This window comes from Staphylococcus simulans, assembly GCF_002902285.1.
Lineage (GTDB): Bacteria > Bacillota > Bacilli > Staphylococcales > Staphylococcaceae > Staphylococcus > Staphylococcus simulans.
Map to the genome: position 1 here is coordinate 1 of NZ_PPRU01000053.1, position 57,671 is coordinate 57,671.

A 57,671-nucleotide genomic window follows, 5' to 3' on the forward strand; every position below is an offset into this window, starting at 1 on the left:
ATCTCTAGGATGTAAGTGGTTATTCACTAACCATAACATTAAATCAAAGGATAATGATTAATATTAAGTAAATATTTGGTTTAATTTTTCTAAATAATCCATTTTTCTTGCGACTTTCTTTTTATTCAATACATTTATAGGTTGAATTGTATTATCATTGTCACAACATTTTTCTGTCGGAGTGATCGTTTCTCCGAAATATGACATTAAATAATGACGTCTGCAAGTTGTTAAGTTTTTGTATCCCATCATGGTTAATAACCCTTCTTTTTTGCGTTGTTCTGAGATTGAGAAAATCGTTTTTATTTGTTCGATTGTATATTGAGTTGCTAAAACATCAAGAATTTCTGCCTTTTGTTCAGGTAAGTTGGCACCTTGATCAAATGCATCAATATCAGCTTCAGTTATGATATCCGCAAAAAGAATAGTTTCTAATAAGAAATAGTCGTCTGGTTGATAAAGACTGATAGCTTGGCTAAGTTGTCCATCCCTTCCGGCACGACCAATTTCTTGAAGGTAACTTGAAGGGCTGACCGGTAAATGATAATGAATGACTGTGCGGATATCAGATTTGTTAATTCCCATGCCAAATGCACTTGTTGCGACAATCATAGGAATTTTATTTTGTATGAATTGTTGTTGTACAGTTTGTCTTTCTTGATATGATAAATCACCATGGTATATGCCGGTAAGGTAACCTTCATCATAAATCATTTGCGCTAGTTCCCTACACTTTTTCTTTGAAGATACATAAATAATAGTTGGTCCTGAATGTTCTATGAAAGATTTTAACCATTCATTTTTCTCGGCGTTATTTTCAAAGTTTAGATGAGATAACATAATATTATCTCTGCTCATTTTGGTTTTGACCACCTTCAATTTTGTCTGTACGATATCTTCTATATCCTCTTGTAAATGTAATGGTGCAGTTGCAGTCAGTGCGAGCAATGTCGCTTTTGGAAATTTTTTAGTGATCCTGCCAATTAACGCGTAATGCGGTCTGAAATCATAACCCCACTCTGTAATACAGTGTGCTTCATCAAGCACAATCATACCCAAATCTATCGAATCAATCCATTTAATATTATCTTGATGCAAGATAAATTCAGGACCTAAAAAGATAAACTTTGATGATTTCAATTGTTTTAAATTCTTCATCTTTTCTTCATAACTCATACCAGAGTGAATGTAACTGACAGAACGTTCTCCGTTCTTTCGCATCTGCATAACTTGATCATCCATTAATGAAATTAGAGGAGAAATGATAAGTGTGGGTTTTTGTTTAATATAAGTCGGCAGTTGATAGCACAAACTTTTACCACTACCAGTAGGTAAAATGCCTAAAGTGTGCTGATGATTCAATACATTTTCGATAATAGGTTTTTGACCTTCTTTAAATGAATCAAAGCCAAACCATTTTTTTAAAGCTTCTTCCAGCATCAAATCCCCTCCCTCGCTAATATGGTAATCGCAAGTTTAATTTCGAAATAGCTCATATTAGGAAACGCTGCCTTAAAATTTCGTAATCGTTCTTCTTGGCGGTCAATATAAAATGTTTTAAATTCATTTAAATCTTCCTTATCCAAATACAAGCTGTAATCAGTAAAATATCCTTTAACATATAGCTCAATGATATGGTCTTCAATTGTATTTAATTTTACGCCTTCTTTTTGTGCAATTGCTTCTAACGATAAACCGTTATTTACTAACTTTAATGTATCTTTAGTATTGATAGAAAGCGCAGGTAAGATAATAGCTTGGTGCAAGGTAGGAAAAGTCTCTTGATCTTCCAATAAATGCATCATCTCGACTAAATCATTCATTTTAATGATGGCTAACTCTGACATTTTTAAATTTTCGATTAAGCTGACTTGTTGGTTCGTATACATGACTTCATCATAACCTTGTAAGAAATAATGCAATATAGAACGCGGCTGTGCTTGGTTTAATAGTTCGAAAAGCTGATATATCTCTGTTTTAAATGCATCTAAGCTTTGCTGTGCTTCAAGCTTAAAATAAATAGTTTTTACTCGCTTTTGTACTTTACTGATTTCTGAAACGGGTATAAAAGAAAGCGTATGATGTTGTTTGAATGAAATGGTTTGTATTAACAACTGCAAAACTTGAAAAGTCTGTTGGATACTTTCAAAGGTATAACGTGTTGAAACTTTTAACGGAATTGATGATAAATCTTCGTTATTCTGATGATAGATTCGTTCGAATGACGTATATTTTAAATCAGGTTGACTATGATATAATGATAAAAGTTGTTGGCTACATGCATCAAAGTAGGTTTGATGCGTTTTAGCACCAATCAGTATATTGTAGATACTTTTGTCAGTTTTATAATGAAATGCATGTTTTTTTATGTATTGAATTATTTCGTTCAAATCCATCATCACCTATGACTTATAGTATTGAAAAAAGATAAACTGGTGTTAAAATATAAATTACGTTATCAGTGTAGCATTTTTAGAGAAGGAGGCGAAGTAAATTGGCTAAATATACGATTGTAGATATGGATACATGCATTGCTTGCGGCGCATGCGGTGCTGCAGCACCTGACATTTATGATTATGATGATGAAGGTATTGCATATGTTATCTTAGATGATAATGAAGGGACAGCGCCTGTTCCAGAAGAATTATACGAAGACTTAGAAGATGCAGACGAAGGTTGCCCAACAGATTCTATTAAAATTGCAGACGAACCGTTTGATGGTGATGCATTAAAATTCGAATAGTATCAATCGTGAGACCAGTTGGCTGTCTTCGCTTAACATAGATTGATAAAACAAGACAGATGATGTCTTAAAAAATCCCCCGGAAAAATATTTCCGGGGGTTTCTTTAGTTTGTTATTAATAACGCAGTGCTTTCTTTAATCGTTTATATAACAATAAGAAAACAATAGATACTACGATACCTTTAATAATATTGAACGGTATAATACCAGATACTATTATGATTTTTAAGTTTTTCATGACATCGCTTAAGTTCATAATCATACCGTAAAGCGGTAATAATACGAAGTAGTTTAAAACACTTAATACCAATGTCATGACGATTGTACCTACAATGAGGCCAATGATGATATTGAAGCGGCTTTTAACTGCTTTGCTGACATAGTACGCAGTTAATAATAAACTTACTGCTGCTACAAAGTTTGCTAAAGGCCCAATAGGATCTCCCATGTTAAATAAGAAATTCAATAAGTTTTTAATCAATTCGACGATGATGCCTGCTATAGGTCCAAAAATAAAGGTTGCTAATAAAGCAGGTACATCACTAAAATCTAAAGTTAAGTACGGAGGCAAAAATGGTAAAGGAAATTTGATAAACATCAAAATAAAAGCAATTGCACTCAACATACTTATGACGATGAAACGTTTGTTGTTTTGTTGATTCATAAAGGCTCCTTCCATTCATCTACGTGAATAGGAGGATTTCATTGCACAACAAATAAACCCTCCATCTTCTCCCATCCAGACTATACTGTCGGCTCTAGAATCTCACTAGATCAGCCATATCTATCAATCGATAAATACAGGTCGCAGGCTTAAATTACTGCCGGTTGGGAATTGCACCCGACCCCGAAGATGAATTTCATTAATATTTTATTTTCCTATTTATTGTAGCCGATTTATCTTAAAAGTTCAATCCGATTGCTTAACTAGGAAAATAAAAAAACTTGGGCGAAACGCCCAAGTTAAATGATTATGCTTCATGATGATGTGGTTTTGGTAATTTAATAATGAAAGTCGTGCCTTTACCTAATTCACTCGTTAAATTAATTGTACCTTCTTGTGCTTCAATAATCATACGACTGATGAATAGACCAAGTCCTGTTCCCTCTTTGCCGCGTTTTCTAGAAGCATCTACTTTATAGAATCTATCGAAAACTAATTCTACATGTTCAGGTGCAATACCACTGCCAGTATCTGAGATATATAAAATATCGTAATTATCATCTTCGCCAGTTGTGATTTTAATGGAATCTCCAGGACCAGTATATCTTGTCGCATTATCGACTAGGTTTGTTAGTACTTGTTCCATTCGATCCGAATCATAGAACCATAATTGGTTGTGTGTCTCTGGCGCGAGAGCTATATCAATTTCTAATTCACTTGCTTGTTGACGATATTTCAACTGCATGCGATCAAGCAATTGGCTGATAGGTTGCACTTCTTTGTGAATAGATAAGCCTTCAGCATCCATTCTCGCAACATTTAACAACTCATTGACTAATCGATTCAAACGTTGTGTCTCATCTAAGACAATAGAAAGCGAATCTCTAATTTCTTCAGGTTCTGAAACTACACCGTCTACAATTGATTCCGTATAACCTTGCAATAAGGCAATTGGTGTTCTGAGTTCATGTGAAACTGTTGCAATAAAGTCTTTTTTCATTTGATCCAGTTTGTGTTCATTTGTCATATCTCGAATGATTGCGACAATACCACTGCTGCCGTTTGGTTGGAATTGATCAATATAACTCATAATTACCACATAATAACGGTTATTGACTTCATATTCTTCAAACTGAGTTTCCTTATCTGTGAAAGTATTATTCATTTGTTCAACGAATAATGCTTTGTTTTCTCCATCAAGCTCATTTTCCATTTGCTGAGCGAGTTGGTTAGATAGGATGATTTCCCTATTCTCATTAATACCCAATACACCTTCTACCATCGAATTGATTAAACTTTCTCTAATATTTTTAGAGGCTGAGATTTCATCAATATGACGTTGGATTTCGTTGCTCATCAGGTTGAATGAGTGTGCGAGTTCACCAATTTCATCTTTTGTATGAATATCGTTCACTAAAGAATAATTGCCTTTAGAAACGCCGGTTGCTTGGGTTCTGAGTTGGCGAAGCGGTTTTGTGATTCGTGATGATAAGAAGAAAGCGAATACAGTGGTCACGATTAAGAAAATAACCGCTGTAACAAGTATGATAATGGTAATAACATTATTTGTATCATCGATGCTTTTTAGGTCTTGGTAAATAAAGACTGCACCATTAGGATGTGTGTTATCAACTTTTGTTGGATATCCTACTAAAACATACGTATGTTTTTGACCATCAACAGTCATTTTAATATGTTCAGATGCTTTTTGTTTATTGTCGAATACTTGCGCAAAGTCTTTATCTTTTTGAATCACATCCATCATTTGTTCTTTGAATTTTGAATGTGAGTTATAATATTCATCCTTTTTATTTTTCATTATAATCAAACCGCTTGGGCCTTCGATAAGCATTTTACTATGTTTGATAGCTAATGATTTATTATCTGACTCCTCTAGCAGATTACTGATACGATGTGCATCGTTGACTAAAGAATGTTCAGTATCTTGCGTATAATACTGTTGGATGAATGTGATTAATGCAGCACTAAGTAAAATTAAAACTGTCGTTACTATTAAAATAATAGTTAACCACAGTTTTATGACGACATTATTGAGTCGTTTCATCGTTGTTGTCGACCTCAAATTTATAACCAACGCCCCATACAGTTTGAATCATTTGAGCTGCATCTTTTGAGACACGGTTTAATTTTTCTCTGAGTCGTTTAACATGAGTATCTACAGTACGCAAGTCTCCATAGAACTCATAATGCCAAACATCTTTTAATAATTGTTCACGGTCGAATACTTTGTTAGGTGTTTTCGCTAAGAAAATTAATAATTCGTATTCTTTAGGTGTTAAATTGACTTGTGTACCATCTGCAAGTACACGGTGTGCATCATTATCAATAACCAAATGCTTAAATTCTATTAAATCTCTAGCATGTGGTTCATTTTGATCTGAAGTTGCTGTTAGCGTGCGTCGTAATAAAGCTTTTACTCTAAGTACGACTTCTCTTGGAGAGAATGGTTTGACGATATAATCATCTGCACCTGATTCAAATCCTTCTACACGGTTCGTTTCTTCCCCTTTTGCAGTTAACATAATGATTGGAGTTTCTTTGTACTCTCTCAAACGGTTTGCAACTTCAATACCATCGATTTCGGGAAGCATCAAGTCTAACAAGATACAAGCATAGTCATGATTTAAAGCTAAATCTAATGCTTCTTTGCCGTCTCGAGCTTCTTCGATATCAAAAGATTCTCGTTCTAAATATAATTTTAATAGTCTGCGAATTCTTTCTTCATCATCAACGACAAGAATTTTTGTCATAATTTTATGTACCTCCCATATGAGCATTCAACAATAGTTGTCCAATAAGATAGACAGACAAGTCCTAAAACATCATAAACATCATGAATGATTTCCTGTATTGATAAAATATCTGTCATAACTTTCTCGGATTTAATAATTTGAGTATCGTCTTCGTATTTTTATTATATATAAAGGTTGTAAAAAAAGACGATTTTTCACTACAAAGCATATTATAACATAAGCATATATCAACAAGTTAATTGTAACCTTGTGAATAAAAATAGATTAACATAATTTGTGCATAATTTCACAAACTTTTATGCTGTTGCTACAAGTTTTAACCATTTGCGGCTAAATTGCGAAGTTTTTTTACTTCATGTGGCGTTAAGACACGTCCTTCTCCAGCGTTCAAGCCTTTTAATGTCAGACCACCCATTTCAATACGCGTCAATTTTGTTACTTCATGACCGAAATGTTCGAACATACGACGTACTTGTCGATTTCTACCTTCTGAAATTGTAATTTCAACAAGTGTTGTATTTTTTTCTTTATCTTGATTTTTAATTTTAACTTCTGCTGGATGTGTTTTTCCGTCTTCTAATTGAATTCCTTTTTCAAGTTGTTTCACTTCATCGCGCATCAAATAACCTTTTAATTTAGCTACATATTTCTTTTTAATTTTATAACGAGGATGTGTCATTAAGTTTGTAAACTCGCCATCATTAGTTAAGATAAGCAATCCAGATGTATCGTAGTCTAAACGGCCAACTGGATAAATACGTGTTTCTAAGTCTTCGAAATAATCAGTTACGACTGTTCTGCCTCGATCATCAGATACACTTGTGATAACTTGTGCTGGTTTGTAGAATAAAATATAAAGTTTGTCTTCTTGTTCTAATTTAACGCCTTCAACTTCAACATTATCTGAAGGTTTTACTTTAGTACCTAATTCAGTTACAGTTTCCCCGTTCACTTTAACTTTACCTTCTGTAATTAATGTTTCTGCTTTTCTTCTAGACGTATAACCGCTATTTGCAATACGCTTTTGTAATCTCTCTAATTCTTTACTCATTATTATCTCCTTTTTGGTTAATTAAATTGTTGAAGAATGATTCTATTTCTTCTTCCTCTTCTTCGGTCATTGGTAATTCATCTATATTTTTCATGCCGAATACATTTAAGAATAACGGCGTAGTATATAATTGTTGGCTTCTTGAATTGTCTTCATCTTTAGCTTCGATTAACCCTCTAGCAATCAATGTTTTGGCAGCACCATCAGAATTAATTCCTCGTATGACTTCAATATCACTTCTTGTGACAGGTTGGTTGTAAGCAATGATTGAAAGGACTTCCATGGCTGCTTGAGACAGTTTCATATTAGATTGTTGCTTCACAAGTTGTTCGATATAATCAGCTAATGCTTGTTTAGTTGTCAGAACTAATGTGTTTCCATATTGATGAATCATGAGTCCGGGTGATTCATAGTCAGCTACTAATGTAAGCAATTCTTCCTCAGAGATATCTAATATGTCTTGCAGCTGAGTTATTTCTAACCCCTCATCCCCTGCTGTATATAATAAACCTTCTAATATTCCGATTTGCTTAAGCGCCATAATTTACACCTCGAGTTATATTAATGTCTGCGAATTCTTTATCTTGTGTAATTTGAATAATGCCTGATTTAGACAATTCTAAAATTGCTAGAAAATGTGTAACGACATGCTCTGTTGTCTCTTTAAAAGTGAACAAACTGAAGAAATTAAATGACGTTGCTTTTGCCAAACGTTCAGACACTTGTGTTGACGCTTGTTCAATCGTAAATGTTTCTTTTTGGATAGTAACTTGTCTCGGCGTGTCAAATGAAGCTCTAGTCTTGATACGTTGATACGCCATAATTAATTCAGTCAGGTCAATCGTATGGTTTTCATCCCATAATTCTGCAGTTTCTAAATGACTTAAGTCAGTTGGATGTTTACTATAGTACTGTTCCCTTTGAACTTTCATTTCATTTAGAAATTCAGTATATTCTTTGTAGTTTTGATATTCTATTAATCTTCCTACTAAATCTTCACGAGGATCGTCTAAGTCTTCATCTTCTAGATCTGGTTGTTGCGGCAATAACATTTTGCTTTTAATCATAAGCAGCTCTGATGCTACAACTAGGTATTCACTTGCAATATTAATTTCTAATTGTTTCATCGCATGAATATAATTCATATATTGTTCGGTTAAAGCTTTCATGGGAATATCATAAATATCAATTTCATATTTATGTATCAAGTGTAATAATAAATCGAGCGGCCCATTAAAAGCATCTAGTTTAACTTCGTACATCCATTTGTATCTCCTTTAATTGCAAGTCGCATTTGTCATTCAGTACAATATTATACATCAATCATTATAAGAATTAAACGAGAAACAAGGAGCGCTTAACAGATGAAACAAGCATTAATCGAGTTTTACTATCAGTTCCACACTAAACAACATTATTTTTTGTGCCATGATATTTTAGAAGACGCATGGAAAGCTCAATCTCATTTCACGAAACAAGACGCTGTAGTGAGTTTAATTTTGTGTGCGACCGGATGCTATCACTATAGACGCGCAAATTATAAAGGTGCACATACATTATTTAATCGTGCTTATCGAGCAGCTCATGCGAATTATGCCAAATTAGATCAATTAGGATTAGAAAGCAGAAGTTATCTAAGGTTATTACGTGAGTTAATTGAAAGTACTAATCAGGAGCTACTATTTAAACCAGTAGAATTACCTTTACTCTCAACAATGAAAAAACAAATCAAACGCATTTATCCTGATTATGCAATCATGCATCAAATTAATACACTTCCTTATATCTGCGACCATCACTTGTTAAGAGATCGTCATGAAGTTGAACAAGCAAGATTAGAAGCATTAAAACAAAACCAATTGAAACATAAAAAATAGTGCATGAACCAAATGATCATGGCTCATGCACGTGGGTGGAATTCGTTGTACATTTTTCTGATTTGAGATTTCGAAACATGCGTATAAAGTTGTGTAGTTGAAATATCAGAATGTCCTAACATCTCTTGAACTGCTCTTAAATCTGCCCCATTTTCTAGTAAATGTGTCGCAAATGAATGACGTAATGAATGGGGGGTCAGCTTTTTAGATATATTGGCTTGGACACCATATTGTTTAATGAGTTTCCATATTCCTTGTCGTGATAAAGGTTTGCCGTGCATATTTAAAAAGAGTACGTCCGTAACTGTACGCTTTAATAATTGCGGACGAACAGTTTCGATATACTTTTTCAAATAATCAATCACCGTTTCACCTAAAGGGATAATCCGCTCTTTGCTTCCTTTACCGAATACGCGGACAAAGCCCATAATCAGATTGACATCCTCGACTCTGACATGAATCAACTCTGTTACACGCATGCCCGTTGCATAAAGCAACTCTAGAATAGTTCTGTCACGATAGCCGTTGTTTTTCCCTAAATTCGGCGTTTCTAACAACGCTAAAACATCATCGACATCTAACACATCTGGTAATCTGCGTTCATATTTCGGAGTTTCAATTAAAACTGTCGGGTCTTTTGCGGCATAGCGTTCTCTGAGCGCAAATTGATGGAAGCTTCGAACAGTGGAGATAAAGCGTGCGATTGATTTTGCGGAATGACCCTCATCGTGTAAATATCCTAAACATTGTTGAATCGTTTCTCTATCAATAAAATCTATATGTTTAACCTTTTTTAATTCTAAATAGGCTTTATATTTATTTAAATCACGACGATAGGCCCCAATGGTGTTAACACTTAAACCTTTTTCAATTTGGATGAACTTTAAATATTCCTCAATAATATTTTGAAAATTCGTTTCCAATCCGTTCACCTTCTAACCTAAACTAACTCTCTTTTTTCTTTTGTTGGCACTCACGACAAATACCATGAAATGTCAAACGGTGGTCTAAAATTTTGAAATGAAATTCAGATTCTACTCTTTCTTCGACTTTTGGCAATAAGTCTTCGACAATTTCTTCAACTTTACCACATTCCATACATACAAGATGGTGATGGAAGTGCTTTTCGCCTTCTTTTTTCAAGTCGAAACGTGAAACGCCATCGCCAAAGTTGATTTTATCGACGATTTTAAGTTCAGCAAGCAGTTCTAAAGTACGATAGACAGTTGCTAAACCAATTTCTGGTGCTTTGTCTTTTACTTTTAAATAGACATCTTCTGCACTGAGATGATCTTCTTCGTTTTCAATAAGCACTCTTAACGTTGCTTCACGTTGTGGAGTTAATTTGTAGGATGATTTTTGTAACTGTTGCTTCACGCGTTTTAAACGTTCTTCCACGGAAGCCTCACTCCTCTACTAATAATTATTATCATTGTAATGTAACTTAATGACTCATCTATAAATTACCAGTATTTGAGGCAAATTGCAACACATTCTCATTTGTTATTTAGAATGATTATAATGTGATAATACGTGTTGTAACGCGATTAAAGTTTTGGCATCTTCAATTTTATGATTTTGTACTAAATCATTGATTTCATCGAGACTCAACTCTACTTGTTCAACAAATTCATCTGGGTCTAGATGGACCTCGCCTTTTACTAAATCGTCAGTGAAATAAATAGCGATTTTCTCATTTGCGAATCCAGGAGAGGTATAAATATCAGCAATCAATTCTAAACTATTCGCTTTATAACCTGTTTCTTCCTCTAATTCTCGTAAAGCTGCTGATTTTGGTTCTTCCCCTTTTTCTAACTTGCCTGCTGGGATTTCTAACAATACTTGTTCAATCGGTTTACGATATTGTTTAACGAAAACTACTTTGTTTTCGTTAGTTAATGCACATACTGCAACTGCACCTGTGTGATTAACAATTTCACGTTTTGAAGTCTTGCCATTTGGTAATTGTACTTCATCTACATCTACTTCAATAATTTTACCTTTGTAGATAGTTTGTTTATTTAATGTTTTCTCTGTTAAATCCATTTGAATCACGTTCCTTTTAACTATATTGAAATACTGATAAACTAGCAGTGTTAGACAATTAAAGTGTATCGAAAGGAGTCACAACATGCAAAAGAATGTTTTGAATAGCGGTTTAGAGATTTCTGAATTAGGTTTAGGGTGTATGAGTCTTGGTACAGAAAAGAAACATGCACAAGCCATTATCGAACGTGCCATTGAATTAGGAATAACATATTTTGATACAGCAGACATGTATGACAAAGGCATCAATGAAAAGTTAGTAGGAGAAATTTTGAAACCGTATCAAAACTCAGAAGATATCGTTATCGGAACCAAAGTCGGTAATCACCTTCAACCAGATGGTACGACATTTTGGGATCCTTCTAAGAAACACATCAAAGAAAGTGTCAAACAATCATTAAAAAACTTAGGTGTCGATCAAATAGATTTATATCAATTACATGGCGGAACAATTGAAGATCCGCTTGATGAAACAATCAGTGCTTTTGACGAATTAAAACAAGAAGGATTAATTCGTGCCTATGGTATCTCTTCTATTCGCCCTAATGTTATTAAATATTATTTAGAGCACAGTCAAATTGACACTTGGATGGCACAGTATAATTTGATTGATAATCGTCCTGAAGATTTAATTCAACAAGCACATCAAAAAGGTGTTAAAATGCTCGCGCGTGGACCATTATTTAAAGGGTTACTGACAGCTGAAAGCAATACAGCGTTAGACCAAAAATTTGCGGATGGTATTTTTGATTATAGTTATCAAGAACTTGGCAGTACAGTCGCATCGCTTAAAGAAATTGAAAATAATTTATCAGCACTCACTTTCAATTACTTATTAACACAAGACGTTTTAGGTTCAATTGTGGCAGGTGCTAGTAGTGTTGAACAACTAGAAGAAAACGTGAAGAATTATCAAACACATGTGGATTTAACACGTTTACATGCCGCAAAAGAACGCGTGAAAGATTTACATTATACAAATCATCTCAACTAAACCACTAAATCATAAATAGGAATATAAATGAATAAGACTTGTCATCTCCTCAAAATAACGTCACGTTGTTACTGAGAACTATTTTGGACGGATATGACAAGTCTTTTTATTATGAGTTTTTATTATTAAATAATTGCGGTGCCAACCTTTCAAGTGTTCTTGGTGATAATTGATAGATTTTCAAAAGTTTGTGCAACCATTTAGGGCGATTAACTTCAGCCTTTCCTTTTAACATCGCAGAAATGATATCTCTCGCTAGTACATTTGGATCTAACATAAACTTATCAACTTGTGCAGCATAATTTAGTGTAGGATCTGCTTTAGCATGAAATGGTGTACGTATCGGTCCTGCATTTACTACTGTTACTTGATAATCTGGCTGTTCCAATCTTAATGTGTTTAATACTTGATTAAATCCTGCTTTACTCGCTGCGTAGTGACCACTTGCTGTTTGGGTAGAAAAAGCTGCTAAACTACTGACACCGACTATAAAAGGATGTTGTGTAAAATAAGGTGCAAGTTGAGATAATAATAAGTTGAAATGAAGGACATTAATGGTATACGTTTCTATCATTTCCTGTTCACTATGTTGCAGTATAGGTTTAAAATATCCCAACCCTGCACTATGTATAAATCCATCGATTGGTTTTGAAAATGTGAGTTGATGAATATCTGTTGCATCATTTAAATCACAATACTTTGAATCTAATAAGTGTTGATTGACTGGAAAATGTGTTTCATTAAATTTTTCTATGTTTCTTACTAGTAAAGTCACATGAGCACCTTTGGCTAAAAGTTGTTGCGTAAGTGCATAGCCAAGTCCACTCGTGCCTCCTGTTACGATAAAATGCTTTCCTATTATCTGTTGCATTATAATCCTCCGCTCTGTATGAGTTGTATATCCGTTGAAATTATAGCCTCAAATTAACATTGTTGTGCAAAATGATTGATATTGCTATGATAAGTGTATCAATTATCAAAATATAGGGAGTGCTATTCAAAATATGAAAATTGTATTCTATGGTTCAGGCAACATGGCTCATGCTATTTTTGCAGGAATAATTGCATCTGAAGTAATCGATCCTAATGATATTTATATTACAAACCGTTCTAATGAAGCGGTCTTAAAAGGCTATGCTGACGAATTAGGCGTTAATTATAGTTATGATGACGCCGCATTATTAGCAGATGCTGACTTTGTCTTTTTAGGAACGAAACCCTATGATTTTGAAGCATTAGCTGATAGAATCCGTCCATATATTACAGATAAAAATAGATTTATTTCCATCATGGCTGGTATCTCGATACAGTATATCAGAAAACAACTTGACCATGATAACCCAATTGCACGTATTATGCCTAATACGAACGCACAAGTCGGTCATTCAGTCACAGGTATCAGTTTCTCAGAAAACTATAAGCAAGAAGATAGAAAACAAGTTATTGATATTGTCCATGCGTTTGGTTCAGAAATTGAAGTTCAAGAAGATGCGTTGCATCAAGTCACTGCGATTACTGGCAGCGGCCCTGCTTTCTTGTATCATGTGTTTGAACAATATGTAGAAGCGGGTGTCAGACTTGGTTTAGATAAAGAAGAAGTTGAAGAATCTATACGTAACTTGATAATCGGAACTGGAAAAATGATTGAGCGTTCTGATTTAAGTATGGAACAATTAAGACAAAACGTGACTTCTAAAGGTGGAACGACGCAAGCAGGCTTAGATGCTTTAGCTCAACACGATATTGAAAGTATTTTCGAAGATTGCTTCAATGCGGCAGTAAAAAGAAGTAAAGAGTTATCGAACGACGAATAAGTTAAAATTGATAAAAGAAATGCTGAGACAGTTAAATTATCTGCCTCAGCATTTTTATATTTCAAACGCATCAAAGTCTCTTACGAATTTAAATTTTAAATGTGGATAATGCTCTTGTAATTCAGCATACAACACATCGATATCACTCAGGTTATAACGGTTACTAATATGATTCAACAATGCTTGTTTCGCATGAGAATCTTCTAATAGTTTTAATACATCTGAAATATGGCTATGATGATGACTATCCGCTAATGTTCTATCACCATCAATATATGTAGCTTCATGAACAATCACGTCAACATCTTCAGCAAGTAAATATTCATTTTTACAAGGCATGGTATCGCCGAATATTGCGATTTTAGGACCTATTTTATCTGAACCTTTAAATTGTGATGAGTCATAAGTTTGATTGTTGAATACAAAAGTATTTTGTTCTTTGACTTCTTGGTATTTTGGTCCTGGTTCCATACCGATAGTTTTTAATGCAGCGACATCTATTTTACCAGGTGTGGTTGGTGCTTCAATACGGTAGCCGAATGATGGTACACCATGATTTAAAGCATATGCACTGATTGTAAAACCTTCGTGATGGTAATGTAATTGTTCATCAATTTCTATAAATGTAATTGGATAATTTAATTTAGATAATGAGGCTTGTAATGTCATTTCAACATAGCTTTTAATACCTCTTGGCCCAATGATTGTTAAGGGTTTATCTTCCCCTCCTTGGAAAGAACGGCTTGTTAATAAGCCGGGTAAGCCGAATATATGATCACCATGCATATGGGTGATGAAAATATGGTCTACTTTTCCGAGTTTAATCGAATGATGCAAGATTTGATGTTGCGTTCCTTCTCCTACATCGAATAGCCATATTGAATTTGAATAGGGTTCTAAGTTGAGCGCTATTGCTTGTGTATTGCGTTCTTTGGTTGGCAACGCCGCTCCAGTACCTAAAAATGTAATTTCCATTATAACGCTCCTCTCTACACGTTAGTGTACCATATCTAAAATGACAAACACGAAGAAATTTAAGCATAAATGTGTTACATTAATTCTTCATAGTTTATAATAATAGCATATCTAATATAGAATTGAGGTTTTGAATCTTGAGTAATAAAAGAAAGCATATACCATGTTTGATTACAATTTTTGGAGCAACTGGTGATTTAAGTCATCGAAAGCTGTTCCCCTCACTATTCCATTTATACCAACAAGATAATTTAGATGAACATGTTGCAATCATTGGTATTGGCCGTCGTGACTATTCGAATGAGCATTTTCGCAACCAAGTTAAGTCATCTATTCAAGCTCATGTAAAAGATACAAAACACCTTGATCAATTTATGGAACATGTATTTTACTTCAAACATGATGTCAGCGAAGAACAAAGCTATGATGATTTATTGCAGTTTAGTAATCAACTCGATTCAGAATTCGGCTTACAAGGAAATCGTCTATTCTACTTAGCTATGGCCCCTAACTTCTTTGGTTTAGTTACGGATTACTTAAAATCATCTGGTTTAACTAAGACAAGAGGATTCAAACGCCTTGTAATTGAAAAACCATTCGGCAGTGATTTGGCTTCAGCTGAAAAATTAAACAAACAAATTAGAAAATCATTTAAAGAAAATGAAATTTACCGTATTGACCATTATCTTGGTAAGGATATGGTACAAAACATCGAAGTGTTACGATTTGCGAATGCGATGTTTGAGCCTTTATGGAACAATAAATACATTTCAAATATTCAAGTGACTTCATCTGAGATTTTAGGTGTTGAAGACCGTGGAGGGTATTATGAATCTAGCGGTGCATTGAAGGATATGTTCCAAAACCATATGCTTCAAATGGTGGCGTTGTTAGCGATGGAACCGCCGATCAGTTTAAATAGTGCAGATATCCGTGCGGAAAAAGTGAAAGTGTTGAAGTCGTTGCAACCATTGGATTCTGAAGCGGTTCGTACAAACTTTGTACGTGGTCAATATGATGCTGGTGAAATTGATGGCAAGTATGTTAAAAGCTATCGTGAAGAAGATCGTGTCAGCGAAGACTCAATCACACCTACTTTTGTTTCAGGTAAAGTCATGATTGATAACTTCCGTTGGGCTGGTGTACCATTCTACATCCGTACTGGTAAACGAATGAAACGTAAATCTATTCAAGTCGTGGTTGAATTTAAAGAAGTACCTATGAATTTATATTACGAAAAAGATAAGCATTTAGATTCCAACTTATTGGTTATTAACATCCAACCTAATGAAGGTGTTTCTATTCATTTAAATGCGAAGAAAAACGTACAAGGTATTGAAACTGAACCAGTTCAACTATCATACTCAATGAGTGCACAAGATAAAATGAATACCGTTGACGCCTATGAGAACTTATTGTTCGACTGCTTAAAAGGTGATGCAACAAACTTTACACACTGGGAAGAATTAAAATCAACTTGGAAATATGTTGATGCAATTCAAGAAGAATGGGATCAAGTTGAACCTGACTTCCCTAACTATAAATCAGGTACTAACGGTCCATTAACAAGTGAATTGTTATTAAGTCGTGATGGATTCCACTGGTGGGACGATATACATTAATATCAGTTTAAATTTATGAAGACAAGACAGTGTCACAACATTGATACTGTCTTGTCTTTTTAACGTCTTTTTGTAGGAAAGTCATAGAAGAATACGGTATAATATAGGACAATAGTTATTTTAGGAGTGAGCAGTTTGGACGTTATCAAGCAAATACAACAGGCCATTGTTTATATTGAGGACCGTGTTTATGAGCCTTTTCATTTGCAAGATTTAAGCGATTACGTTGGCCTTTCTCCCATGCATCTAGATCAGTCTTTTAAAATGGTTGTCGGCTTATCTCCTAGTGAGTATGCAGAAGCTAGAAAATTAACGAAAGCAGCTGAAGATGTGATTGTAGGGGCTTTTCGTTTAGTAGATATCGCTAAAAAGTATCATTATGAAGATACAAATGATTTTGCTAATGCATTTAGTGATTATCATGGCATTTCCCCTATTCAAGCAAAGCTGAAGCAAGATGAGTTGAAAATGCAAGAAAGATTATATTTAAGAATAGCAACAACGGATCGTCCACCTTATACGTATAGATTGGAAAAATCTGAGGATCACGCATTAGTCGGTTATGCTAAATTTGTGAATACAGAGGACTTAAGCAATCCATTTCTTGTTGCTGATTTTTTAGAGGATTTATTAGTAGATGGTAAAATTAAAGAACTTGAACGTTATAACGATGTAAGTCCTCATGAACTATTTGTTGTAAAGTGTCCACTGGAAAATGGTGTTGAATTGTTTATAGGTGTACCAAGCGAACGGTACCCCGCTCATTTAGAAAGTCGATTTTTACCCTCTAGACAATATGCTAAGTTTAATTTACAAGGTGAGATTGATTTTGCGGTCAATGAAGCATGGCACTATATTGAAACAAGATTGCAGCTGACGATGCCTTATGAAACTGAAGCTTTGTATGTAGAGGTTTATCCATTTGATATTTCTTTCGACAATCCTTTTACAAAAATTCAATTATGGTTGCCTGTTGATTTAGATGAATAATTAAAGTGAAAAGCACACTATCAGAAATGATAATCTGATAGTGTGCTTTTTATAGATTTATAAAATTATTTTTCTTCAGCCCAATGTGTATGGAATGTACCTTCTTGGTCTTTACGTTGATAAGTGTGCGCACCGAAGTAGTCACGTTGTGCTTGAATTAAGTTTGCTGGTAAGTTTTCTGAACGATAACTGTCAAAGTAATTAATGCTCGCAGCAAATCCAGGTGTAGGAACACCATTTGCAACACTTTCAGCAACAACATCACGTAATGCTGATTGATAATTTGTTACGATATCTTTGAAATAAGGATCTAATAATAAGTTTTGTAATTCTGGATTATTATCATATGCCTCTTTAATTTTTTGTAAGAATTGTGCGCGAATAATACAACCTGCTCTCCAAATCATAGCTAAATCGCCAAGTTGTAAGTTCCATTCGTTTTCTTCACTTGCTTTACGCATTTGCGCAAAACCTTGTGCATATGAACAGATTTTACTCATATAAAGCGCCTTACGGATTTTTTCTAAGAACTCATCTTTATTACCTTCAAATTTTGGTGATGGGCCAGTTAATTCTTTAGAAGCAGCGACGCGCTCATCTTTCATTGATGAGATAAAGCGTGCGAATACAGATTCAGTAATAATTGTTAATGGTACACCTAGTTCTAATGCATTAATAGAAGTCCATTTACCAGTACCTTTTTGACCTGCTTTATCCATTACTTTTTCAACTAATGGGGAACCGTCTTCATCAAGTTTGTTGAAGATTTCACCAGTAATTTCAATTAAGTAACTTTCAAGTTCGCCTGCATTCCATTCTTTGAATGTATTTGCGATTTCAGTATGTGACATATGCAATGCATCTTTCATTAATGCATAACTTTCAGCGATTAATTGCATGTCAGCATATTCGATACCATTGTGTACCATTTTAACGTAATGTCCTGCACCGTCTGGACCAATGTATGTTACACAAGGCGCACCATCGTCAGCTTTAGCAGAAATTGCTTCTAAGATATCAGCAACTTTGTCATATGCTTCTTTTTGACCACCAGGCATGATTGAAGGACCAGTCAATGCGCCTACTTCTCCTCCTGATACACCTGTACCAATAAAGTTAATGCCGCTTTCTGCTAATGCTTTGTTACGACGAATCGTATCTTGATAGTTTGTATTACCACCATCGATTAAAATATCACCATCATCTAACAATGGTAATAAACCTTCGATTGTCGCATCCGTTGCCGGACCTGCTTTAACCATTAAAAGAATTTTACGTGGACGTTCAAGTGAATTCACAAATTCTTCTAAAGAATAAGTTGGGTGAATATTTTTGTCTTTTGATTCTTCGACCATTGTGTCAGTTTTTTCTTTTGAGCGGTTATAAACTGAGACTGTATAGCCACGAGATTCAATATTCCAAGCTAGGTTTTTACCCATTACGGCTAAACCGACTACACCAATTTGTTGCGTCATATTACTTACCTCTCTTTGATAAAATTTTCTATTTTATTGTATCACAATTAGCGTTCCTGCTCACTTATTCAAGCTTAAAATCAATCGCTAGTTAATTCTACAATTTTAAGTAGTTGTTCAGCTAATAAATTTAAAGATTGAATTTCCATTCTTTCTTCAGTTGTATGGATATTTTGATATCCGATACCAATAATCACAGTTGGAATACCTAATGCGTTGATAATATTTCCATCAGAGCCGCCTCCGGCAACCACTGTATTTCCACTTAATCCTAAACTTTGTGCACTTTTTACTGCATATTGTGTCACTTTAGCATCTTCAGCTACTTTAAAACCTTGATAACTTTTACTTGTAAATACATCAGCACTGCAACCATAAGCTTCGGCAGTTTCCTCAAATACTTGTTTCATATGGTTGATTTGGGCTTCGATTTTGTTATTGTCATGTGATCTGGCTTCTGCATGTAATGTGACTTCGTCAGCGACTATATTCGTTGCTGAACCGCCAGTAAAACTACCGATATTGGCAGTTGTTTCATCATCGATTTTACCTAACTTCATTTTACTGACTGCTTTCGCCGCAATATTAATAGCACTTACACCTTTATCCGGTGTGCTGGCATGTGCTTTTTTACCATGAATTACTGCACTAAGTTTCATCTGTGTAGGTGCACCCAATACAGTTGTTCCAATTGGTGCACTAGCATCTACTGCGTATCCAAATTGTGCATCTAATAATTCAGGATTAAGCGCCTTAGCACCTAGTAAACCAGACTCTTCACCTACTGTGATAACAAATTGAATTTGGCCATGTGGGATTTGATTTACTTTTAATACTTGAATTAATTCAAGTAAAGCAGCAATCCCTGCTTTGTCATCTGCGCCTAGTACAGTTGTACCATCTGAATAGATATATCCATCATCTTTGATGATAGGTTTAACGCCAATACCAGGTGCAACTGTATCCATATGACTTGTAAAATAAATTTTTTGGGTTTTATTGTGATTTTCTGTTGCCGCAAGTGTACAGATTAAGTTGTTTGCACCTAAATCAGGCTGCTCACCTGCATTATCTTCTTTTACTGTTAAACCTAAACTTTCAAATTTTTCTTTAAGAATTGGTTGAATGATTTCTTCATGACCTGTTTCTGAGTCGATTTGTACCAATTCTAAAAATGTTTCTAGTAAACGTTGTTCGTTAATCATGTTCTAACCCCTTCCTATACTATGTTTAGTGTATACGATTTATCTGCTTTGTAAAACATATATGTTCTAAAAAATAGGTTAAAATCATGATATAATAATTTGTAAGCGTCAAGTTGAAAACATAACCATATTGATTTAAAATAAAGTACTATATTTATAATTAAGAAGAAAGTTTATCTGGAGGAGAATAACGTGTTTAAAGGCAAAGTCTCAAAAGTTGTTATCATCGTTATGTTGGTAGCAGTAATCGTTGCACTGATATTATCAAGTTTAGCACCATTGATGCAGTAATAAAAAATGAGGATGATCTGTAAAAAAGATCACCCTCGTTTTTTATATTTCATCGTATAATTTTAACGATCCAAAATGAGATTTAATTTGTAAATAACGTTCTAGTTCACTAACAATTTGTATTTCGTTTGCACGATTGATTAAGGCTTCTTTCGACTGAGGCAGAGATTGATCATAAAGATCAATATGTAAATCATAAAGTGAATACAGACGCATCGCAGTATAATCATTACTATTAACGTTCTTAGCTATTTCAGCAAACAAATTACCTAAACGGTGCATCATTTTATCTTCTGATTTTATATTCTTCAGCAGGTGTTCAATACGCTCTATTATTTCCAATTGTTCTTCTCTCATATCAAAATAATGATAATAAGAGTTTTCGTTACGAACAAAGTGATTTTTTACGTCTCTGAACGCATAAGATTTCGCTTTTTGGATTTCGAGTTCAATGTTTTTGAGTGGCACATCTACTGGATAATCTAAATCAAAACATGATTTACTGAATGCATTGAAAGTCTCAGTAAACTGTTTCTCTATTTTATGTTTATATTCTTTTAATTGTTTATCTAGACTTGGCATAATTAAGTTCATAATAAAAGCGATACCTAAGCCAACGATTAACAGTAAAACTTCATTGATAAATAAATGTAAATCAATAACTTTAGCATTAAAAACATGTAGCAATATAACGCAACTTGTAATAATACCTTCTTGTACCCCTAATACTACTGTTAAAGGTATAAAGAATAATACGATTAAACCTAATACAATTGCATTTTGACCAAGCAAACTAAAAACGATAGATCCTAATATCAATATAAGAATACAGGATACAAAACGAGAAACAATTGCTTGTAGGGAATGTACTTTTGTATGTTTAATACATAAAACAACTAAAATGGCACTTGAAGAAAAATTATCTAAACCAATTAATTTGGCAATAATTATTCCAAGTGCCATTCCTACAGCAGTCTTTATCGTTCTAAATCCTATTTTATAGGGATTAAAACGCATCATCTGCTTTACCTCTTATCGTTCTTCACAATATTTTTCGAATAAATTTTGAAGCTGTGTAATAACATCCATAATGTCATGGCCTTCTATTTGATGACGTTCAATCATTTCAGCAATTTTACCATCTTTAACTAACGCAAATGATGGACTTGAAGGAGCATAACCTTCAAAATAATCTCTCGCTTGTTGTGTCGCTTCTTTATCTTGTCCTGCAAAGACTGAAACTAAGCGATCAGGTAGTTTATCATAATGTAATGAATGTTCAGCAGCTGGACGTGCAATACCTCCGGCACAACCGCAAACTGAGTTAACCATAACAAGTGTAGTACCGTCTTGTTTTAATACAGCATCTACTTCTTCAGGCGTTGTAAGTTGTTCATAACCTGCTTTTTCTATCTCGTTACGTGCTTGTTCTACAACATCGTTCATATATAAATCGAAATTTAAATCCATATCGAAATCACCTTTCAGTTCTTAATAACGTTCTATTTTATTCTACTAATTAATTTAGTAATCTTCAACAGGATTAACTTTAACATTAAGAACAGTTTAATAAATATGCGTATGTTCGATTGTAAATTGTTCTACTCTATTTTTGATTGTGTTCATGAAACGACCAGCTTGTAAGCCATCTAAAATACGATGATCAATCGAAATACATAAGTTCACCATATTACGAATTGCAATCATATCATCAATCACAACTGGTTTTTTTACAATGGATTCTACTTGTAAAATCGCAGCTTGTGGGTGGTTAATAATGCCCATCGAAGAGACAGAACCGAATGTTCCAGTATTATTTACAGTAAAAGTTCCACCCTGTAAATCAGCTTGTGTTAATTTATTTTGACGTGCTTTTTGAGCTAATTCATTAACTTCGCGTGCAATTCCCTTAATTGATTTTTCATCTGCATTGTGGATGACTGGTGTATATAATTTATCCTCTACAGCTACTGCAATTGAGATATTGATATCCTTATGAACTTTAATTTCAGAGCCTTGCCAACTACTGTTTAACATTGGGAACTCTTTTAATGCTTCTGCAACTGCATTAACAAAGAATGCGAAGAATGTTAAATTATAACCTTCTTTTGCCTTAAATTGCTTTTTATGATGATTTCTAGTTTTCACTAAGTTTGTTGCATCAGCTTCAACCATCATCCATGCATGAGGAATTTCTGAAACACTTTGAACCATATGTTTAGCAATCGCTTTACGCACACCATTTACAGGAACAGAATCAGCTGGAACAGTTGATTGTTCTGTAGATGCAGAAGGTTGGATATTTTCTTTTTCAGCAGGTTTATTTTGAATTGGTGTTGACCCAGCTTGAGTTGAGACAGCTTCTGGGTGAGCAATTACATATTCAATATCTTTTTTTGTCACACGACCTTCAAAGCCTGTCCCTTTAACTTGTGATAAATCAATTTGATGTTCAGAAGCTAATTTAAATACAACAGGTGAATATCTACCATTATTTAGTGGTTTATCAGAGGTAGCGTTCTTAAAATTTTGTTTAGATTCAGTTTGGGTTTCTGTTGATGTATTTTCATTTTCGGGTTTTTCTGTAGTTGCTGTTGATTCTGGTTTTGAATCAGATTCTGAAATCTCATCTGATGAACCTTCAGCATCAATTTCACAAATTGGAGTCCCGACACTAATAGTTTCCCCAGCTTCAACTAGGATTTTGGTAATTGTACCAGCTTCAGTAGACGGTACTTCCGCTGTTACTTTATCTGTAATAACCTCACAAATAGGCTCGTATTCTTCAATAGTATCGCCGACTTCTACTAACCATTGTTCAATTGTACCTTCATGTACACTTTCTCCGAGTTTCGGCATTTTGATTTCCATTTGATAAGCCTCCTATAATTTAGAAACGTGCAAGTTCTAACATTTTTGCTTTGATTTTATCTGGATTCATCATGAATTCATCCTCTAATGGTGGCGAGAATGGCATAGATGGCACGTCTGGACCAGCAAGACGCATGATTGGAGCATCTAAATCAAACAAGCAATTTTCAGCGATGATTGCTGATACTTCTGACATAATGCTGCCTTCCAAATTATCTTCAGTTACAAGTAAAATCTTACCTGTACGTTTTGCACGTTCAATAATCGTTTCTTTGTCTAATGGATAAACTGTACGTAAGTCGACAACTTCTACATCTATACCTTCTTCTGCTAAAACATCTGCAGCTTGTAAGCTGTAATTAACACATAAACCATAAGTAAAGACTGTAATATCATTGCCTTCACGTTTTACATCCGCTTTACCTAGTGGGACTGTATAATATTCTTCAGGTACTTCCTCTTTAAGTAACCGATACGCTTTTTTATGTTCGAAATAAAGTACAGGATCATTCGATTCAACTGAAGCTAATAGCAGACCTTTCGCATCATATGGTGTAGATGGAATAACGATTGTTAATCCAGGTGTAGATGCAAAAACACTTTCTATACTTTGAGAATGATATAAAGCGCCATGTATACCTCCACCAAAAGGTGCACGAATAGTGATTGGTGAACTCCAATCATTATTTGAACGGTAACGCATTTTTGCAGCTTCACTCATAATTTGGTTAGTCGCTGGTAAAATATATTCAGCAAATTGAATTTCAGCAATTGGGCGCTTACCTAACATAGATGCTCCGATAGCTGTACCAACGATATTTGATTCGGCTAATGGTGTATCGATGACACGTTCAATTCCGAATTTTTCTTGTAAGCCTTGAGTAACACCAAATACGCCACCTTTTTTACCGACGTCTTCTCCTAATACAAATACATCAGGGTCTTTTTCCATAGCCTGATAAATTGCTTGTTTGATAGCTGCTAAATAAGTGAGTTTAGCCATTATTCAAGCCCTCCTTCTTCGTAAACAAATGTATATGTTTCACTTGGATCTGGATAAGGAGAAGCTTCTGCTTCTTTTGTTGCTTTGTTGACGATTGATTTATTTTCTTTTTCAATTTCGTCGAACCAAGCTTGATCCGCAATTTCTAAATCCATCAGATGTGCTTTAAATTTAATATTGCAATCTTGAGATTTTAAGCCTTCTCTGATTTCAGGACTACGATATTGGTCATCATCATCAGAAGAATGTGCAGTCATTCTAGTACACATTGCTTCTAATAAAGTAGAACCCTCGCCACTTAATGCTCTTTCGCGTGCTTCATGCATAGCTTTATACATTGCAATTGGGTCATTTCCATCTACTCTTTCTCCGTGGATACCATATCCAAGCGCACGATCAGAAAGTTTTTCAGCAGCATATTGTAAGTGTGATGGGACTGAGATTGCATATTCATTGTTTTCAATCACACAAATAAATGGTAATTTTTGAACCCCAGCAAAGTTTAGTCCCTCATGGAAATCGCCTTGGTTAGATGTTCCTTCACCTAGTGTTGCCATAGCAATATTAGGTTTGCGATCCATTTTTAATGCTAAAGCTGCACCTACACCTTGTAATACTTGCGTGCCTACTGGTGAACTTTGTGATAAAATATCGACAGATTTTTTACTGTAATGTGAAGGCATTTGTTTACCTCCAGAGTTGATATCTCCTTTTTTACCAAAAGCTGACATCATTGTTTCAGCAGGTGTAATACCGAGATATGTGATTAATGCTAAATCACGATAATAAGGTGCTGAAACATCTCCTTTTTCCATCGCAAACGCCATACCGATTTGTGCTGCTTCTTGACCTTGGCAACTAATTACGAAAGGAATTTTGCCTGCACGGTTTAAGAGCCACATTCTTTCATCTAATTTGCGGCCAAGATCCATCCATTTATACATTTCTTTTAAATCATTTTCGGTCAGACCGGCAGATTTATAATCCATCATTTTCTATTTCCTCCTCATATTACGCATGAACAGAGCGTTTTGCTGCTTTAAGTCCAGCTTCCATTAGAACTTCTGAAAGTGAAGGATGTGCATGTGTTGTTAGTCCTAATTCAAGCGTAGATCCATTCATAAATTGTAGTAAAGCAACTTCGTTGATTAGTTCTGTTACATGTGGACCTATCATACTTAATCCTAATACAGAATCTGTTTCTTGGTCTACCACTACTTCACAAAAACCATCTTGTTGATTAGCATCTTCAATCACAGCTTTACCAATAGCTTTAAAAGGAACTTTAAAACTACGTGCTTTTTTATAATCTGCGGCTTTAGCTTGTTCTAGATTCATGCCGATTGATGCGATTTCAGGATAAGTATAAACACATTTTGGAATTGCATTATAATCAACTGGAATTACTGAGTCTTCAAACATTGCTTCTACTGCAATTGTCCCTTCTTTAGAACCAGCGTGTGCAAGTTGTAATTTACCGATGCAGTCTCCAGCTGCATAAATATGTTGTTCTTGGGTTTGTTGTTTGTTATTAACTTCAATAAAACCTTTTTCGTCTAAATTAATTTTTGTATTGTTTAAGCCGATATCCTCTGTATTTGGTTTGCGACCTACTGCTAATAAAATTTTATCTACTTGCAGTGTTTCATTTTCTAGTTTGATTTCAGCTGAATCATCACTAATTTGAATTTGGTCTTCAGATAATTGAACATTTTCACGAATCTGCACACCTCTATCATTCAGGTGTTTTTTTAATGTTTGTGTAACTGATTTATTTTCACTAGGTAAAATGCGTTCACCTGCTTCTATAACTGTTACATCAACACCAAAATCATTTAATAATGAAGCAAATTCCATACCAATAACACCGCCGCCAATAATAGCAATGGACTGAGGAAGCTCTGTCATTTTTAAAATGTCATTGCTTGAAAGTACAACTTGGTGATCAAATGATAAGAAAGGTAATTCCGCTGGTCTAGAACCTGTCGCGATCAGCACATAATCATTCGGAATAAGTTCAGATGTACCATCTTCGTATTCAACAGATATTGTACCTGGTTGAGGTGAAAAAATTGATGAACCCAGGATACGTCCAGTGCCGTTGTAGATATCGATATGGTTGTGCTGCATTAAGTGCTTAACGCCAGTATGCATTTGTTCAACAATATCATTTTTTCGTTCATATACTTTATTATAATTCAAATTAAATTGTTCTGTTTCAATACCATATGCCGCAGCATGTTTAACTGTATGTAATACTTCAGCTGACTTTAACAAGGCTTTAGTCGGAATACATCCTTTATGCAGACATGTACCGCCGAGTAATTGATTTTCAACAATCGCGACTTTTTTGCCCAATTGAGATGCGCGGATGCCTGCGACATAACCTGCAGTGCCACCACCTAGAATAACTAAATCATATTGTTCTTCTGCCATGATTGATCTCCTAACTATATATTTTTACTTCTTCGCGTAAATTAACTGCTTCATAAACTTGATTTGCAAGAGCTTCCATCTCTAACTCGCCTGGATATACACTAACAGGAGCAATCCATTCTACATATTCTTGAATTTTATCCGTGATGAGTTGACTGTGTGCAATTCCGCCTGTTAAAAGAATTTGATCGATATCGCCTTTAAAAATAACAGCCCTTTCGCCAATTGTCTTCGCAATTTGATAAATCATTGCATCTAAAATTAAATGAGTTGTTTTATTTACGCTATATTCATTCACTAACTGTTTCATGTTATTAGTAGAACATAAATTAACGAGTCCTGCTTTCTTGCTAATAAAGTGTTGAAGTGCTTCAGGTGAATACCCACGCTCAACTCCAAATTGATAAAGCATATCATTCGGAATTGTGCCAGCACGTTCTGGACTCATTGGACCTTCACCGTATAAGCCTTCATTCACATCCACAACTTTACCTTGTAAATGCGCACCTACTGTAATACCTCCACCCATATGAACCACAATAACATTGGCTTTGTTATAAGGCTTTTGAATGGACTTTGCATATTGACGTGCAACTGCCTTTTGATTTAAAGCATGAAAAACACTTCTACGCTTAATATCCTTTATACCTGTTATCCTTGCGATATCAATTAATTCATCAACAACTACAGGATCAACAATAAATACAGGTATATTTAGTATTTCTCCTAATTTATACCCTATAATCCCACTTAAATTGGAAGCATGTACACCATATTTGAGAGATCTTAAGTCTTCATACATTTTAAAATTCACTGTATATGTACCGCCAGCTATGGGTTTAAGTAGACCGCCTCTACAAGCTATCGCATCGATACTTTGCATCCCTGGAGTCTTTTCTTTTATAAATGATTTTATGGAATCAATTCGATATGATTCTTGATCAAGTAAAGGCTTTTGTGAGATGTTCAAATCATGATGAATCGTTTCCATTGAAACACAATTTTCATCTTGATAAAAGCCTATTTTTGAAGAGGTACTACCTAAATTTATGACTAAAATATTGGTCATATATTTCACCTGCTTTATATTGCATTCATGATGCAGTATTCATGTTTTCTCAAAACTACCCTTTATATTTTACCTTAATCTAGTATTCAATTAAAAGTAATCCCCTATAAAAGTAATGACTTGTTACCCTCAAATAGTTATTTTGCAGTTTAAATCTCTAAAAACAAAATAAAAATACGACTTTCACTGACAAATGAAAATCGTACTTTTTAATTCATTAGCCTTAAACGTTATAGAAACCTGAATATCACATAATAGATTTGTATGTCATGATTTAATTTTGATACAAAAGATTAGTTATGACGAAAACCTAATATGAGTCTGAAAATGATGGATATCATAACTATGGCTATTCCAACAATTGAGAAATTGAATAGATTAGTAGGTTTCATTATAGAAGAAAACACCCAAGTTCCTAACGGCATAAATAGTATTGCAACTGAAAATATAATCCCAAAAACTCTTCCTAAATATATGTCTTCAACATTTCTTTGAGTATATGAAAAAATTTGTATGTTAAACATTGTTAAAAATAAATTGAAAATTAATGGTATGAGTAGAATCACAAAATAGTTATGTAGTAATAAGTATACAATTGGGCAAACACTTAATGAGGTTCCTGAAATTCCTAATAAAGTCATCAATTTCTGAATTGGTAGATCTTTTTTTGATATTCCTATTAGTAATGCGCCAATTATTCCATCAAAAGCTTCAGCAGTTAAAAATGAACCATATAAACCTATTGCTATATCAGGAAATATTTGATTACTAAATGGCAGTAGTAAGTTATAAGCTGCAAGAAAAAAGTTTACAAGTACAGAAAGTACAACTATCAAAAAAATCTCTTCATGGTGCAATAAATATTTAAAACCTGAAATTAAATCGTTAAAAGGATTTATTTGAAATATCTTTGCTTTTAAGAAAATCGTACTATATTCTGAGGAATTGATACTATTATTCATGAAAATAGGAACAGAAATGAATTTACTCATCCTGTTCCTATTTAGTAAAAAGTTAGATTTCAATGGAATTTTTCATATGTCTATTTTAATGTATGCAGTGCCAAAATAGCTGAATTAACTTTGTTTTGTATAGAATCTGCGCGAGACGTTAAAACAATCGGGAATTTCGATCCTAAAATTAAATTAGCCGTTTGGGCATTTGCAAAATAAGTTAATGATTTATAGAGTGTGTTGCCGACGTCAAGATGTGGAACAATCAACGCGTCAACATCACCAGCGATTTCAGATTCAATACCCTTTTCAATTGCACTTTCTTTATCAATCGCGTTATCAAAGGCGAATGGTCCTTCAACCTTTAAAAAATTATGTTGTTTAAAGTGTGCGGCAATTTCTGCAGCATCTACTGATGAAGGAATTTTGGTTGTGGGATGCTCTAATGATGATAATAATCCCACATTTAAACTTTTATAACCAATATTCTTCGCAAAGCTTTCAATATTTTCAATCATATGAATACGATCATCTATGCTAGGCTTTACATTTAAAGCAACGTCACTAATGATTAACATTTTGTGATATGAAGGAATATCGAAACATGATACATGATTTAAGAAACGTCGTTCATCCATAAATGACTTATGTTTTAGTACAAAAGATAAGATTTCTGATGATGGTAAGTTACCCTTCATTAAAACATGAGTTTGTTCTGAGTTTAAATCATCTGCACACTTCTTAAAGACATCCTCACGCTCGTGAAATGTTCGTAAGTGTATACGACTTAATAAGTCCCCTTCTATATTAAAAGAACGTATTAATTCAGTTGGATCTTTAGTACCGTAGAGCGTAACATGGCATTTTGTTTGTTTAAGCAATTGTACAATCGCAGCTATTGTTTTCTCGTCATTCGCAAATAAAACACCAATGTTACCTTGTAACTCTTTAGTATTAGAGATCAATGTTTCGAATTCCATAGTTAATCTCCCCTCATTTCAAATAGATTACAGCGCATGATTTTGCTCTATCATTTCTTTAGCATTTTCTCTTGTCAATTTCGTCACATTAGCACCAGAAATCATTCGTGCAACTTCATCTATACGATTTTCTCCAGTTAATTCTTCAACATGTGTTGTTGTTCTATCATCTTGTGATGCTTTACTGATTAGTAAGTGATGATCACTCATAGATGCTACTTGTGGTAAGTGTGAGATACATATAACTTGAATATATTCAGAAATTGCACGCATTTTTTCAGCCATTTTTTGAGCTGCAATACCAGAAACACCAGAATCAACTTCATCAAATAGTATAGCAGTTTGACCTCTAGATTTAACAAAAATACTTTTTAAAGCTAACATGATACGAGATAATTCTCCGCCCGAAGCAATTTTAGCCAAGCTTTTAAGTGGTTCACCTTTGTTAGGGCTGATTAATATTTCTATTTTTTCTATACCCTCTGCATTCGGTTCATCTAAAGGTTTGAATGAGATTTCGAGATTGGCATCTTTCATTTGTAAATTTTGAATTTCTTCTACAATATGATCTCTTAGTTCACGCGCCACTTTTCTTCTTTCTTTTGAAAGCATTTGACCTTCTTTATTTAATTGTTTTTGTAACTGAGTAATCTCTTCTTTTAAGTTTGCTGTACTTTGCTCATAATTTTCTATTTTGTTAATTTCATCATCTAGTTTAGCTTGATACTGAATTAAACTAGAAATATCTTTACCGTATTTTCTTTTAAGATTATTTAGTAAATTCATACGAGATTCTAGTTCATTTAAATACTGTTCATCAAATTCTGTATTTGATAATTCATCATACAACTCATGCTTAGCATCCTCTAACGTATAGTAAAATTGGTCGACTTGCTCTTTAAGTTCGGTGAACTTTTTAGGAATAATTTCATCAATGTTCGCAAGTTGCAGACTCAATTCATATAAACGATCCGGGATAGCTTGTTCATCTGTTAAAGTTGCATGTGCAGCATTTAAAGCCAAACTTAAATTTTCAGAATTCTGAATGCGTTTAATATCAGCTTCAAGTTGTTCAACTTCGCCTTCTTGTAAATTGGCTTCAGATAGTTCATCAGCTTGGAACTTCATTAGATCTAACCTTTGTAATAAAGCTTGATCAGCAGATTCCAACTCATCGAGTTCACGTGTTTTATCTTTAAAAGTTTGATACGTATTTTGATATTGTTTTAAAATATTATCATATTTGCCATCTGAATATGAATCAATCAGTTGAAGATGGTACTTTTGTTTTAACAGTGATTGTGTCTCGTGTTGACCATGGATATCAAGTAATTCTTGCATAATTAAACGTAAATCATGCAATGTTACTGTTTGGTTATTTACTTTGCACAAACTTTTACCTGAACTGAAGATCTCCCTTTTAACGATTAAGAAATCTTCATCAGCATCAACTTCTAATTCGTTCAAGGTTCTAATCACTTCGGGATTATTATCAATATTAAAGATACCTTCTATGGTTGCTTTTTTTTCGCCATGACGAACAAAATCTGAAGATGCACGCATGCCTATAAGTTGTCCAATAGCATCGATGATAATAGATTTCCCTGAACCTGTTTCACCGCTTAATACGGTTAATCCGTTTCCAAAGTTAATTTCTAATTCATCAATGATAGCAAACTGTTTAATTGTTAGTGTTTGTAACATGGCTTATCGCTTCCTTATAACAAATTAAAAATACGTGTTTTGATAGCATTTGCAGCATCCTCATCGTGACAAATGAGTAAGCAAGTATCATCACCACAAATAGTGCCGAGTACTTCATCCCAATCGATTTGGTCTAAGATAGCACCGATTGATTGAGCATTACCTGGAAGTGTTTTTAATACTAATAAATTACCTGTACCCTCAATATTTACAAAGGAATCCATTAAATAACGTCCAAGTTTCTCTAACGGATGGTATTTTCTATCATTTGGCAAACTATAAATATATTGACCTGTCGGTGCAGGTACTTTGATTAACTGTAATTCTTTAATATCTCGTGAAACCGTTGCTTGTGTCACATTCAGATCAAATGAATTTAAACGTTTTACTAATTCATCTTGAGTTTCAACCTGCTCAGTGGATATGATTTCTCTAATTTTTATGTGTCTTACTGATTTTTTAGCCACTTTTCTTACACCTCAAATTACGAATATTTATACATTCATAGTATCACATGTTCAAACAAAATGCTTTTATTTTCTTCTTATATCGCTTATTAATATCCAACAATAGTGCATATTTATAAAAGTTCATAAATAGAAATAAGCTAAGTCTAAATTGAATATTAGGACTCAGCTTATAATTTTAGTGATCACGTTTATAGAACAACTGTGTCAGACTTTCAAGCTCAGTTGTATCATATTGTTTATCAGATAATTGTTTCAAACATTGGTTCGCTTGCTCAACGTGATATTGAAGTCGTTGTTCTGTTTTTTCTAGACCAAGTAAAGTCACATAAGTGCTTTTATGATTTTTCTCATCGCTGCCAACAGGCTTACCTAATTTTTTAGCATCTCCATAGACATCGAGTAAATCATCTTTAATTTGGAAAATTAAACCTAAATGTTCACTATACGTATCAAGAATCTCGGATACTTCAGTATCAACTTTTGCGATTGTTGCTGCGGCATTGATTGCGAAAGACAATAAAGCACCGGTTTTTTCACGATGGATTTGTTGTAAAGTCTCTAAAGATATTTTTTTATTTTCACTTTCCATATCTAATGTTTGTCCGCCAATCATACCTAAATGACCACTCGCATCAGAAAGTTGGGATGTTAAAGCTACTTTAGTTTCAGCATCAATTGCATTATCTGTGCATATTAAGTTAAAAGCTTTTGTTAATAACGCATCCCCAGCTAATAATGCTTTCCACTCACCGTATACTTTATGATTTGTTAATTTGCCTCTACGATAATCGTCATCATCCATAGCAGGCAAATCATCATGTATGAGCGAGTATGTGTGCACCATTTCTAACGCTAATGCGGTACGAATACCCTTAGTGTAAGTATGGTTTTTAGACAGCATTTTTAAAGTTTCTAATAATAGGACTGGTCGTATACGTTTTCCTCCAGCTTCAAGAGAATAACGCATACTTTCTTCTAAATTAGTGCCAAGAGCTGAATCAGGAATTGTTTCTATTAATTGTTGGTTGATTAGTTCAATCATTTTATTCATTTTCATTCTCAGCTGATGTCTCAGCTTGTTCTCCATCATTAGATTTCATGAGTTCATTTACTTTCTTTTCAGCATTTTTCAATGTTTCATCACAAGATGCTGAAAGCTTCATTCCTCTTTGATATAAGTCTAATGCTTCTTCCAAAGAAACTGTTTCATTATCTAATTTTTTTACGATGTTTTCTAACTCTTCCATCATATTTTCGAAACTTTGCTCATTACTCATCTTTATTGCACCTAACTTTCTTAACTATTGCATCAACTTCGCCATCTTTCATGGTTAAACTGATGTGGTCATTAGTTTTTAATGATTGCGTACTTGTAATAACTTGTTCATCTTTATTGACAATCGTGTAACCGCGCAACATTGTATTGGTTGGACTTAAATTATTTAAATTTTCTAATCGCTGTGCCAACATCGTTTTAGCATTACTCAAAATATTATTTATTGATTTGTTTAATACCTTATCAAGTTGAGATTTGTTTAAAATAGCTTGTTGCGTATGTTGTTTTAAATCTCTAACGTTTATGCGACTGTTTAGCAAATCAATACGTTGTCGTAAATGAGTCAAATGATTAGTCATCGCAAGACTTAGTTGTTTTTCTAATTCATCTCGTCGTTGGATTTGTTGATCATACAACAACGATGGCTGTTTAAATTTATAATAAGAAGCTACATGTTCTAAATGTTTTTTCTTATTATTAATTAATTGGACGATGTGTCTGGATAGACTTAACTCTATTTGTTTGATGTATTGTGTCAGCTCAACTTGATCAGGTGTTGCAATGACAGCAGCTTGAGTTGGTGTAGCAGCCCTTACATCAGCTACAAAATCGCTTAATGTGAAATCTGTTTCGTGACCTACTGCTGAGATAACAGGAGTTTGTGTATTAAAGATTGCTCGTACTACATCTTCTTCATTGAAATTCCATAAATCCTCAATAGATCCTCCGCCACGTCCTAAAATGATGACATCTGCACCAAGAGTATCAGCATATTGTAATTTTTCTACAATATCATTTTTAGCTTGTTCGCCTTGAACTAATGTACTAATTTGAATTTGTTCTACTAATGGAAATCGACTGTTTATTGTAGAGTGAATATCTCGTATTGCCGCACCTGTACTCGCGGTAAGCACTGCAATTTTTTTAGGGAACTTAGGTATCGGCTTTTTGTGGCTCATATCAAATAAACCTTGCTTAGTTAAGGCCTTTTTAAGTTCTTCTAGACGTTGATATAAGTTGCCAATTCCGTCTAAATGCATTTTATTTACATAAATTTGATAATTCCCACGTCTTTCGTAAACACTCACGCGTGCTTCTATTAAAACTTCATCACCTTCTTTGGGTGTGAAATCTAGTTTATTAGCTTGTGCTTTAAACATCATAGCGTTTACGACGCTATTATTATCTTTTAAATTAAAATATAAGTGACCGCTACTATGACGTTTAAAGTTAGATAATTCACCTTTTAATAAAACCGATTGCAGATGCGGATCTTGGTCGAATTTATATTTGATATATTTAGTTAAGGCTGTAACGCTTAAATAATCGGACATACTTATCACTCTATCCTATTGATTTAAATTACTTAATACACCGTTGATAAAACGATAATGGTCTTCGTCACTAAATTGCTTAGCAAGTTCAACAGCTTCGTTAATAACCACTTTTGGTGGTGTATCACTATGCTCTAGTTCAAAAGCTGCAATTCTTAAAATGATACGGTCTGATTTCAATAAACGAGAGATTTTCCAATCTTTTAAATTCTCTTGGATTTTTTGATCGAGTACAGGTTCATGATCTTTTACGCCTGATACTAACCAATGAATAAAATCGAATTCTAAATCTGGGTAATCATCTTTAATAAAATTAATGGCTTCATCTATAGATAAATCTGTATTCTTCATTTCAAGTTGAAACAGTGCTTGAAATGCTTGGCTTCTTGATTCTTTACGACTCATTGAGCGTGCTCCTTTGTTACTTATTTCTTGTTATTTTCAACTTCAATATGCGTAATATGAACGTTGACTTGTTTAGGAACTATAGTTGTCATATTGCTGAGGGAATTGAAAATTGTTTGTTGAATTTTCAATGCTGTTTGAGAGATGTTGATACCATACTTAAACTCACAGAATACATCTATATAAATTCCATCTTCTTTTGTTTCAAGTTTAATACCTTTAGTTAAATTTTTACGATTCAACTTTTCAGGTGAAGCATTTTTGATTTCAGCAAAGTGTCCAGTTAATCCATCTATTTCAGATGTTGCAATACTTGCAATTGAGATTAGTACTTCTGGAGAAATTTCTACTCTGCCTAAATGTGCATGTGTATCTTCGGATACTTTAACCATGTGAATGCCTCCTTCTTAATCTTCTTTCATAATATCATTTTGCTCTAAGAATTTAGTGCTATATTGTCCACTATTGAAAATTTCGTTTTCTAATAAACGAATATGGAATGGTATTGTTGTGTCTATGCCTAATACTAAGAACTCGCTTAAAGCACGTAGACCTGCCATAATTGTTTCTTCACGTGTAGGTTCATGCACAATTAATTTAGCAACCATAGAATCGTAATAAGGTGGAATAGTATAGTTTGTGTAACAAGCTGATTCTATTCTTACTCCGTAACCGCCTGGTGCTAAATATTGTGTGATTTTACCTGGTGATGGCATAAAGTTTTTATAAGGGTTTTCAGCGTTAATACGAAATTCCATTGCATGACCATTGATTTTAATATCATCTTGAGTGAAAGGCAATGGCTCACCCATAGCAACTAATAATTGTAATTTGACTAAATCAATCCCGGTTACCATTTCTGTAACAGGGTGTTCAACTTGAATCCTAGTATTCATCTCCATGAAGTAATATTCATCAGTATCTAAGTCATAAATATATTCAATTGTACCTGCATTTTCATAGTTTACTGCTTTAGCAGCTCTGATAGATGCTTGACCCATTTCATGTCTTTTTTCAGGAGTTAATATAGGTGACGGTGCTTCTTCGACAAGTTTTTGCATTCTTCGTTGAATTGTACAGTCACGTTCTCCTAACTGAATCACATTACCAAACTGGTCACCAATAATTTGGAATTCGATATGACGGAAATTCTCAATGAATTTTTCAAGATAAAGTCCGCCATTTCCAAAGGCAGTTTCTGCTTCTTGTTGTGTCATTTTGTAGCCATTTTCTAATTCTTTTTCATCTCTAGCTACACGAATACCTTTACCACCACCGCCTGCAGTAGCTTTAATGATAACGGGATAACCGATTTCTTCCGCTGTTTTCTTAGCGTCTTCGATTGAATCTACTAGTCCGTCACTACCTGGAACAACTGGTACGTTTGCGTTAATCATTTCATCTTTGGCTACGTCTTTGATCCCCATCTTTTGAATAGATTCGTAACTTGGACCAACAAACTTAAGTTGACACGCTTCGCATAATTCTGCAAAATCCCCATTTTCTGCTAAGAATCCATACCCAGGATGAACTGCATCGCATCCAGTAGAAGTAGCAATAGATAAGATATTTGGAATGTTTAAATATGAATCTTTAGATTGTGTAGGACCCACACAGTACGCTTCATCAGCAATTTGAGTATGTAGTGCTTCTTTATCCCCTTCAGAATAAATTGCAACTGTGTGTAACCCTAAGTCTTTACACGCTCTGATGATTCTAACGGCAATTTCACCGCGATTGGCAATTAAAACTTTTTTCATAATTATTTCACCTTAAATAACGGTTGGCCATACTCTACCATTTGTCCGTCTTCAACTAAGATTTCAGTAATTTCCCCAGAAACTTCTGCTTGAATCTCATTAAATAACTTCATAGCTTCTAAAATACATACTGTTGAATCGTTTGATACAGTATCCCCAACTTTTACATAAGCTTCTTCTTCTGGTGACGGTGATTTATAGAATGTTCCTACCATTGGTGCGTTAATTGTTTTCCCCTGATCAGCTTCTGAATTTGCAGCAGAAGAAGCTTCGCTGACAGCTGAATCATTTTGAACAGGTGCTGGCGCAGCTGCTTGTGCAGGGAAAGCTTGTTGAGAAATTTGTGGTGTAATGATTTCTCTTTCTTTTTCTTTCTTTAAATTAATGATACTTCCCTTGTTATCTTCTATATTAATTTCAGTAAGATTTGAATTATCTAGTATTTCAATTAATTCCTTGATTTCTTTAAAATTCATAGTACTGCTCCTTCAGATTGTTTTTACTCTTCTTGTATATTTTACTTGACTGAAATTATCAATTCAAGCATATCACTGTAACTTTAAACTTTCTCATCGTGTAATTTAACGATAATAAAATAAAAGAACCCCTTTCATTCATCGAATCCATCAGCATAAAATTGCTGATAATCATTAATGGATAGGATGTCAGAAAAGGGGTGATTTAAAATTTAGGCTCTTGAAACGTAACTGCCGTCGCCAGTGTTGATTACGAGAACGTCTCCTTCGTTAACGAATAGAGGCACGTTAAGCGTATATCCAGTCTCTACTGTAGCTGATTTAGTTGCACCAGTTGCAGTATCACCTTTAATACCAGGCTCAGTTTCTGTTACAGTAAGCTCAACAGTTTTTGGTAATTCAACACCAATCGTTTCGCCTTCATAAGTTTGGATTTGAACTTCCATGTTTGCTTTCAAGTATTTTAATGCTTCTTCTAAATAATCTCCAGGCAATTCAGTTTGTTCAAATGTTTGATTGTCCATAAATACATGTGTGTCACCATCTGCATATAAATATTGCATACGGTGGTTTTCAATCATTGCTTGTTCTACTTTTTCACCTGCGCGGAATGTTTTTTCTTGAATTGCGCCAGTTCTTAAGTTTCTTAATTTAGAGCGAACAAATGCTGAACCTTTACCTGGTTTTACATGTTGGAAATCAATAACTTTCCAAATACCATTATCAACAGATATTGTTAAACCTGTTTTAAAATCATTAACCGAAATCATTCAGTTTCCTCCTCATATACGCTTTCATTATAAAATAATAAGGTCTTTTGTGCATTTAGTAAAGACTTCATTACCATTTTCTGTGATTAAGATGTCATCTTCTATTCTGATGCCACCCAGTCCCTCTATATAGATACCCGGTTCTACCGTTACGCAATTATTTGGAACTAATACATAATCAGATTGTTTTGCAAGCATTGGTTGTTCATGAATTTCTAAACCAATACCATGACCTGTTGAATGTCCGAAATTATCTCCATAACCGTAACTTGCGATAATATCACGTGCGATAGCATCTGCCTCTTTACCTGTCATTCCTGCTTTAATTTGTGCGACTGCAGCTTTCTGTGCTTCTAATACAATATTATAAGCTTCTACTAGTTTAGGATCTGGTTGGCCAATTGCAAAAGTACGTGTGATATCAGATACATAACCATTATAATATGCACCAAAATCTAAAGTGATCAACTCGCCTTCTTCAATCACTTTATCGCTTGCTACACCGTGTGGTAAAGCACCTCGATATCCTGAAGCAACGATCGTGTCAAATGAAGGGCCGCTTGCTCCTAATTTTAACATTTTACTTTCTAATTCAGCTTTTAATTCTTGTTCAGTCATTCCTGCTTTTGCGATACTTAAAATATGTTCATACGTTTTGTCTACAATATCTGCAGCTTTTTGAATCGTATCAATTTCTGATTGATCTTTAATAGCTCTGATATCTTCAATTACATTACCGACACTTTGATATTCAACGTCTGAATCATTTAATTGTTGGAATGTATCATAGCTTACGATGTGCCCTTCAAATCCTGCATATTTCACTTGGTTTTGTTCGAGAACATCTTTAACTTCGTCAATTAAACCTGCAGAACGATTCACAATTTCAAATTCAGAAGCTTGATTTGTAGCTTGATCGATATAACGGAAATCCGTGATCAAGATGCGACGCTCAGGTGTAATTACTAATGCACCGCTCGTACCAGTAAACCCTGATAAATAACGGCGGTTGTAATCAGATAATACAACTAACGCATCTAAATTTTTTTCTGAAATAATTTGATTTACTTTTTCAATTCTAGACATACATACTCCTCCTATGTCATTCTTAATCATGTAATTTTATGGAGCTGTGATAGTGACTATATCACTTTTATTATAACCAAAGTTTATCACAAAGCGCATAGAACTATAAGCTTTTATACCTTATATCAAAGAAGAATTCCCAAAAAGTATAAGAAAATTAAAGTGCAAACTGAAATATAAGAATCTGAGAACTAAATATGATAAAATATTGCTATAATATTTGCTTTTGAATTAGGAGAAGGTTATGAAAAAGAAATTTATTTCGATTATTGGAGCAACGATTTTACTAACGGGCTGCGGGAGTCAAAACTTAGGTCCACTTGAACAAAAAACTACTAAATTAAGAGATGATAATCATCAATTAAAATTAGAAAACCAAGAACTAGAGCAAAATATCAGTGATTTAAAAGATAAAGAAAAACAACTCGGCGCTGATAAAAAGAATACTAAAGAAGCAGCACAAAATAGCATGAAAACCAAAAATGCTAACGCGACATCAGATTACTATCAAAAAGTGACTGATACATTAAAGGATTATCACAAAATTGAAAGTGATGTCCAAAAGAATAAACGAAAAGAAGCTGTGGTCAGCAAACTCGATAAAATAGTCACTGATTTACAAAGTGCACATGATAAATACAAAATCGATCTTGAAAAAAGTAGTATGTCTGATAAAGATAAATCTGATAATAAAAACATTGAAGAACTTAATAATAAGTTGGTCAGTGCATTTAAAACTATCAGAGATGGTTACTCTACAAAAAGTGATAAGAAAATAAAACAAGGCCAACAAGAATTAGCACAAATTAAAGTTAGTAAAACTAATTCATAAAGCAAGAAGTATTGAAAGGTGAAAACATGCGTAAAGTATTATTTTATCTCATATTATTAATTGCGCTTATCGGGTTAATATTGAACTTAGATTCAATATTATTTTCCCTTGTAAGAACGATAATTAGCTTAGCTATTATCGCAGGTATTGCTTACTTACTGTATTTCTTCTTCTTTTTAACAAAAGATCAAAGGAAATATAAAATAGCAAAATGGAAATATAGAAACCGTCGTAAATAAAAATGAAACCCCCTGACCACCGTTTAAATAGAGGTTCAGGGGATTTTACTTATTTTCTATAAGTCCACTCTTCAGATTTGTATTTTTCTGCAAGTTCTTTTACTTCAGCTTGTTGTTCTTTAGTAAGTTCTAATGGTTTAAAGTTAATATTCAACCCTTTTTGGAATCCTTTTTCAAATGCTACTTCCATTTCTTCAATCGAAATTGTTTTATCCGAAATATCATTTATCGCAACAGCTTTATCTACAAAAGCTTGCTTCATTTTATCTTTTAAGCGGTCATTTTTAAAGATAAACATATCAAATAAGTCATCAATATCAATATCTTTTAAAATAGAACCATGTTGAAGTATAACGCCTTTTTGTCTAGTTTGTGCGCTACCTGCAATTTTTCTTCCTTCTACGACGAGTTCATACCAGCTTGGAGCATCAAAGCAAACAGAACTTCTTGGTTGTTTCAATTTTTCTCTTTCTTCTTTACTTTTAGGAACAGCAAAATAAGCGTCGAAGCCTAATAACTTAAATCCCTCTAATAAACCTTGTGAAATGACTCTGTATGCTTCTGTAACTGTTTTAGGCATATTAGGATGAGACTCAGGAACGATTACGCTATATGTTAGTTCTTTATCGTGTAACACGCCTCTTCCACCTGTTTGTCGTCTTACTAAGCCATAGCCTTTTTCTTTGACCTTTTCAATATCAATTTCTTTCTTTAATCTTTGGAAATAACCAATAGAAAGCGTTGCTGGATCCCATGTATAAAATCTGATGACAGGATCGATTTCACCTCTGGATACAAAGTTTAATAAAGCTTCATCCATAGCCATATTATAAAATGGGTCATGACTGCCCGAATTAATAAAATTCCATGTTTCTGTCAATTTTAAAATCTCCAATCACCTTGTATTTAACTATATGTATGTATATTACCATACATACAGCATATTTGATTAATATTCATGGCTGGATTTTCTTCAGTAAATATTAAATCTGATTTGCATTTTTGTACAAAATGAAATCTCGGTTCATTTCTGAGAAAAACTTTTTGATAAATGAGTGAAACAGTCTTATAATTGTAGTATCGGTAAATATAGGAGGAAGCAAGATGAATAGCTTTTGGATAATCATTTTAGCTGTTTTAGTTATTATTGCTGTATATATGTTAATCCAATTTTTCATCAATAAAAGAGCTGTAACAGAATTAGATCAAGAAGAATTCCATAAAGGTTTACGTAAAGCTCAAGTGATTGATGTAAGAGAAAAAGTTGACTATGATTATGGCCATATTATTGGTGCCAGAAACATTCCTATGACGCTTTTTAGTCAACGATTTAAAGGTCTAAGAAAGGATCAGCCTATTTATTTATGCGATGCCAATGGTGTAGCAAGTTATAGAGCAGCGCGTATTTTAAGAAAAAATGGATATAGAGATATCTACATGCTTAAAGGCGGTTACAAAAAATGGACCGGGAAAGTTAAATCAAAAAAATAGCATTATAATTAAAATGTAGCAGCGATGAATTGTCATTGCTGCTTTTTTCATGAAGAAAACCCTCGTTCATTAAAAACGAGGGTTTAATCATTATTGATATTAAAGTTTTTCTTCGTGTAAGTTTTCGAATTTCAAGACTGGATGTCTAGCTGCCTTAGTCTCATCAAGTCTATCGATTACTGTATTATGAGGTGCTTCAAGCACTTTATCTGGATCTTCTTTTGCTTCTTCAGCGATTAGAATCAATGCATCACAGAAGTAATCTAATGTTTCTTTAGATTCTGTTTCTGTAGGTTCAATCATCATACCTTCTTCCACATTAAGCGGGAAGTAAATTGTAGGTGGATGAACACCGAAGTCTAATAAACGTTTCGCCATATCTAATGTACGAACGCCTTCTTTTTTCTGCTTAGATCCACTTAATACGAATTCGTGTTTACAATATTGGTTATATGGAATTTCAAATGCATCTTTCAGACGTGCTTTAATGTAGTTGGCATTAAGCACTGCTGCTTCTGAAACTTCTTTAAGACCAATGTTACCCATTGTTCTAATATACGTATAAGCACGTAAGTAGATTCCAAAGTTACCGTAGAATGGTTTAACACGACCGATAGAATCTTTAATATCGTTGTCATATTTATAAGTGTCGCCATCTTTGATTACCATTGGTTTTGGTAAGAAGCTAGCAAGTTCTTTTTTAACTCCAACTGGACCTGAACCTGGTCCACCACCGCCGTGAGGCCCAGTGAATGTCTTGTGTAAGTTCAAGTGAACAGCATCAAAGCCCATGTCTCCAGGTCTTACTTTATCCATAATCGCGTTTAAATTTGCGCCATCATAGTATAATAAGCCGCCAGCATCATGAACAATTTTTCCAATTTCCATAATGTTATGTTCAAAGATACCTAAAGTATTAGGGTTTGTTAACATAATTGCTGCTGTATTTTCATTAACAAGAGTTTTTAAATCTTCTACGTCTACTTCGCCGTTTTCATCAGATTTAACTGTAACTGATTTGAAGCCAGCGAAAGCTGCAGAAGCAGGATTTGTACCATGTGCTGAGTCAGGTACAATGACTTCATCACGGTGACCTTCACCATTTTTTTCATGATAAGCTTTGAAAATCATTAATGCAGTCCACTCACCATGTGCACCTGCTGCAGGTTGTAATGTTACTTCATCCATGCCTGTAATTTCTTTTAATTCTTCTTGTAAGCTATGGATGATTTCTAAAGAACCTTGAATTTGAGATTCTTCTTGTAATGGATGTGCTTCAGCAAATCCAGGAATACGTGCTACTTTTTCATTGATTTTAGGGTTGTACTTCATTGTACATGAACCTAAAGGATAGAAACCAGTATCTACACCGAAGTTCTTGTTAGATAACTCAGTATAGTGTCTTACTAAGTCTAATTCTGATACTTCAGGGAATTCTGCTTTGTTTTTACGGATGAATTTATCATCTAATAATTCTTCAACTGCATTTGTATCAATCTCTTTTTTCGGAAGAGAGTATGCATATCTTCCTGCTCTTGAACGTTCGAAAATTAATGGACTTGATTTACTGACCATTAATCTCACCCACTTTCTTCACAAAAGTATCAATTTCATCTTTTGTTCTTAATTCAGTGACAGCAACTAGCATTGCATGTCCCATATCGTCATTGATTTCAGTTAAATCGAAACCGCCAATAACGCCCTCTTCTAATAATTGACCATTTACTTCTTTAACAGGTTTGTCCAACTTAATAACGAATTCATTATAAGATGTACCTGGTAATACTTCTACACCTGCTTTTTCAAACTCTTTCTTAGCATAGTTAGCATTTTCAAAGTTTTGTTCAGCAATATCTTGAATACCTTGTTTTCCTAGAGCTGACATAGCAATTGAAGATGCTAGAGCATTTAAAGCTTGGTTTGAACAGATGTTTGAAGTTGCTTTATCACGACGGATATGTTGTTCACGCGCTTGTAGCGTTAAAACGAAACCACGGTTTCCATGATCATCATTCGTTTGACCAACTAAGCGACCTGGGATTTTACGCATTAACTTTTTAGTTGTTGCGAAGAAACCACAGTGTGGTCCACCGAATTGACTTGGAATACCAAATGGTTGTGTATCACCTACAACAATATCTGCACCGAATTCACCTGGAGGTGTTAACAAGCCAAGTGAAAGTGGATTTGCATAGACAATAAATAATGTCTTTTTACTTTTAATAAATGATTTAACTTTTTCTAAATCTTCGATAGAACCATAGAAGTTAGGATACTGAACAGCAACAGCTGCTGTATCTTCATCAATAGCTGCATCTAATTTTTCTAAATCAGTTACAGTACCGTCTAGATCAACTTCTACAATTTCATATTCACTTCTAACTTTTGAATATGTGTGAAGTACTTGTAATGCTTGATAATGCAAGCCTTTAGATACAACAATCTTATTCTTTTTAGATTGACTTAATGCTAAAATACATGCTTCAGCAAATGCTGTGATTCCATCATACATAGATGAGTTTGCAACATCCATACCTGTTAATTCACAAATTAAAGTTTGGAATTCAAAGATTGCTTGAAGTTCCCCTTGTGAAATTTCTGGTTGGTAAGGCGTATAAGCTGTATAGAATTCTGAACGTGAAATCATAGCATCTACAACAGCTGGTGCATAATGGTCATAAACACCCGCACCTAAGAATGAAGTATGATCTTCTTTTGTAATGTTTTTATTAGCAACTCTGCTAAGACGTTTGAATAAAGTAGTTTCATCTTCTCCATTTGGAATATCTAACTCTCTATCCAATAAAATTTCTTTTGGCACATCTCCAAATAATTCTTCAATTGAGCTTGCGCCGATTGTTTCTAACATTTCTTTTTTGTCTTTTTCAGTTAATGGTATATAACGATGACTCACCACTGCCACCCCTTCATTAAATTATTTACTGATTTGATTTTTCTTGACAATTTTAGCTTTGACTTGACGTTTTCTTACTTGAACGATGACTTCTTTGCCCATTTCGAATTCATCACGGTCAATCATTGCTAATGCAATGCCTTTTCCAGTTGCTGGCGATTGCGTACCAGATGTAACTTGCCCAATTTTGTTACCTTCTAAGTCTAGCACATCATAGCCAGTTCTTGGGATACCTTTTTCGATCATTTCTAAACCAACTGATCTAAGTTTTGCTCCATTTTCTTTTTGATCTTTTAACACGTCTTTACCAATGAAGTCTGCTTCAATCAATGGTTTAGCAGCAAATGCAATACCACCTTCATAAGGTGTGATATCTTCTGATAACTCTTGTCCATGTAGAGGTAAACCTGCCTCTAAACGTAAAGTATCACGTGCACCTAATCCAGCTGGTTTTAAATCAGCATTTTCTAAAAGACCATCCCAAATATCTACGACGTCTTTAGAGTCGCAATAAATTTCAAAACCGTCTTCACCAGTATAACCTGATTGAGATAAGATAACATTTTTTCCAAAGATTTCAACATCTTTTTTGAATTCGAAAGGTTTCATTTCAGAAACATCTACATCAACCAAGCTTGCAACATAGTCGCGTGCTTTTGGTCCTTGAACTGCTAATTGACCGTATTGATCAGAAACATTTTCAACATTTACATCAAATTTGTCTGAGTGAGATTTAATCCACTCATAGTCTTTATCTGTATTTGCAGCATTAACCACTAATAAAAATTTATTATCATCTAATTTATAAGTGATTAAATCATCAATCACGCCGCCTTTTTCATTGCAAAGTGCAGTATATTGCGCTTTGTTATCTGATAATTGATCTGTATCATTTGAAAGCACATATTGAATGAATTCTGATGCTTCTTTGCCTTCAATTAACACTTCGCCCATATGGCTGACATCAAAGATTCCCATAACTTCCCTTACTGCGTTATGTTCTTCTTTGATACTAGAAAATTGAACAGGCATTGCCCATCCACCGAATTCAACAATTTTTGCTCCGCTTTCAATAAAACGGTCGTATAATGGTGTCTTTTTTAAGTCGTTTGACATCTTGCAACCCCCTATATGTGATTAAATATTAAAAACAGGATAGCAAAGCCAATTGCTATCCTGTAGTTACCTTCAGGAATGCGTCACAGTATTATCCTTTTGCCTGAGAGATTCGATATAACATCTTGCACCTTCGGCGATGAATACAAGCTAAAACACAAATAATGTTTTAGATAATTCATTCTCTCCAATACTGATCATTCGCTATAATGATATTCATCAAATTTTGATGTAATAAACTCAAATCATTGTCTGTATCCATTCTGCTGAATGCGATTTCATTATATCGTGAAACCCTTGATAAATACAACCTTTTTAATTCATCGAATGCTTTATTTGCAGCGTTAGGTCGATTACTATCGTTTTTAATTCTATCGTATATAAGTTGAATGCTTGCATCTAACCAAATTATAAATTTATAGTGGGATAAAATTTCCATAGAATCAGGGCTTTCAATCACACCCCCACCAGTAGAAATGATGTCATATTCATTAATAGCTTCCTGTAAATATTGTGTTTCTAATTTTCTGAAGCCGCTCTCCCCTTTTAATTCAAAGATTTCAGGGATTGTTTGATGTGTTCGCAATTCGATAAGTTGATCTAAATCAATAAAGCTCTTACCCTCTTTTTCAGCGATATATTTTCCTAATGTTGTTTTGCCCGTTCCCATAAATCCTATAAAAATAATGGGTTCTTTTTTAACTTCCTTGTTTTTCATATTTCTCATCCTTCTCAACAATTTGTTCTAGTTGTTGTTTGTAGTAGATGTTAAGGTTGTGTATTGTCTTTAATTTTAAGCTATATTGATAGCTATAGGAAGTCAAAATAAGAATAAAAATCATAAAAATTATTGTTGTAAACGGTAACAGGTAACCTTTCAGATTATAAGTATAGTACTTTGTAATATTTTTCTTCGTTTTCAATCAGAGTCATTTCCACCTTTAAGTATTTATCGTCAATTTTTGTTACTTTGAAATCACTTATATCCTGTATCAGCGTTATATTTCCGCGTGAATTTATATTTTTATAAATTTTCCGATTAGAAAAGATATACGCTGTTTGTTTGCTATCTTCTTATAACGTTATGCGTCTATTACTGACATTGATTTTATCTATTGGTATATGTTTAATCTCTCTAGATATGTCTTGTGCAAAAAATTCATAGTGAATCAAAGATGCATCATCCATGTGTTTATTTAATGTTTTTACAGATTTGAATAAAGGTGGTATTAGACTCATTGTAATTGAAAAAATACATAACGCAAAAATCATTTCGATGAATGTAAAGCCTTTAATTCTTTTTTGATTTAACTTTAAAACAGTAGTGACTATCAGTTTCATTGCTTTTAATACAAATAGATTGTTCAATCTTTTCAATGGTATAATGCTCCAGTTGTATCCCTTGTTGAATTTCATTTATGTTAAAACGATTAATTACCGTTATTAATGTGCGATACATATCTGCTTTTTCAATTTCTTTACGAAACTGTAAATGCTGATTAATTAATACAGGTAAGAAAATTAGAAGTAAAGTAATGATAAGAGAAAACGAAGTCAATGCATCAAGCATAAAAGATCCCTTGATATAATTTTTACTACGATGTCTTTTCAATTCTTAAACTTCCTTTCTCAATATGGAAAATAAAGCGAAATGTTGTTTGATTAAACTTAATGTAAACAGATCCAAACCGATTAAACTCACCTTCTGGACTAATAACAACAATATCCATATTGTTACTTCTTACTATTTCTCCTTTTGTGATTGTTATATAACTTACTTGATGATTTTGATTTATTACTTTGATTCTATTGCTGCCACGATTAAAAAATAGTATAACATCATCATGATTTTTAATAGCAGTAGATTTCATGTATATTATTTGCGCAGCAAGATTTTTAGCTAATAATTCATTTTCCACGTCTTTTAAATGTGTTGGGCTTTTAACATTTAAACTTAGATATGTTAAAAGGCTAATAATCGCAAGAACTAGCAAAGTTTCAATCATAGTAAAAGCTTTCATGACTATTGACTAACGGTAGCTTCGCCGTCGCTGATTGTAATCGTTTTTCCGGATTTACATGTTTTTTGACCTTCTTTTAAAAATCCTTCACTAACTAATTCATCGATTGAAGAAGGCGCTCTATTTTTATTGAGAGTAAAAGCTTCTATTTGGCTATTCACCATTTTTTGTTGTGCTTCACACCCAGTATCTTGAACATGCTTAGATTGTTTAGCGATATTTGGAATAATGAGTATCAATAAAACACTGATAACTAAAAGAACTAAAAGCATTTCTAGTAAAGTAAATGCTCGTAAATATTTATGTTTTAAGTTTTTGACAAGGTTTTTCATAGGTTTCTCCTTCTTTGTTATTTGATGGATTGAAGCATGTCGAACATTGGCAACATAATGACTAGATAAAGTGAGATAATTAGAAATCCTAGCAATAAAAAGATAACTGGTTGAATAAACTTTATTTGTTTGTTCATTTGACGCTCGATTTGACTTAGAAGAATCTGTGCGTAGATGCTTAATTCTATATCAATTTTTCCGCTCTTTTCACCTTGTTCAATAAAATGAATAAGTTCTTCTTGAAAACAACCAACTGCTTGTAAAATTTCAGGTAATCGCATCCCTTTTTCAATATTTTTAATCATGAAATCACCAAGGTAATTTAAAAACAAATCAATCTTCTGTTCTGTGTAAATATTTGATATCTGCTGTAAAACAATACCATTTCGAAAAAACAACGATAATTCATTTGTAATTTGATAAGTTTTAAAGAGCTTGTAGTAGGTGTTGATGAATGGGAGTTTAATAATAAATTTGATACGTTTTTCTATTGGCAGCTTTCTTATATATTGGAATAGAATTAGGAAAATTATTGATAAAAATGCAATAAGGGAAAGAATGATGTGAGGAAAATGTTGGATTGTATAATTGAGTATCTTTAAAAGCGGAGACAATTGAATGTCCATTGTGGTATATATTTGTTGGAATTCAGGTAGTATAAAATAATTGATACCAAACAGCATGCATATAAATACACCTATTAGTATCACAGGATATTGAATTGTTTTGATCAAGCGCTGTTTTGATTCGCATTTCTGTTTTAGAAATGTATATGACTCAGTTAAGCTGTCAGACAGCCTTCCGAACTTTTCGGAAAAATATATTTGAGTCACAATAGTTTGAGGATAGTTTAGAAACGAGAGGATAAAATGACAATTCTTACCATCTTTTAAAGATTTTATAATCGTATGGCGCGTTTCTTTATCTTTATAATCAATGTGCATATTCAAGAATTCAAATGATTCTATCAAAGTAAATCCATGATCAAGTAATATTTTCAATCTGTTTAATAATATGAGTTGATCTTTGTCACTTATTTGTTTCTTATTACGAATCTTGGAATTAAGTATATCTTTTAAACACTTCTTCACAAATAACGCCTTCTTTGTTCATCTGACTAAGTACTTTGCTTAATTTTATAAAATGTTTGGGCAGCATATGATTGTTTTTAAAAAAGTATTGAATATCTGATTGATATAATGTCTCATATGCTAGTTCACGATGTCCTGATTGATTTGTAACTAGCCTTTGATTTGATATTAAGGCTATGGCTTGTTGCGCCTCTTGCGCCTCTTGCGGTGTTATGCCCATTTCTAGTAAACGTAACAAGGCACCCTCGCAATCATTAGAATGTAATGTAGACAACACCAAATGTCCGCTTAATGAGGCTTGAATAACACATTTAGCAATAGATGCTTCACGAATTTCTCCGATAAGGATAATATCTGGATCACATCGTAAAATAGCTTTGAAAGAACTTTCATAGTTGATACCGGCTTTTTCATTTACAGAGATTTGAGTTATCCCAGGAATCCTCTTCTCTACTGGGTCTTCGACTGTAATAATGTTTAGGTTTAATTTTTCTTTCGCAAAAGAAACCATTTCATACATCATAGTACTCTTCCCTGAACCCGTTGGACCTGTAAATAAAATTAAACCTTGTTTTTTATTCATTAAGTGATGAAAGTGTTTTGGACCTTCACATTCAAATTCTTGAGTAAAATACTGTGGGGAAACTCTAATAACGCAGCTTTCCATTCCTAATGAGAGCGGCAAAGTAGATACTCTTAAATTGTAAAGCATTTGATGCTTGAAAGTTGTTTGGCCACTTTGTGCTTGGTGATAAGTAGAAACATCCAAGCCAGATAAGAACTTCATAAAAGTAAGTAACTTCTGATACGTTGTAATCTCAATGGATTCATAATTTAATAACATATCATTAACTCTGAACTTAATAAGTACGGCATGTTCTATTGGTATAAAATGAATGTCTGATACGCGTTGTGCGATTGCGTCGATTAAAATTTTTTCAAATAGCCTTTTCATAAAAAATCACCTCCTACATATACAAACGTAGGAGGTGAGAATATTACTTTTAAATTTTAGCCGTGTAGATAAGGATTTAATTGTTCACCTTCTACAGTGGTAGAAGGGCCATGTCCTGGATATAACGGTAGATCATCTTTTATAGTGAAAATTTTATCTTGTATAGAGTCTACTAATGTTTCGTAGTCTCCACGATATAAATCTGTTCTTCCGATACCGTTATTAAATAAAGCATCTCCAACTAATGCGAAATCATCAAAGATAAAAGTGAGCCCTCCTGGTGAATGACCAGGTGTATGCATGACTTCGACATTGAATCCTTCGATATCATGTTTACCTTCATCGAGTGCAATAGGTTTTGCATGACTTGTAATAGGCTTTAAACCATATTGACTGAATTTTTCAGAACCATTTTTTGCAGGTTCAGTAAGAAAATCAAATTCTTCTTTATGAAGATAAACAGGCACATCATAGTGCTCCAACACTTCGTCTAATGCACCGATATGATCAAAGTGCGCATGAGTTAAAATGATTGCTTTCAACGGTTTGCTAATAGATTTAAGTTTTGAAATAATCTCTTGCCCATCACTTGATGGATCTACAAGTAAAACACTGTCTTCATTTTCTATAAAATAAGTGTTTGTATCCGCTATACCTAAAGTTAAAAATGAAATTTCCATTATTTTTCACCACTATTTTTGTCTAATTGTTTTTGAACAGAGACCAATTTATCATTCATTTTTCTAGATTTGTCTCGACGGTCATCTATTCTTATATTAGTACATACCCTGTCTAGACCTTTATCAAAAGGCAGTTCATGAATTACTTGAACGACATGCAATAAGTCCTTCAAATCACCTTCTATTAGGGTATTCATAGGTGTTAGCTGGTAATCAATGATACCTTGTTCTTTGAATTCTTTTAATTTTGTTTGAATTTCTGCAATATATTTACTTACACTTGGACCTTCTGTTCCTACTGGAATTACGACTACGTCTACGATAGCCATTATTCAACACGCTCCTCTTCAATAACATATGTTTTTATTAAACCTGCAGCACCAGTAATGCCGGCATCGTTTCCTAATTGTGCTTTCACAATTTCAGTGCCGTTTTGTGCAGGTGTAAAAGTAAGGTTTCTATATTCAGTTTTAATATTTTCAATTAGAATATCTCCTGCTTCAGACATTCCGCCACCTAGGATAATATATTTCGGGTTGCTCATTACACTGATGATACTGCATGCATAAGCGATATAGTTTGCAACACGTTCAGTAATAAATAAGCAGAACAAATCACCTTTTTTAGAAGCATCGAAAACATCTTTTGCAGTGACTCTATCTTCTTTAATAAGCTCTAAAATCGAAGATTTGATTGTAAGTTTAGGATGATAAAATTTAACTAAGTTAACTACACCTGTTGCTGAAGCAACAGTTTCTAAACAACCATTTTTACCACAATTACAAGCAAACCGTTGATCAAAGTCTACTCTGAAATGACCAATTTCAGCACCAGAACCATTATGACCGTGGACTAACTTACCATTTGAGATAATACCGCCACCTACTCCAGTGCCTAATGTAATGGCTACAACATCATCTGCATCATGACCTGCACCCTTATGTTTTTCACCTAGTGCCGCTGCATTAGCATCGTTGTCAACAAAAATCGGGAAACTTACAAATTGTGAAAGAATCGCTCGCACGTTAACATCGCCAGGCCAGTTTAAATTTACTGCTCCATGAACAATACCTGATTCGAAATCAACAGGTCCTGGTACACCAATTCCCAATCCAATAACATCTTCCATTTTTAGACTTAGTTCATTCATTTTTTGTACAAACGCACTATAAATAGATTTAAGTAAAACGACACCTGATGGATCACTGATATCAGTTTGTATCGACCATTTAGTGATTCTTTCAAGTTTGTTATCAAAAATTCCTAGTTTACATGTAGTTCCACCGACATCGGCTGCCAATATTAAATTTCTCATTACTTATTCATCCTTCTTTGATTGATTATTAAGATACACTTGATAAATGCGTCCTTAGAGATAAGTTGATATTCAAATAGCTCTCTAATTTCTTGTTCCATCATTTCATACATGTCGTGTTTATCTTTAAAGTAAATTATAAACCCAAATTGTTTAAGTAACTGTTGTACGTCGTAAAACGTGTTAATTTGACGATTCATTTTGTTTTTCCAACTCTTTTTTTAGATACTTATATTTTTCATTATGAGGATTTGATTTTACTGCAACCTTTATATGTTTAAGTGCCGATTTTTTATCTCCTAATGAACGATTAGCAATTGCTAGTTCATAATTTAGAACGCCAGAGTTAGGGTAATGTTTTAATCCGCGTTCCCATGTTGAAATTCCTTCAGCTTTTGAATCTTTTGTTGCTTTTAATAGACCACTTAAATAATATGTATAATCATCTTCGTAGCCTTTATTCATAGTATGTTTAATAAGCTCTTCAGCTTTGTTGTAATTACCATTGCTCATCTCTTCACTTATTAATTTATCATAAATATTATCCTCTTTAATAGTGAATGTTCTTATTAACAAGATAATCAATAGTAAAATACCGACACCAAGTAAAATCCAAAATAACTTTCGATCTTTATTAAAATAATAACCTATAAAAGTAGCTAGTAATCCGCCAATAAATCCACCTAAATGTGCGTAGATATTTACATTAGCCATAAATAATGAAAATACTGTTAATAACGCTAATACACCAACTAATTGTAATAGCATTTTTGGTGTATATTGTTTACTAAGATACATAATTGCGAATAGACTGCCGATCAAACCGAAAATTGCACCACTAGCACCTACTGAAATCGAGTTTGTGTCCAATGCTAAAGATACAATGTTACCAAAGATACCAGAGATGAAATAAATCCCTAGCATTTTCCAATGACCAGCAATGGCTTCAACAAGTTTTCCGAAGATAAACAATGAAAGCATATTCATCAATATATGTTCAAAGTTAAAATGAATGAACATAGATGAGATTAAACGGTATATCTCTCCATGCACTACATTAAAATGAACTAAACCGCCCCAATCTAATAAACTTCTGTTTGTAAATGCATTGATGATCAAAAACATAAACAGCCAAATTATTATATTAATAGCAATAAGCGAGTATGTGACTGGAGCAAATTTCAACATATATTTTTCTATAGGATTGTTACTATAAAGTCGTTTCTTGTAGTAGAGTGATGTTTTATCATTTTGACGCGAATAAAGCTTAGCTATAATAGGGTTCGGCAAAGTTTTTAATAAATCTTGTTGGTTTCGAATGACATTAAAATTCATGTGAATAGGATGAACTTCATTCAAGTTCTCATAAGTGAAGATTTTTTCAGTTAAATAATTGAAAGTCACATATTTTGGAATGAATCCTGTGTATTCACTAATTTCGTTTTGATGTTCTAAAACTCTGCTTTTGTCAAAACGTATTTCTTGAGAGCTACTTACTCCAGTTTTAACAATAATAAGTTTTTTCTTATTTTTATTGGATAGCCAAACTTCTGTATCATTTTTACTGATATGTGCGATTTCGTAGTTGAAGTATTTAACATAATAATAAATTAATTTCCAAAATTGTTTTTCTATATTCATGGTGCCTCCAGTTTAACTAGTTTTAGCAATGATCAGACGTTCAACGACTTCATCATGTGCTTCTGGTTTAAATGTATTATCGATTTGTGTATCATACACTAGGCTTATTGTTTCTGTACGATGTTGATTTAAAAACTTATCGAAATAACCCCCGCCATAGCCGATTCTATAACCTTCTTGGTTAAAAACAACGCCTGGTACAATTAATAAATCTAATGAATTTGTGCGCTCTGTATTGGCATCAACGTATTGGATACCTTTTTCATCCGTGCTTAATTGGTTTAAATCATTTAGTCTTTGGAATGTCATACGTTTAGTTTCATAATCAGTTGCTGGTACAAAAGGGATTTTTCCTTGACTGATGATTTCTTTAATAATCGGAAATGTATTAACCTCATGTTCCATAGACAATACAATGCCAACCGTTTTTGCGTTTCTAAAAGCGTCAGTCTTTAATAATTGTTCTTTTAACCATTGATCAGCTTTTTCTTTGTTGAGATTGTTAATATTTTTCATCTTCTGCAAAACTTGTTTGCGAAGTTCAGATTTTTTCATGATAACACCCCAATATTTTCTATTTGAATTAATATTTTCATTATAACGTTTATCTGCATAAGTGTCATTAGACTTAATATTTGAAGGTATATAGAAATAAAAAAGCTGATACTCGATGAGTGAGTATCAGCTGAAAAATTATGATTTTGATGATTTCTTTTCTTTACCGAAATAATAATTGATAATGTCGCGACCTAAATCTCCACCTTGTAACCATGGTTCTGGAACGGGTTGATTAGTATAGACAATTGAGAAAGCTAATTTAGGATTATCTTTAGGAGCATAACCGATATAAGTTGAGTTAACTCTTGGCTTTCCGTCTTGGAATACTTCTGCTGTTCCTGTTTTACCAGCAGATGGTACGACTGTGTCATGGAAACTCTTATATCCAGTACCTGGTTCCTTATTAAATGCCATATCAAACCCTTTTTGAACTTGTTTAATTTCATCAGGTGAGTTGTTAAGACGATTCAATACATTACCGCGTATTTTATGTTTAACCGGTCCTAAACTATCTTTATCTGTTGCTTTTCTGATTTCAAGACCAACGTGTGGTGTAATTCTATAACCGTTATTCGCAATCGTAGAAACATATTGTGATAATTGTAATGGAGAGTACGTATCATACTGACCAATCGCAAGGTCTAAGTAGTTACCGCTGTTTGAATCTAATTTTTCTATTTGACCTGCAACTTCATTAGGCAAGTCAATTCCTGTTTTAACACCTAAACCTACTTGATTTAGTCCTTTACGTAATTTTTGACCTGCATCTCTAATATCGTTTGGTAATGCCATATTATAATGATATGGATCTTTCGCTAGTTTTAAAGCTGTTTTAAACATATATACGTTTGATGAATGCATTAATGCCTCTTTATCGTTAATATCTACTTTTCCATTTTGGTTGAAGTAAGAACGTTTTGTAAGCCCACCTTGGAAATGTAGAGGTTCATCAATCATATGTTCTCCTACATGTATGGCTTTGTTTTGATAACCTGCTAATAAAGTTCCACCTTTAACAGATGAACCAACCGTATATTGAGAAGTAAAGTTACCAATATCATAATCTGTCATGGAACCATCTGGCTTAATTTGCTTACCAGCCATAGCCAAGATATCTCCATTATTTGGATCTTGCACTACAATGAATGCATTATCCATGTTCTTAGCACCTTCACCACGAAGTTTATTAATTTGATGTTCTAAAGATTCTTCTACTTTCTTTTGTAAGTCAATATCTATTGAAAGTACTAAATCATCTCCACGTGAACCTGGATTAACTACTTCTGCATTCGTTATTTCTCCTGATTTATCAGTTGTGTATTTCATTTCTTTCTTTTTACCACGTAATACATTTTCATATTGATACTCTAAATATGATTTACCAACTCTATCATTTCTTGAATAGCCTCTTGATAAATAGTAATCAGTTAGTTCTTTTGGTATACCTTCTTCTGATGTTGAAACACTTCCGAATAAACCTCTGAGTACATCTCCATAAGGATATTTACGATCCCAATCCATAGATGTATTTACACCTGGTAATTTTGAAAGTTGTTGTGACACAGCAGCATATTCTTTATTGCTGACATCATCCTTTTTAATAGTTTGAGGATTTAGTGTTGAACCTGACATCATTTCACGATAAATTGCTAATACTTGTAAGTCTTTGTCAGATAAATCATCAAGTTGTTTTTGCTTGATTTTATTATGCAATTCTTCATCGTACTGTTCTTGTGAAATTTCCCCTTCACTAAGCATCTTATCTTCTTTTTTCATCATGTCTGAAACTTTATCAGGATGTAATTGAATCCAGAAGTCTTGTTTATCTCTTTTGGTAATACGATCAGTATCCATTTTTATTAATTTAGATAAGCGTTCTGCTACGTTGAGTATATCTTTTTGTGAAGTCTTTCTACCTCTAGTATATGTAATAGACTTTTTAGAAGCATTATCAACAAGAATTTTACCATTACGATCTAAAATTCTTCCTCTTGGGACAGATTCATTTACCGTAATATTTTCATCATTTTTAATGAGTTGCTTGTAATGAGAACCTTGTGCAATTTGTAAGTAACCCAATCGTAAAACAATGATTACAAATACTACGACAACGAGACCGAAGAAGAATCCGATTCGTTTATCCATCAGATTCCTGATTTTTTCATCATTCGTTTTTTCCTTTAATCTTTTTAGCAATACAACCTACCTCAATTCAACAGTTCTCTAAACAAATGATATATGAAATCGGAACTTTTTTCTATAATTTGCATAGAAAACCAAACATAAATTTAAGATTTCTTCGTAAAAGAAGTGAAAATCAAATGAAACAATAAAAAAAACAGCAATTGGATAACCAATTGCTGTTAAAGTTATAATTTAACTTTTCGTGGGTATTAAGATTATTTAGTTGCAGCGTTGTATAGCTCGTCAACTTTTTCCCAGTTAACAACGTTCCAGAATGCATTGATATAGTCTGGACGTTTGTTTTGATATTTAAGATAGTAAGCATGTTCCCAAACGTCTAAGCCTAGGATAGGAGTTTTGCCTTCAGTAATTGGGTTGTCTTGGTTTGCTGTAGTAACGATTTCTAATTTACCGTCTTTATCTACTACTAGCCAAGCCCAACCTGAACCAAATTGTCCAGCAGCTTTTTTAGCAAATTCGTCTTTGAATTCGTCTAAAGAACCCCATTGTTCTTTAATTTTATCAACTACTGTACCTTTCTCTTCAGAGTTAGGTGAAAGGATTTGCCAGAATAATGAGTGGTTTAAGTGTCCACCACCATTATTACGGACTGCAGTTTGGATGTCAGATGGTACACTATCTAAGTTAGCAACAATTTCTTCGATTGATTTGTTTTCTAAATCAGTTCCTTCGATTGCTGCGTTTAATTTTGTAACATAAGTGTTATGGTGTTTGTCATGGTGAATTTCCATCGTTTCTTTATCGATGTGTGGTTCCAATGCATCAAACTCATATGGTAAATTTGGTAATTCAAAAGCCATAAATAATCATCCTCCTAAATTGTTTTCATATTTACTATATCAAGTCGTTAGATACCTTACAATTTTTATGCTTATAAAATAATGAAGTATCTAATTAATATGAACTCTTTCCTCTATATGTTTATCCTGAAAGTAAGGAGTTAAACATTATAAACTGATATAGTTACTAAATTTAATGGTTACTGACATTTTTCACAAATGCCATAAACTTCAAGCTTGTGTGTGTGAATTGTAACATTAGGAAGTTGTTTCCTAATTGCGTCCATCGGACAGTAGTCAATCACTTTCGTGTCTCCGCAAATTTCACAAATGAAATGATGATGATGGTGATGTGTACAAGCAATTCTAAATTTCATTTCACCATCT

64 protein-coding genes and 2 riboswitches (1 of these 66 running past the window's edge) are annotated in these 57,671 nt (G+C 33.6%); of the genes, 9 read left to right on the forward strand and 55 right to left on the reverse strand.

Annotated elements, in window-relative coordinates:
• Window positions 1-63: 63 nt before the first annotated feature.
• Both CD112_RS11605 and CD112_RS11610 read right to left on the reverse strand, forming a co-directional pair.
• On the reverse strand, window positions 64-1,440 hold the full coding sequence (locus CD112_RS11605; protein WP_103364363.1) for a RecQ family ATP-dependent DNA helicase: 1,377 nt from the start codon (window positions 1,438-1,440) through the stop codon (window positions 64-66).
• Window positions 1,440-2,396, reverse strand: a complete 957-nt coding sequence (locus CD112_RS11610) for a helix-turn-helix domain-containing protein (RefSeq protein WP_082709475.1) — start codon at window positions 2,394-2,396, stop codon at window positions 1,440-1,442. Before CD112_RS11610 ends, CD112_RS11605 begins: the two co-directional genes overlap by 1 nt.
• A 98-nt stretch (window positions 2,397-2,494) precedes the next feature.
• On the opposite strand from CD112_RS11610, the gene CD112_RS11615 reads away from it, so the two are divergent.
• Window positions 2,495-2,743 (forward strand): ferredoxin, encoded by a 249-nt coding sequence (locus CD112_RS11615; protein WP_002480988.1) that lies wholly within the window; start codon window positions 2,495-2,497, stop codon window positions 2,741-2,743.
• Window positions 2,744-2,859: 116 nt separating this feature from the next.
• Here CD112_RS11615 and CD112_RS11620 read toward each other — a convergent pair whose 3' ends face one another.
• The 6 genes from CD112_RS11620 to CD112_RS11645 all read right to left on the reverse strand — a co-directional run bounded on the left by CD112_RS11620 (window position 2,860) and on the right by CD112_RS11645 (window position 8,495).
• Window positions 2,860-3,408, reverse strand: coding sequence for an ECF transporter S component (locus tag CD112_RS11620; RefSeq protein ID WP_002480989.1), 549 nt, complete (start codon window positions 3,406-3,408; stop codon window positions 2,860-2,862).
• 59 nt (window positions 3,409-3,467) lie between these two features.
• A riboswitch (FMN riboswitch) is annotated at window positions 3,468-3,603 on the reverse strand.
• Window positions 3,604-3,715: 112 nt separating this feature from the next.
• Window positions 3,716-5,473, reverse strand: a complete 1,758-nt coding sequence (locus tag CD112_RS11625) for an ATP-binding protein (RefSeq protein ID WP_023015180.1) — start codon at window positions 5,471-5,473, stop codon at window positions 3,716-3,718.
• Window positions 5,457-6,179: a response regulator gene (locus tag CD112_RS11630; RefSeq protein ID WP_002480991.1), complete on the reverse strand. Its 723-nt coding sequence runs from the start codon at window positions 6,177-6,179 to the stop codon at window positions 5,457-5,459. The genes CD112_RS11625 and CD112_RS11630 overlap by 17 nt, the downstream gene beginning before the upstream one ends.
• 319 nt (window positions 6,180-6,498) lie before the next feature.
• The gene (locus tag CD112_RS11635; RefSeq protein ID WP_023015179.1) at window positions 6,499-7,233 is read right to left on the reverse strand and encodes a pseudouridine synthase; all 735 of its coding nucleotides are present in this window, start codon (window positions 7,231-7,233) and stop codon (window positions 6,499-6,501) included.
• Window positions 7,226-7,774 (reverse strand): SMC-Scp complex subunit ScpB, encoded by a 549-nt coding sequence (gene scpB, locus CD112_RS11640; protein ID WP_103364364.1) that lies wholly within the window; start codon window positions 7,772-7,774, stop codon window positions 7,226-7,228. Before scpB ends, CD112_RS11635 begins: the two co-directional genes overlap by 8 nt.
• Entirely contained in the window at window positions 7,764-8,495 is a 732-nt protein-coding gene (locus tag CD112_RS11645) for a segregation and condensation protein A (RefSeq protein WP_023015178.1), read from the reverse strand. Before CD112_RS11645 ends, scpB begins: the two co-directional genes overlap by 11 nt.
• 102 nt (window positions 8,496-8,597) lie before the next feature.
• Between CD112_RS11645 and CD112_RS11650 the strand changes: the two genes are divergently transcribed.
• Entirely contained in the window at window positions 8,598-9,110 is a 513-nt protein-coding gene (locus CD112_RS11650) for a DUF309 domain-containing protein (protein ID WP_103364365.1), read from the forward strand.
• A gap of 23 nt (window positions 9,111-9,133) precedes the next feature.
• On the opposite strand, the gene xerD is transcribed toward CD112_RS11650, so the two are convergent.
• The 3 genes from xerD to CD112_RS11665 all read right to left on the reverse strand — a co-directional run bounded on the left by xerD (window position 9,134) and on the right by CD112_RS11665 (window position 11,156).
• Entirely contained in the window at window positions 9,134-10,033 is a 900-nt protein-coding gene (gene xerD, locus CD112_RS11655) for a site-specific tyrosine recombinase XerD (RefSeq protein WP_002480996.1), read from the reverse strand.
• Window positions 10,034-10,055: 22 nt separating this feature from the next.
• Window positions 10,056-10,508, reverse strand: coding sequence for a ferric iron uptake transcriptional regulator (gene fur, locus CD112_RS11660; RefSeq protein ID WP_002480997.1), 453 nt, complete (start codon window positions 10,506-10,508; stop codon window positions 10,056-10,058).
• A 105-nt stretch (window positions 10,509-10,613) separates the two neighbouring features.
• Window positions 10,614-11,156, reverse strand: a complete 543-nt coding sequence (locus CD112_RS11665) for an NUDIX hydrolase (protein ID WP_023015176.1) — start codon at window positions 11,154-11,156, stop codon at window positions 10,614-10,616.
• 85 nt (window positions 11,157-11,241) lie between these two features.
• Between CD112_RS11665 and CD112_RS11670 the strand changes: the two genes are divergently transcribed.
• On the forward strand, window positions 11,242-12,150 hold the full coding sequence (locus CD112_RS11670; protein WP_002480999.1) for an aldo/keto reductase: 909 nt from the start codon (window positions 11,242-11,244) through the stop codon (window positions 12,148-12,150).
• Between the two features lie 109 nt (window positions 12,151-12,259).
• Here the strand turns inward: CD112_RS11670 and CD112_RS11675 are convergent, their stop codons facing one another.
• Window positions 12,260-13,021 (reverse strand): SDR family NAD(P)-dependent oxidoreductase, encoded by a 762-nt coding sequence (locus CD112_RS11675; RefSeq protein ID WP_002481000.1) that lies wholly within the window; start codon window positions 13,019-13,021, stop codon window positions 12,260-12,262.
• Between the two features lie 133 nt (window positions 13,022-13,154).
• Between CD112_RS11675 and proC the strand changes: the two genes are divergently transcribed.
• The gene (proC, locus tag CD112_RS11680) at window positions 13,155-13,964 is read left to right on the forward strand and encodes a pyrroline-5-carboxylate reductase (protein ID WP_002481001.1); all 810 of its coding nucleotides are present in this window, start codon (window positions 13,155-13,157) and stop codon (window positions 13,962-13,964) included.
• Between the two features lie 54 nt (window positions 13,965-14,018).
• Here the strand turns inward: proC and rnz are convergent, their stop codons facing one another.
• Complete coding sequence (rnz, locus tag CD112_RS11685) at window positions 14,019-14,939, reverse strand: ribonuclease Z (RefSeq protein WP_103364366.1); 921 nt, start codon at window positions 14,937-14,939, stop codon at window positions 14,019-14,021.
• Between the two features lie 137 nt (window positions 14,940-15,076).
• On the opposite strand from rnz, the gene zwf reads away from it, so the two are divergent.
• A complete protein-coding gene (gene zwf / locus CD112_RS11690; protein WP_002481003.1) occupies window positions 15,077-16,561 on the forward strand; it encodes a glucose-6-phosphate dehydrogenase in 1,485 nt (494 codons plus the stop codon).
• Between the two features lie 135 nt (window positions 16,562-16,696).
• Entirely contained in the window at window positions 16,697-17,551 is an 855-nt protein-coding gene (locus CD112_RS11695; protein ID WP_023015172.1) for an effector binding domain-containing protein, read from the forward strand.
• A 65-nt stretch (window positions 17,552-17,616) separates the two neighbouring features.
• Here CD112_RS11695 and gnd read toward each other — a convergent pair whose 3' ends face one another.
• The 22 genes from gnd to CD112_RS11805 form a co-directional block, all read right to left on the reverse strand.
• Window positions 17,617-19,026 carry an NADP-dependent phosphogluconate dehydrogenase gene (gnd, locus tag CD112_RS11700; protein WP_057510487.1) on the reverse strand — a complete coding sequence of 470 codons (1,410 nt, stop codon included), beginning with the start codon at window positions 19,024-19,026 and terminating at the stop codon, window positions 17,617-17,619.
• Between the two features lie 80 nt (window positions 19,027-19,106).
• Window positions 19,107-20,231, reverse strand: coding sequence for a M20/M25/M40 family metallo-hydrolase (locus CD112_RS11705; RefSeq protein WP_070625945.1), 1,125 nt, complete (start codon window positions 20,229-20,231; stop codon window positions 19,107-19,109).
• 333 nt (window positions 20,232-20,564) lie between these two features.
• On the reverse strand, window positions 20,565-21,542 hold the full coding sequence (locus CD112_RS11710) for an aromatic acid exporter family protein (RefSeq protein WP_057510485.1): 978 nt from the start codon (window positions 21,540-21,542) through the stop codon (window positions 20,565-20,567).
• A gap of 12 nt (window positions 21,543-21,554) precedes the next feature.
• Entirely contained in the window at window positions 21,555-21,992 is a 438-nt protein-coding gene (gene brxB, locus CD112_RS11715; RefSeq protein WP_002481008.1) for a bacilliredoxin BrxB, read from the reverse strand.
• A gap of 96 nt (window positions 21,993-22,088) precedes the next feature.
• Window positions 22,089-23,393, reverse strand: coding sequence for a dihydrolipoamide acetyltransferase family protein (locus CD112_RS11720; protein WP_103364367.1), 1,305 nt, complete (start codon window positions 23,391-23,393; stop codon window positions 22,089-22,091).
• Between the two features lie 19 nt (window positions 23,394-23,412).
• Window positions 23,413-24,396 (reverse strand): alpha-ketoacid dehydrogenase subunit beta, encoded by a 984-nt coding sequence (locus CD112_RS11725; protein ID WP_023015167.1) that lies wholly within the window; start codon window positions 24,394-24,396, stop codon window positions 23,413-23,415.
• Window positions 24,396-25,388: a thiamine pyrophosphate-dependent dehydrogenase E1 component subunit alpha gene (locus CD112_RS11730; protein WP_103364368.1), complete on the reverse strand. Its 993-nt coding sequence runs from the start codon at window positions 25,386-25,388 to the stop codon at window positions 24,396-24,398. The genes CD112_RS11725 and CD112_RS11730 overlap by 1 nt, the downstream gene beginning before the upstream one ends.
• Window positions 25,389-25,407: 19 nt before the next feature.
• Entirely contained in the window at window positions 25,408-26,832 is a 1,425-nt protein-coding gene (lpdA, locus tag CD112_RS11735; protein WP_103364369.1) for a dihydrolipoyl dehydrogenase, read from the reverse strand.
• 10 nt (window positions 26,833-26,842) lie between these two features.
• Window positions 26,843-27,901 (reverse strand): butyrate kinase, encoded by a 1,059-nt coding sequence (buk, locus tag CD112_RS11740; RefSeq protein ID WP_103364370.1) that lies wholly within the window; start codon window positions 27,899-27,901, stop codon window positions 26,843-26,845.
• 293 nt (window positions 27,902-28,194) lie between these two features.
• Entirely contained in the window at window positions 28,195-28,893 is a 699-nt protein-coding gene (locus CD112_RS11745) for an MFS transporter (RefSeq protein ID WP_142380812.1), read from the reverse strand.
• 50 nt (window positions 28,894-28,943) lie between these two features.
• Window positions 28,944-29,834, reverse strand: coding sequence for a phosphate acyltransferase (locus tag CD112_RS11750; RefSeq protein ID WP_002481015.1), 891 nt, complete (start codon window positions 29,832-29,834; stop codon window positions 28,944-28,946).
• A gap of 27 nt (window positions 29,835-29,861) precedes the next feature.
• Entirely contained in the window at window positions 29,862-31,538 is a 1,677-nt protein-coding gene (gene recN / locus CD112_RS11755) for a DNA repair protein RecN (RefSeq protein WP_103364372.1), read from the reverse strand.
• Window positions 31,539-31,552: 14 nt separating this feature from the next.
• On the reverse strand, window positions 31,553-32,005 hold the full coding sequence (gene ahrC, locus CD112_RS11760; RefSeq protein ID WP_002481017.1) for a transcriptional regulator AhrC/ArgR: 453 nt from the start codon (window positions 32,003-32,005) through the stop codon (window positions 31,553-31,555).
• A gap of 178 nt (window positions 32,006-32,183) precedes the next feature.
• Complete coding sequence (locus tag CD112_RS11765; protein ID WP_103364381.1) at window positions 32,184-33,059, reverse strand: polyprenyl synthetase family protein; 876 nt, start codon at window positions 33,057-33,059, stop codon at window positions 32,184-32,186.
• Window positions 33,052-33,285 (reverse strand): exodeoxyribonuclease VII small subunit, encoded by a 234-nt coding sequence (locus CD112_RS11770; protein ID WP_002481019.1) that lies wholly within the window; start codon window positions 33,283-33,285, stop codon window positions 33,052-33,054. Before CD112_RS11770 ends, CD112_RS11765 begins: the two co-directional genes overlap by 8 nt.
• On the reverse strand, window positions 33,278-34,618 hold the full coding sequence (gene xseA / locus CD112_RS11775; protein WP_057510478.1) for an exodeoxyribonuclease VII large subunit: 1,341 nt from the start codon (window positions 34,616-34,618) through the stop codon (window positions 33,278-33,280). The genes CD112_RS11770 and xseA overlap by 8 nt, the downstream gene beginning before the upstream one ends.
• Window positions 34,619-34,633: 15 nt before the next feature.
• Complete coding sequence (gene nusB, locus CD112_RS11780) at window positions 34,634-35,023, reverse strand: transcription antitermination factor NusB (protein WP_002481021.1); 390 nt, start codon at window positions 35,021-35,023, stop codon at window positions 34,634-34,636.
• A gap of 20 nt (window positions 35,024-35,043) precedes the next feature.
• Window positions 35,044-35,415 (reverse strand): Asp23/Gls24 family envelope stress response protein, encoded by a 372-nt coding sequence (locus tag CD112_RS11785; RefSeq protein ID WP_023015159.1) that lies wholly within the window; start codon window positions 35,413-35,415, stop codon window positions 35,044-35,046.
• 15 nt (window positions 35,416-35,430) lie between these two features.
• A complete protein-coding gene (accC, locus tag CD112_RS11790) occupies window positions 35,431-36,783 on the reverse strand; it encodes an acetyl-CoA carboxylase biotin carboxylase subunit (RefSeq protein ID WP_002481023.1) in 1,353 nt (450 codons plus the stop codon).
• A 2-nt stretch (window positions 36,784-36,785) separates the two neighbouring features.
• Window positions 36,786-37,259: an acetyl-CoA carboxylase biotin carboxyl carrier protein gene (gene accB, locus CD112_RS11795; RefSeq protein WP_002481024.1), complete on the reverse strand. Its 474-nt coding sequence runs from the start codon at window positions 37,257-37,259 to the stop codon at window positions 36,786-36,788.
• Window positions 37,260-37,471: 212 nt separating this feature from the next.
• Window positions 37,472-38,029, reverse strand: a complete 558-nt coding sequence (gene efp, locus CD112_RS11800) for an elongation factor P (protein WP_002481025.1) — start codon at window positions 38,027-38,029, stop codon at window positions 37,472-37,474.
• A gap of 27 nt (window positions 38,030-38,056) precedes the next feature.
• Complete coding sequence (locus CD112_RS11805) at window positions 38,057-39,115, reverse strand: M24 family metallopeptidase (protein WP_057510476.1); 1,059 nt, start codon at window positions 39,113-39,115, stop codon at window positions 38,057-38,059.
• A 244-nt stretch (window positions 39,116-39,359) separates the two neighbouring features.
• On the opposite strand from CD112_RS11805, the gene CD112_RS11810 reads away from it, so the two are divergent.
• Both CD112_RS11810 and CD112_RS13820 read left to right on the forward strand, forming a co-directional pair.
• Window positions 39,360-39,947, forward strand: a complete 588-nt coding sequence (locus CD112_RS11810) for a hypothetical protein (protein ID WP_002481027.1) — start codon at window positions 39,360-39,362, stop codon at window positions 39,945-39,947.
• Between the two features lie 26 nt (window positions 39,948-39,973).
• Window positions 39,974-40,186 carry an SA1362 family protein gene (locus tag CD112_RS13820; protein ID WP_057510475.1) on the forward strand — a complete coding sequence of 71 codons (213 nt, stop codon included), beginning with the start codon at window positions 39,974-39,976 and terminating at the stop codon, window positions 40,184-40,186.
• A gap of 49 nt (window positions 40,187-40,235) precedes the next feature.
• Here the strand turns inward: CD112_RS13820 and lipM are convergent, their stop codons facing one another.
• Window positions 40,236-41,066 carry an octanoyltransferase LipM gene (gene lipM / locus CD112_RS11820; RefSeq protein WP_002481029.1) on the reverse strand — a complete coding sequence of 277 codons (831 nt, stop codon included), beginning with the start codon at window positions 41,064-41,066 and terminating at the stop codon, window positions 40,236-40,238.
• A gap of 224 nt (window positions 41,067-41,290) precedes the next feature.
• On the opposite strand from lipM, the gene CD112_RS11825 reads away from it, so the two are divergent.
• Window positions 41,291-41,677, forward strand: a complete 387-nt coding sequence (locus CD112_RS11825) for a rhodanese-like domain-containing protein (RefSeq protein WP_002481030.1) — start codon at window positions 41,291-41,293, stop codon at window positions 41,675-41,677.
• A 99-nt stretch (window positions 41,678-41,776) separates the two neighbouring features.
• Here CD112_RS11825 and gcvPB read toward each other — a convergent pair whose 3' ends face one another.
• From gcvPB to CD112_RS11920, 19 genes are all read right to left on the reverse strand, one after another.
• Window positions 41,777-43,252, reverse strand: coding sequence for an aminomethyl-transferring glycine dehydrogenase subunit GcvPB (gene gcvPB / locus CD112_RS11830; protein WP_103364373.1), 1,476 nt, complete (start codon window positions 43,250-43,252; stop codon window positions 41,777-41,779).
• Window positions 43,242-44,591 carry an aminomethyl-transferring glycine dehydrogenase subunit GcvPA gene (gcvPA, locus tag CD112_RS11835; RefSeq protein WP_103364374.1) on the reverse strand — a complete coding sequence of 450 codons (1,350 nt, stop codon included), beginning with the start codon at window positions 44,589-44,591 and terminating at the stop codon, window positions 43,242-43,244. The genes gcvPB and gcvPA overlap by 11 nt, the downstream gene beginning before the upstream one ends.
• 21 nt (window positions 44,592-44,612) lie before the next feature.
• Window positions 44,613-45,707, reverse strand: a complete 1,095-nt coding sequence (gcvT, locus tag CD112_RS11840) for a glycine cleavage system aminomethyltransferase GcvT (RefSeq protein WP_023015155.1) — start codon at window positions 45,705-45,707, stop codon at window positions 44,613-44,615.
• Window positions 45,708-45,788: 81 nt separating this feature from the next.
• Window positions 45,789-45,908, reverse strand: a riboswitch (glycine riboswitch).
• The gene (locus CD112_RS11845; RefSeq protein WP_002481034.1) at window positions 45,886-46,425 is read right to left on the reverse strand and encodes a shikimate kinase; all 540 of its coding nucleotides are present in this window, start codon (window positions 46,423-46,425) and stop codon (window positions 45,886-45,888) included. (Overlaps the previous riboswitch by 23 nt.)
• A gap of 356 nt (window positions 46,426-46,781) precedes the next feature.
• Window positions 46,782-47,048, reverse strand: coding sequence for a prepilin-type N-terminal cleavage/methylation domain-containing protein (locus tag CD112_RS13995; protein ID WP_369122616.1), 267 nt, complete (start codon window positions 47,046-47,048; stop codon window positions 46,782-46,784).
• Window positions 46,999-47,319: a hypothetical protein gene (locus tag CD112_RS13650; RefSeq protein WP_103364375.1), complete on the reverse strand. Its 321-nt coding sequence runs from the start codon at window positions 47,317-47,319 to the stop codon at window positions 46,999-47,001. Before CD112_RS13650 ends, CD112_RS13995 begins: the two co-directional genes overlap by 50 nt.
• The gene (gene comGD / locus CD112_RS11860) at window positions 47,303-47,728 is read right to left on the reverse strand and encodes a competence type IV pilus minor pilin ComGD (RefSeq protein WP_002481037.1); all 426 of its coding nucleotides are present in this window, start codon (window positions 47,726-47,728) and stop codon (window positions 47,303-47,305) included. The genes CD112_RS13650 and comGD overlap by 17 nt, the downstream gene beginning before the upstream one ends.
• A 2-nt stretch (window positions 47,729-47,730) precedes the next feature.
• Window positions 47,731-48,060 carry a competence type IV pilus major pilin ComGC gene (comGC, locus tag CD112_RS11865; RefSeq protein ID WP_002481038.1) on the reverse strand — a complete coding sequence of 110 codons (330 nt, stop codon included), beginning with the start codon at window positions 48,058-48,060 and terminating at the stop codon, window positions 47,731-47,733.
• A gap of 17 nt (window positions 48,061-48,077) precedes the next feature.
• On the reverse strand, window positions 48,078-49,151 hold the full coding sequence (gene comGB / locus CD112_RS11870) for a competence type IV pilus assembly protein ComGB (protein ID WP_103364376.1): 1,074 nt from the start codon (window positions 49,149-49,151) through the stop codon (window positions 48,078-48,080).
• On the reverse strand, window positions 49,123-50,106 hold the full coding sequence (comGA, locus tag CD112_RS11875; protein WP_103364377.1) for a competence type IV pilus ATPase ComGA: 984 nt from the start codon (window positions 50,104-50,106) through the stop codon (window positions 49,123-49,125). Before comGA ends, comGB begins: the two co-directional genes overlap by 29 nt.
• A 56-nt stretch (window positions 50,107-50,162) precedes the next feature.
• A complete protein-coding gene (locus tag CD112_RS11880; protein ID WP_103364378.1) occupies window positions 50,163-50,786 on the reverse strand; it encodes an MBL fold metallo-hydrolase in 624 nt (207 codons plus the stop codon).
• The gene (locus CD112_RS11885) at window positions 50,786-51,115 is read right to left on the reverse strand and encodes an MTH1187 family thiamine-binding protein (protein ID WP_002481042.1); all 330 of its coding nucleotides are present in this window, start codon (window positions 51,113-51,115) and stop codon (window positions 50,786-50,788) included. Before CD112_RS11885 ends, CD112_RS11880 begins: the two co-directional genes overlap by 1 nt.
• The gene (locus CD112_RS11890) at window positions 51,115-52,101 is read right to left on the reverse strand and encodes an ROK family glucokinase (RefSeq protein ID WP_002481043.1); all 987 of its coding nucleotides are present in this window, start codon (window positions 52,099-52,101) and stop codon (window positions 51,115-51,117) included. Before CD112_RS11890 ends, CD112_RS11885 begins: the two co-directional genes overlap by 1 nt.
• Window positions 52,101-52,301: a YqgQ family protein gene (locus tag CD112_RS11895; protein WP_002481044.1), complete on the reverse strand. Its 201-nt coding sequence runs from the start codon at window positions 52,299-52,301 to the stop codon at window positions 52,101-52,103. The genes CD112_RS11890 and CD112_RS11895 overlap by 1 nt, the downstream gene beginning before the upstream one ends.
• Window positions 52,285-53,742 (reverse strand): rhomboid family protein, encoded by a 1,458-nt coding sequence (locus CD112_RS11900; protein ID WP_103364379.1) that lies wholly within the window; start codon window positions 53,740-53,742, stop codon window positions 52,285-52,287. The genes CD112_RS11895 and CD112_RS11900 overlap by 17 nt, the downstream gene beginning before the upstream one ends.
• Window positions 53,743-53,754: 12 nt before the next feature.
• On the reverse strand, window positions 53,755-54,297 hold the full coding sequence (locus tag CD112_RS11905; protein WP_103364380.1) for a 5-formyltetrahydrofolate cyclo-ligase: 543 nt from the start codon (window positions 54,295-54,297) through the stop codon (window positions 53,755-53,757).
• 138 nt (window positions 54,298-54,435) lie between these two features.
• Window positions 54,436-56,496, reverse strand: a complete 2,061-nt coding sequence (locus CD112_RS11910; protein WP_037556407.1) for a peptidoglycan D,D-transpeptidase FtsI family protein — start codon at window positions 56,494-56,496, stop codon at window positions 54,436-54,438.
• A 203-nt stretch (window positions 56,497-56,699) separates the two neighbouring features.
• Window positions 56,700-57,305 (reverse strand): superoxide dismutase, encoded by a 606-nt coding sequence (locus CD112_RS11915; protein ID WP_002481048.1) that lies wholly within the window; start codon window positions 57,303-57,305, stop codon window positions 56,700-56,702.
• A gap of 179 nt (window positions 57,306-57,484) precedes the next feature.
• A protein-coding gene (locus CD112_RS11920) for a Fur family transcriptional regulator (protein ID WP_023015147.1) crosses the window boundary here: on the reverse strand, window positions 57,485-57,671 show its 3' portion. The gene runs 221 nt beyond the window's last position; only the last 187 of its 408 coding nucleotides appear in the window; its start codon lies beyond the right edge, outside the window; it ends in the stop codon at window positions 57,485-57,487.

Excerpts from the sequence above, each read along its gene's own strand:
- CD112_RS11605 (WP_103364363.1), bottom strand. The coding sequence starts at position 1,440 with ATGCTGGAAGAAGCTTTAAAAAAATGGTTTGGCTTTGATTCATTTAAA.
- buk (WP_103364370.1), bottom strand. The coding sequence starts at position 27,901 with ATGACCAATATTTTAGTCATAAATTTAGGTAGTACCTCTTCAAAAATA.
- CD112_RS11725 (WP_023015167.1), bottom strand. The coding sequence starts at position 24,396 with ATGGCTAAACTCACTTATTTAGCAGCTATCAAACAAGCAATTTATCAG.
- CD112_RS11675 (WP_002481000.1), bottom strand. The coding sequence starts at position 13,021 with ATGCAACAGATAATAGGAAAGCATTTTATCGTAACAGGAGGCACGAGT.
- CD112_RS11825 (WP_002481030.1), top strand. The coding sequence starts at position 41,291 with ATGAATAGCTTTTGGATAATCATTTTAGCTGTTTTAGTTATTATTGCT.
- CD112_RS13820 (WP_057510475.1), top strand. The coding sequence starts at position 39,974 with ATGCGTAAAGTATTATTTTATCTCATATTATTAATTGCGCTTATCGGG.
- CD112_RS13995 (WP_369122616.1), bottom strand. The coding sequence starts at position 47,048 with ATGAAACTGATAGTCACTACTGTTTTAAAGTTAAATCAAAAAAGAATT.
- CD112_RS11650 (WP_103364365.1), top strand. The coding sequence starts at position 8,598 with ATGAAACAAGCATTAATCGAGTTTTACTATCAGTTCCACACTAAACAA.
- proC (WP_002481001.1), top strand. The coding sequence starts at position 13,155 with ATGAAAATTGTATTCTATGGTTCAGGCAACATGGCTCATGCTATTTTT.
- rnz (WP_103364366.1), bottom strand. The coding sequence starts at position 14,939 with ATGGAAATTACATTTTTAGGTACTGGAGCGGCGTTGCCAACCAAAGAA.
- CD112_RS11905 (WP_103364380.1), bottom strand. The coding sequence starts at position 54,297 with ATGAAAAAATCTGAACTTCGCAAACAAGTTTTGCAGAAGATGAAAAAT.
- CD112_RS11665 (WP_023015176.1), bottom strand. The coding sequence starts at position 11,156 with ATGGATTTAACAGAGAAAACATTAAATAAACAAACTATCTACAAAGGT.
- CD112_RS11750 (WP_002481015.1), bottom strand. The coding sequence starts at position 29,834 with ATGGAATTCGAAACATTGATCTCTAATACTAAAGAGTTACAAGGTAAC.
- CD112_RS11880 (WP_103364378.1), bottom strand. The coding sequence starts at position 50,786 with ATGGAAATTTCATTTTTAACTTTAGGTATAGCGGATACAAACACTTAT.
- brxB (WP_002481008.1), bottom strand. The coding sequence starts at position 21,992 with ATGGATTTAAATTTCGATTTATATATGAACGATGTTGTAGAACAAGCA.
- CD112_RS11705 (WP_070625945.1), bottom strand. The coding sequence starts at position 20,231 with ATGATTAACGAACAACGTTTACTAGAAACATTTTTAGAATTGGTACAA.
- gcvPB (WP_103364373.1), bottom strand. The coding sequence starts at position 43,252 with ATGGTCAGTAAATCAAGTCCATTAATTTTCGAACGTTCAAGAGCAGGA.
- CD112_RS11900 (WP_103364379.1), bottom strand. The coding sequence starts at position 53,742 with ATGAATATAGAAAAACAATTTTGGAAATTAATTTATTATTATGTTAAA.
- accC (WP_002481023.1), bottom strand. The coding sequence starts at position 36,783 with ATGAAAAAAGTTTTAATTGCCAATCGCGGTGAAATTGCCGTTAGAATC.
- CD112_RS11720 (WP_103364367.1), bottom strand. The coding sequence starts at position 23,393 with ATGGAAATCAAAATGCCGAAACTCGGAGAAAGTGTACATGAAGGTACA.
- comGA (WP_103364377.1), bottom strand. The coding sequence starts at position 50,106 with ATGAAAAGGCTATTTGAAAAAATTTTAATCGACGCAATCGCACAACGC.
- CD112_RS11635 (WP_023015179.1), bottom strand. The coding sequence starts at position 7,233 with ATGAGTAAAGAATTAGAGAGATTACAAAAGCGTATTGCAAATAGCGGT.
- scpB (WP_103364364.1), bottom strand. The coding sequence starts at position 7,774 with ATGGCGCTTAAGCAAATCGGAATATTAGAAGGTTTATTATATACAGCA.
- CD112_RS11765 (WP_103364381.1), bottom strand. The coding sequence starts at position 33,059 with ATGAATAAAATGATTGAACTAATCAACCAACAATTAATAGAAACAATT.
- CD112_RS11620 (WP_002480989.1), bottom strand. The coding sequence starts at position 3,408 with ATGAATCAACAAAACAACAAACGTTTCATCGTCATAAGTATGTTGAGT.
- lpdA (WP_103364369.1), bottom strand. The coding sequence starts at position 26,832 with ATGGCAGAAGAACAATATGATTTAGTTATTCTAGGTGGTGGCACTGCA.
- CD112_RS11745 (WP_142380812.1), bottom strand. The coding sequence starts at position 28,893 with ATGAGTAAATTCATTTCTGTTCCTATTTTCATGAATAATAGTATCAAT.
- CD112_RS11630 (WP_002480991.1), bottom strand. The coding sequence starts at position 6,179 with ATGACAAAAATTCTTGTCGTTGATGATGAAGAAAGAATTCGCAGACTA.
- CD112_RS11885 (WP_002481042.1), bottom strand. The coding sequence starts at position 51,115 with ATGGCTATCGTAGACGTAGTCGTAATTCCAGTAGGAACAGAAGGTCCA.
- CD112_RS11895 (WP_002481044.1), bottom strand. The coding sequence starts at position 52,301 with ATGAATCGTCAAATTAACACGTTTTACGACGTACAACAGTTACTTAAA.
- efp (WP_002481025.1), bottom strand. The coding sequence starts at position 38,029 with ATGATTTCGGTTAATGATTTTAAAACAGGTTTAACAATATCTGTTGAT.
- comGD (WP_002481037.1), bottom strand. The coding sequence starts at position 47,728 with ATGAAAGCTTTTACTATGATTGAAACTTTGCTAGTTCTTGCGATTATT.
- recN (WP_103364372.1), bottom strand. The coding sequence starts at position 31,538 with ATGTTACAAACACTAACAATTAAACAGTTTGCTATCATTGATGAATTA.
- CD112_RS11710 (WP_057510485.1), bottom strand. The coding sequence starts at position 21,542 with ATGATGCGTTTTAATCCCTATAAAATAGGATTTAGAACGATAAAGACT.
- CD112_RS11730 (WP_103364368.1), bottom strand. The coding sequence starts at position 25,388 with ATGATGGATTATAAATCTGCCGGTCTGACCGAAAATGATTTAAAAGAA.
- nusB (WP_002481021.1), bottom strand. The coding sequence starts at position 35,023 with ATGAGTCGTAAAGAATCAAGAAGCCAAGCATTTCAAGCACTGTTTCAA.
- CD112_RS11670 (WP_002480999.1), top strand. The coding sequence starts at position 11,242 with ATGCAAAAGAATGTTTTGAATAGCGGTTTAGAGATTTCTGAATTAGGT.
- CD112_RS11805 (WP_057510476.1), bottom strand. The coding sequence starts at position 39,115 with ATGTCTAGAATTGAAAAAGTAAATCAAATTATTTCAGAAAAAAATTTA.
- CD112_RS11810 (WP_002481027.1), top strand. The coding sequence starts at position 39,360 with ATGAAAAAGAAATTTATTTCGATTATTGGAGCAACGATTTTACTAACG.
- accB (WP_002481024.1), bottom strand. The coding sequence starts at position 37,259 with ATGAATTTTAAAGAAATCAAGGAATTAATTGAAATACTAGATAATTCA.
- CD112_RS11645 (WP_023015178.1), bottom strand. The coding sequence starts at position 8,495 with ATGTACGAAGTTAAACTAGATGCTTTTAATGGGCCGCTCGATTTATTA.
- CD112_RS11770 (WP_002481019.1), bottom strand. The coding sequence starts at position 33,285 with ATGAGTAATGAGCAAAGTTTCGAAAATATGATGGAAGAGTTAGAAAAC.
- CD112_RS11625 (WP_023015180.1), bottom strand. The coding sequence starts at position 5,473 with ATGAAACGACTCAATAATGTCGTCATAAAACTGTGGTTAACTATTATT.
- gcvT (WP_023015155.1), bottom strand. The coding sequence starts at position 45,707 with ATGTCAAACGACTTAAAAAAGACACCATTATACGACCGTTTTATTGAA.
- CD112_RS11890 (WP_002481043.1), bottom strand. The coding sequence starts at position 52,101 with ATGAGAAATTTAATATTGGCAGCCGATGTCGGTGGAACTACATGTAAA.
- CD112_RS11915 (WP_002481048.1), bottom strand. The coding sequence starts at position 57,305 with ATGGCTTTTGAATTACCAAATTTACCATATGAGTTTGATGCATTGGAA.
- CD112_RS11785 (WP_023015159.1), bottom strand. The coding sequence starts at position 35,415 with ATGGTTAAAGTATCCGAAGATACACATGCACATTTAGGCAGAGTAGAA.
- comGC (WP_002481038.1), bottom strand. The coding sequence starts at position 48,060 with ATGAAAAACCTTGTCAAAAACTTAAAACATAAATATTTACGAGCATTT.
- CD112_RS11610 (WP_082709475.1), bottom strand. The coding sequence starts at position 2,396 with ATGGATTTGAACGAAATAATTCAATACATAAAAAAACATGCATTTCAT.
- xseA (WP_057510478.1), bottom strand. The coding sequence starts at position 34,618 with ATGTCCGATTATTTAAGCGTTACAGCCTTAACTAAATATATCAAATAT.
- gnd (WP_057510487.1), bottom strand. The coding sequence starts at position 19,026 with ATGACGCAACAAATTGGTGTAGTCGGTTTAGCCGTAATGGGTAAAAAC.
- CD112_RS11845 (WP_002481034.1), bottom strand. The coding sequence starts at position 46,425 with ATGAAAAACAAGGAAGTTAAAAAAGAACCCATTATTTTTATAGGATTT.